Below are 57,671 nucleotides of genomic sequence, written 5' to 3'. Positions count from 1 at the left end.
TACTAAAATACAGCTCCAAAAGCCATTTAATGAAAGAAAAACAAAAGTTGTTGAATATTCAGTACCTAAGGGAACACCAATTGAAAACAAAACTTATTTAAGTTCAAACTATGTAATTGATACAGTTACAAATAAAGATACAGTACTGGGATTTTTAGTACTTCAAACCTTACTTACAGGAATGCCATCTTCACCTATTTCTAAAGCATTGAAGGAAAATGGATTTGGTGAAAATGTAAGAGCCCAATTTGACATACAGTATTTGCAGCCAACCTTTAATATAACTGCAGAAAATGTAAATGAAAATCAAAAAGAGAAGTTTCAAAAGGTAATTGATGAAACTCTTCAGAACATAGTTAAAAATGGCTTTGATAAAGATTTACTAAATTCTGTACTTAATATCTATGAGCTTTCTAATCGTACTGTAAAAGGCAATTTTGCGCTTATGTACAATAATCTAATAATGAGAAGCTGGTTATACGATGGAAATCCAACTTTATATTTAAATATCAATTCAGATGTAGCAAATATTAAAGATAAGATACAAAAAGGATATTTAAAAACATTAATACAGAAGTATTTAATAGATAATAAACACTCTTCACTGGTAGTTTTAAAACCTGTACCTGGACTTGAAAAAAAGAAAGAAGCAGAGTTAAAAGCAAAATTAGCAAAGATTAAAGCTTCTCTTTCAAAGGAAGATATAAATAAACTTGTGAAGGAAACTAAAGAGCTTAAAGCTTGGCAAGAAACTCCAAATTCAAAGGAAGCTCTAAATACATTACCAAGTCTTACTCGTGAAGATATAAATATTAAGGCTAAAGAATATAAGACAATAGAAAAAAATGAAAATGGAGTTAAGGTGCTTTATCACCCTATTTTTACTAATGGAGTAGATTCTATAAGACTATATTTTGATACAACTAAAGTACCTCAAGAAAAGTTAGGTTATATGTATTTACTAGAAGAAATTTTAGAAAATATAGATACAAAAAATTATACTAAAGAAGATTTGACAGAAGAAATATTAACTAATTCAGGTGGAATTTCTTTTAGTAATACTTCTTTCACAAAGCATGGCGATAATAATACATATTATCCTAAAATGACAGTGAGTATAGTATCATTAAGTGAAAAATTACCTAAGAATTTTCAGCTTTTACAGGAAATTATGTACAACAGTAAATTAAATGATAAGACAAGATTGAAAGAAATAATAAATAATATGAAAATGGGAAAAGAAATGCAGTTAATGTCAAGCGGTAATGCTATGGCAATACAAAAAGTATTATCTTATATGTCTGAATCTGGTAAATATAATGATTATAAAAACGAAGATTTTTATAAATTCTTATGTGATTTAGATAAAAACTTTGACAATAAAAGTGATGAAATAGTAAAAAAATTACAAGAAGTTAGAAACCTTATATTTAATAAACAGGATATGATAGCAAGTTATACTGGAGAAGATGAAAATTACAAAAAATTTGGTGATAGCTTTAAGGATTTCACAAATAATTTAAGAAATGAAAAGCTTACAAGTTGTAAATATACTTTTGATAGTTCCGAAATAAACGAAGGAATAATGACACCTTCAAAGGTTCAATATGTAGTTAAAGGTGGAGACTTGAAAAAAGCAGGATATGAATCAAATGGAAAGCTTGCAGTACTCTCTAATATATTACAAAGCGGTTATTTATGGAATAATATAAGGATAAAAGGTGGAGCTTATGGTGCTAATATGACAATAGATAACTCTGTTGTATTGTTTTCATCTTATAGAGATCCAAATTTAAAAGAAACTATAGATACTATTGATGGAATTCCAGAATATCTTAAAAACTTTGATGCAGATGAAAAAGAGATGACTAACTATGTAATAGGAACTATTGGAAAATTGGATAGTGCTACCAATATGTTGAGCAGTATTATGGGTCCTGCTGCAGATGGTATTATAGCAGATAGTTTGTATATAAGTCATACTAAACAATCAGATATACAAAAACAAAGAGAAGAGATTATATCAACTAAGGCAGAAGACATAAGAAATTTTGCACCTGTTATAGATGCTTTATTAAAGCAAGATTACTTATGTGTTGTAGGTGGAGAAACAAAAATAAAAGAAAACAAGAAAAACTTTGTTGCTATAAAGAATCTTTTAAATTCTAAAGAAGAAAAAACATTTTTTACAGATTTGGAGAAAAAGGAAAATGTGCCTGTAGATAAAAAATGGGATGTTAAATTTTCTCAAGAACTTGATGAGTTAACAGTAAATACATCGAATGTTTATGTTCTAGATGAACAAAATCATCAAGTGAAAGTAAAGGTAAGCTATGATAAAAAGGATAAAGCTATTAAAATAGAATCAGAGAAGTTATATGAAAAAGGTAAAAAATATACTTTATTCATTAAAGGTATTCAATCAGTAGATAAGAGTAAAAAAGTAGATAAGTTACTATCTCCTATTGAGATGGAGTTTGTAATACAGAAATAAAATATATATTGCACAATAAGGAAACTATCAGGATGTATTAATACATTTTGATAGTTTTTTATTTTAGTAAAAAATAATAGAACTAAGATATTTAATTAAATTTTTAATAACAATTATACATTTAATGAATATGATAATATTGTAAGTTAAATCAAGGAGATGACAATAATGGCTTACAGTCCCAGAGAGTTATTAGCTAGGATTATAAAATGTGAGGCTGGTGGTGAAGGGGAAAATGGTATGAAAGCTGTTGCCTCAGTAGTTATGAACAGAGTTAATGTACCATATGGTGAATATCAAAGACTGGGTCAGGGAGATTTGAGAAAAGTTATATTTCAGAAAGGACAATTTGACTGTGCAACTTCTGTATTAAAAGGTATAGCTAATCCGCAAACTATATGGGCTAGTCCACCTGAACAAATACATTATGATATTGCAGACTGGGCCTTAGCTGGTAATAGACTTTATACAACTGGTGATTCTTTATGGTATTTTAATCCTTTCATAGCAACTTGTCCATATACTTTCCCATATAATGGTACAGGAAGGTATCAAATTAGAGTCGGTGAGCATTGTTTCTATAATCCTACAGCGCTTTATGCTAAAACATAATTCATATAAATCTATATATTAAGCTAATTTTAAAGGAGGTTAATTTTTTGTTTATGAGAACTCCAGAAATGTATAATCAAATTCCAATGTGCTCTAGATTTCCTATGTTTCATCAAATACCAATGATGCCTATGATAGATTCTGAAATACCAGTTGATGAACCACGACAGGTACCCCCTAAAACCCAACCAACTCCACCAGGCACTACAGGTGGTCCAGATTTTCAAATTCAACCAGGTCCACCAGTGCAAGAAATACAATATACTCAAGGTTGGTTAAGAACACAAATAGGAAAATATATGAAATTTGAATTTTTGATTGGAACTAACTTCTTAATCGACCGTGAAGGAATTTTGGTAGAAGTTGGAGTTAGTTATATTGTTATTAAAGAGGCTGGAACAAATGATACATTAATGTGTGATCTATATTCAATTAAGTTTGCAAGAGTTTATGATAACCAACAGAAGGGTCATTGTGTAAAATAAAATACTTAAATAAAGTTCAACTATCAGAATGTATAATTACATTCTGATAGTTTTATTTTTGTAAAATCATAAATTTATATCATATACAAAAACAAAGTTGACTTACTATTAAATTTGTTTTAATATGATTACTGTATAAGTGTCCTTTGTTTAGAAATAGTAATTTTTTTTTATATATTTAATGCAAACGTTTCACTAAGTTTAAGAAAGGAAAGATCTTAATATGAAAAAAATATGGTGGAAAGAAGCTGTTGCCTATCAAATATATCCCAAAAGTTTTATGGATTCAAATGGTGACGGAATAGGTGATATTCAAGGTATAATTTCTAAATTAGATTATTTAAAAGAATTAGGAATTGATGTAATTTGGATTTGTCCAGTTTATAAATCACCAAATGATGATAACGGTTATGATATTAGTGATTATCAAGATATTATGGATGAGTTTGGTACAATGCATGACTTTGATCAGTTGCTGCAAGAAGTTCATAAGCGTGATATGAAGCTTATTATTGATTTAGTTATTAATCATACAAGTGACGAACATCCATGGTTCCTTGAATCTCGTTCTTCAAAAGATAATTCAAAACGTGATTGGTATATATGGCGTGATGGAAAAAATGGAGAAGAACCAAACAACTGGGAAAGTATCTTTGGAGATTCTGCTTGGGAGTATGATGGAAATACTAATCAATATTTCTTGCATTTGTTTTCACGAAAACAACCAGATTTAAACTGGGAGAATGGTGAGATGCGTGAAGCAGTTTATGGTATGATTAATTGGTGGTTAGATAAGGGTATTGACGGTTTCCGTGTTGATGCCATAAGTCATATTAAAAAAGAAGAAGGATTAAAAGATATGCCTAACCCAGAAGGGTTAAAGCATGTTCCTTCCTTTGATAAACATATGAATGTAAAAGGAATTCATAAGTATCTTGAAGAACTAAAGGAGAATACTTTTGCTAAGTATGATATCATGACAGTTGGTGAGGCAAATGGTGTTACGGTGGAAGATGCACACCTTTGGGTTGGTGAAGAAAAAGGGAAATTTAATATGGTATTTCAATTTGACCATTTAGACTTATGGAAAGATGAAATGAATATTAAATTAGATGTTATAGATTTAAAAAAGACATTATCAAAATGGCAAAAAGGATTGGAAAATAGAGGATGGAATGCGTTGTTTATTGAAAATCATGATATACCTCGTATAGTTTCTATTTGGGGAAATGATAAAGAATACTGGCGTGAGAGTGCAACAGCATTAGCGGTTATGTATTTTATGCTGCAAGGAACACCATTTATATATCAAGGGCAAGAGATAGGTATGACTAATGTTAAGTTTAAAACAATTGAGGAATACGATGATGTAAGAACTAAAAACATGTATGCAATCAAAAGGGAACAAGGTGTATCACATGAAGATATAATGAAGATTATATGGAAGTTATCAAGAGATAATTCTCGTACTCCTATGCAGTGGGATGAATCACCAAAGGCAGGGTTTACAACTGGAATACCATGGCTTGGAGTTAATCCAAACTACAAAGAAGTTAATGTAGTAAAACAAGAAAAAGATCCAAATTCTGTGCTTAACTTCTATAAGAAAATGATTTCTATTAAGAAAGATAACCATGTGTTTACATATGGTAAATATGATTTGATTTTAGAAGACAATAAACAAATTTATGCATATACACGTACATTAGATAATGAAAAAGTTGTTGTGATTTGCAATTTATCGGATTCAGAGGCTGTATATAATTATACACCTATAAATTTAAATTATGATGGATTGCTGTTATGTAATTATGATGTTAAAACACATGTCGACAGTACAAAGCTTGTGTTAAAACCATATGAAGCAAGAGTTTATCGAGTTATATAATTAAGAACTATCAGGATGTATTAACACATTTTGATAGTTTTTATTTTCAAAAATTATAATTAAAAATATAATTCCACCCCATGAAATTTAAGATTATGTACGTACATTACATCGGTATATAATTACAAAAGAAAAGTTTTATTCAAGAGGTGGATTATGCTTAATAAAGGACATATTTTAGATGAAAAATACGAAGTAATTAAAGTTTTAGGAAAGAGTGACATGGGAGCGGTTTATTTATGTAAAAATATAAGACTTGAAAGCCTTTGGACTATAAAAGAAGTAAAAGAAGAATTTAAAAAAAATATAGGATTTCTATTGGAAAGTAATATATTAAAAAAATTAAGACATCGTGGTATTTCAAAAACAGTTGATATATTTTTTGACAATGACAATCTTTATATGGTTAGGGAGTATATAGATGGACAAACATTGAATGAGTATTTGAAAAAAAATAAGTTTATAGAAACAAAAGATATATATCATATTGCATCAAGTATATGTGACATTATAGCCTATTTGCACAGCGCAAATCCTCCTATCGTATACAGGAATTTAAAGCCATCTAATATATTGATAACTCCAAATGGAAAAGTTAGTTTAATTGATTTTGGTATTTCAAAAATAGATAAGATCGATGAGAATCAGCAGTATGATACAGGACAATCTAATAGACAAACGGATATATACAATATTGGAGAACTTATGTATTTTATGGCTACAGGAAAGGTTCCATCAATATCGTTAGAACCTCTTATAGATGATAATTATGATAATGATGTAGACAGTAATTTTAAAAAAATAATACAGAAATGTTTTCAAATTGATATTAAAGAGAGATATGCTTCAGTTGAAGAGCTAAATAATGAAATTATAGTAGAAATGTTAAAAAAGAATAAGGATGAAAATACATCAATTTCAATAAGTTCAAATATTAATCAAGAGGTATCTAAAGAAAATACAGTACTACAAGATGTGAAAAAATTACAAAGAAGTTTAATAGGTGTATTAGCACTTATAGTTATAATTTTTATCATTACTTGATTTTTAGCAAATTAATTAATAGCTTTTATCCAGTTTTCTTCTATTGTTTTATTATCACATGAAATTTATAAAATTATTACATAGTATGAATATATATATATTATACAATAAAAAACTATGAAAATGTATTAATACATTTTCATAGTTTTTTATTATCTAGAATTTATAAATTCTATACTTTATATAATTTTCACAGATGTACCTATTGGAACCAGATTGTAGAGTTCAATAATATTAGAATTGTTCAAGCGAATACATCCATTTGATATAGCCTTACCTATCGAAGAGGGATTACTGGTTCCGTGAATACCATAGCCTGATATGGATAGTCCCAACCATCTTGCTCCAAAAGGTCCACCAGGCTTGAATGCTTTATTAATAATTCTGAAGTTACCCTTTGGTGTAGGTGTAGATGGTTTACCAACTGCCGCTAGATAGGTTTTATATACTTTCCCATTTTTATACAAAGCAAGTGTGCGAGCAGCAGTATTGATTAAAATACTATATTTAGTTGTAGAAGAGCGAAAAAAATATGGATTAATATAGGTATAGAAACACATAGTAACCTCCTATATGGTTTACAGTTAAAAGGTACTAGGAAGGAAAGGATGATTTACTACTGTAAATCTAAATAAGTTAATTTTTATTCTTCTAGAGTGAAGCAGTGTTTATTAATTTATATAAATCGTTGTACCTTTTGGAATATTGGAATATATATATTTAGCATTGGGAATAGAAAGTCTTATGCAGCCGTGAGATAGTTTAGCTCCTAAAGTTCCATTAGCAATTGAGCCATTTCTATATAACAAAACTGTGTGAAACAGATAGTTTCCACTTATTTGAGTATAATATTTACACATAAGTTTAGGATTATCTCTAACTATAAAGCTTCCTCCTTTACTTCCTACATGAAAAGTTCCTTTTATTGTTGGAGTAGAAGGTTTGCCTACAGTACATAGCATATTTTTTATAAGTTTCCAATTACCATTAAAACCTTCAAATATATAAACTCTAGGACTTTTAGTATTTACCCATATATAGTATTGAGTTGGGCTATTTGCTTTTCGGCTGTTTATAAACTTTTCAGCATAATTTGATGAATTTATAGTAGGTTTATGAATGTTCTCTTTAGGGTTATACATAGTTTCCTTTGTAGGAGTTAAATTAAGTTTTGTAAGAGTTTTTTTACCTACAATACCGTCACTTGATATTTTATTTCTATTTTGAAAATCATAGACAGCATTTTGAGTTCTCTCACCGAATATGCCATCTATAGAGAGGTTATATCCAAATTTATTTAGATTTTTTTGAAGAGTTTTTACGGATTCCTCTTTGGTTCCTATTTTTAAAATATTAGATTCTTTATTTTTAACTTTAGCGTGTTGTTTTTCTAATGTTTTTGTCTTCAAGTTCTCAGTGGTCTTTTCTTTTATATTTAAATCATTTTTGTTAATTGTTTTTTTGTCATTATCTTTTTTTATTATGTTTTCATGATTTGTATCCTTAATTATCTTCTCTTGTGGAGTTGAAGTGGTTGTACATGCTGTAAAGGAAAATACTATTATCAAACATAAGGTCACAGCTAATTTTTTAATTTTCATAATACCCCCCTAATCCATCCACAAGGCAATATGCAAAATAGTTCAATGGAGTTTTAATTTAATAATTTATTATCAATATATGAAAGGGGATAAAATGTGTGATTTTTTAAATAGTAAGTTTAGGATTATGTTCTTTACTGTTGTTAGGAGGAATAAAATATGAAATTATACTTAAAGCTGTTGAATTAATAGAAGAGATAAAGAATGAAGAACAGAGATTATTAAATATGATTTAGTTTAAGAATTAAAGATAAGAAAGGTTATAATTGATATGGAGGTGAATGAGAATCCTAAGGATCTCATAGAACCTCTATTGGATATATTTTACTATTTAATAAAAATTATTTAGTACATTTTTAAGTTCTGCTGAAAATAAAGGGTCTTTTGAACCAGCTGTTATTTCGTTGTATAACTTTTGTTTTTCTATTGATTTAACATAAGATTTAATAGCTTCCTCTACAGCAGTATTAATTGAAGATGCATAACCATCATTAGAATATTTGTTTAGTTTATTAAGTAAATTTACAGGTAATGAAAAAGTATAATTTTCAACTACTTTTGACATACATGTATCAGCTCCTTTATAAAAGATATATTTACATTTTATGCAATTAAATGTAAAATAGCAATAGGGTAATTTGATGAAATCGATATCTAATTTATAAATAAAAAATTTTTTTAAAAAAAGGGACAATTCTCAAATCTAGCTATTTCAAAATAACTAAATTTGAGAATTGTCCCTAAAATATTATTTATGTTGGTTGTATTTTATTTTAAGCCTAATGTAACAAGGGTCTTTAAATCATAAACATGATATTCTATAGGTAAAGAATCAGTGACGATTTTGCCTAGAATTGTTTTGTTTTTTTTCATTTTTAGTTTTAAACTTTCAAAATCTACATCAGAGAGTGCTACATGACCTTTCATGTGCTTAGAACTATTAACAATTAACTCTTGTTTACCAGTTGTTTCACATTGAAGTGTAATGCTACCTTCATCATTTAATAAGATTTCACCAAGTATATTTTTTTCTTCTCCTATAACTTTACCGTTGAATAGACTTCCATCTTGTAATAATAAATAACCCTTCATTTTATTACCTCCTGTTATTTTTGTCTCACTGGACAAATTTAATAATTGATAGTAAATAATTGTACAAGAATATTAATATTTACTTTCTAAAAAAATTATAACATATTTTACTCTGTTTTCAATAAAAAAATACAAAAAGAAAAAAATACCTATAAGCTTCTTTAGGGGAATAAAGTAAAGAAATGGGTGGGAAATAACATTTTTATAAAGAATGATTAGGGTCAAATTTAAATGTTTTAGAATACAATAATTAGTGAAAGCAATTAATTTTTAGGGAGAGATATGGTTTACGGTTATCCGGATTATCAATTTTTTAGAGAAGTAAATAATTATACTTATTATATTCTCGATCATAAAAGAGCAGATGTAAATGGTGATAATTTAGTAGAAGATGTTTATTTGGTTGGAAATAAGCCAGACGGTCCAGGGGGAATTTTTGCAGAGAGTATAACTCTTGTAATATGCAATCCTTTCACTAATTATTGCAAATCTTTTCCGTTAAAATTTGATGCTGGATATAATCCTTCATTGTTTTTAGGAGATTTTAACGGAGATAAGATAGAAGATATATTCATTTCCATTGATTCTGGAGGTAGTGGTGGATATGTTTTTTATTACATTTATTCTTTTAAGGATAATATTTTAAGTGAATTATTTGATTTTGAAAAATATAATTCAGCTTATGTATACGAAGTGGCGTATCTAGATGATTATAAGGTAAAAATAACAAATTTAACTATAAATAAGTATGCTATTATTGATATAGGCTATAAGGACGAGGAGTATTTATCTTTTATGTATGATGAGAATGGAAATCTTATAAAAGATGTTAAAGGGCAAGTTCTCGCACTTGGAGGTTTATATCCAATAGATATTCAAAAAGATGGAGTTTATGATCTGCAAGCTGTTCAAAGAATAATAGGACGTGCTAATGCTGATACTTTGGGATATGTACAGAATACATTAAAATGGAATGATGATGACTTCTACCTTTTAATGAGCAAAGTATCTGTTCTTATGAGAAAGGAAAATTCATAAGTTATATAGTTAAGAAAACTATCAGAATGTACCAATACATTTTGGTAGTTTTTTATTTTATAAAAATATAGATTAGCTAAATGACAGTGGCTTATTTAAAATATGGATTTAATATTAAATTATGGTAAAATGAGAATGGTTAAATGGAAGAGAAATATATGACAGGGGGAATTCCGTGAATAAAAAAGTTATATCTATATGTTGTGCTGTATGCATTGGAAGTATTTTATTTAGTGGATGTTGTAATTCGCTTCAGGATGAAAAAAATAAATTGACTAAAGAAATTACTTTACTAAAAGAGAAAAATTCTGAGTTAAATAATAAATTTAATAAACTAGAAGCAGAATCTAAAATTCTAAATGCTAGATTAAAAGAACAAGTATCTATAATTTCCGCAATGAATAATAAAAACTCTAAAAATAAATTTACTGTATTTACGGTTTATACTGCTAATGTAGATACGTGTGCTAAAGAAATTGGATTTTATATTAATATTTCTGAGGATGTACCGCTAATTGATAAATTAAATATCATTGCTGATAAATTATCAAAATCATATTTTGGTGGTCTTCCAATTGAAGCTTTAAAAATTGAAGAAAAACAAGGAAAAAAGATAGCAATAATAAATTTAAAGGAATTTGCAGAAAATCAAGGAATAACTGATTCTTCAAAGTTAAAAGGAAAGACTTGGAGAACACAAAGTTTTCAAGGTTCTACAGGAGGTAGCATTACTTCAACTACTTTAATTGAAACATTTTTGCAAAGGGAATATGAAGGTGAATGGATTGATGGTGTGAAGTTTTTATATAACCATGAAGATGTAGACTTTATGCATGTACCAAAATTGTATGAAGTTAATTTTAGAAAATAAATCAGAGAATTATATATAATATTGTTTAATTTTAAGTGAATAATTTAGGGGGGATTTTATGCAATTAACATCAGAACCTGTAATAACTATAAGAGATTTAAAAATAAATTTTGGAACAAAAGAAGTGTTAAAAGGCATAAATTTAGATGTATATAAAGGTCAAATAATAGGATATATAGGTCCTAATGGAGCAGGAAAAAGTACAACAGTTAAGATAATGTTAGGACTTATTGAGGGCTATACTGGAGAAATTAAAATTTCAGGACAGAATATGTCAACAGGAGATGTGGAGTATAAAAGGAAAATAGGATATGTTCCTGAAGTAGCAGAAATATATGACAATCTAACAGCTAAGGAATATTTAACTTTTATTGGAGAATTATATGGAATTCAGTATGCCAAAGTTGATAGAAAAGCCAAAAAGCTTATGAAGCTGTTTGCTATAGAAGAGGCTTATGAATCAAGAATTTCATCTTATTCTAAAGGAATGAAGCAAAAAATTTTAATAATATCAAGCTTGCTGCACAATCCTGATATATTATTTTTAGATGAACCTTTGAGTGGATTAGATGCTAATAGTGTAATGGTATTTAAGGAAATATTATCAGAATTGGCATCTCAGGGGAAAACTATATTTTATTCTTCTCACATTATGGACGTAGTAGAGAAAATTAGTAATAGAATTATTTTATTAAATGATGGACAAATAGCAGCTGATGGGAGTTTTCAAGAACTTAAAAATAAATGTAGTGAAGGATCTTTGGAAGATATTTTTAACCAACTTACAGGATTCAATGAATATAAAAGTATAGCAGAAGAGTTTGTATCCGCAGTTAAAGAGGTGTAGTAATATGAAGGAATTTAAAGTTTTAAAATTTCTAGATAAATTTAAAGTTTTATTTGAAAAGTTTGGTGTAGATTATGAAATAATGAGAAAGATTCTTCAAATGAAGTTAGTTATGGATGGAAGAAGAATTCCTACAATTATGAATAAGTCAAATAAAAATAAAGAAAAAGAAGAGGAGAATAGTTTCTTTAAGTCATTAGGTTTATACGCTTTTTTTGGATTAATTATAGTGGTTTTGATAATACCAAAAACCAATTTGATTTTTCAAATGAGCTGTGTTTTTGGTATATTGATGTTTATGATTATGACAACATTAATTTCGGATTTTTCATCTGTGCTTTTAGATATCAGAGATAAGAATATAATATTTTCAAAGCCTGTTAATAATAAGACTATAAATGCAGCAAAGTTTATTCATGTGTTTATTTATATGTTTTCTTTAACTATAGCTTTTAGTGGATTAGCTCTTGTAGTCTCACTTATAAGGCATGGTTTTATTTTCTTTATTCTGTTTTTATTTGAGCTGATACTTATGGATCTATTTATAATAGTATTAACTGCTTTTTTATATTTGGGTATATTGAAGTTTTTCGATGGGGAAAAATTAAAGGATGTAATAAACTATATTCAAATAGCGTTATCTATAGTGGTGAGCATAGGGTATCAGTTAATTGGTAGATTGTTTAATATTATAGATATTAATATAGTATTTACTCCAAAGTGGTGGCAGTATTTTATTATTCCAATGTGGTTTGCAGCTCCTTTTAGTTGTATATTGGAGAATTCACGCAATACCTACTATATAATCTTTTCAATACTAGCAATAGCTGTACCTGTAATAGCAATACTAATCTACATTAAGCTTGTTTCTTCCTTTGAGAGAAATTTACAAAAATTAAATGTTAATAGTGGTAAAACAGATAAGAGAAAAAAGAAGCTATTTTACAAATTATCTAATGTATTTTGCTCAAACAAACAAGAACAAATATTTTTCAGGTTTACTTATTATATGATTAAGAATGAGAGAGAATTTAAGCTTAAAGTATATCCATCTTTAGGATTAGCTTTTATATTTCCATTTTTGTTTATATTCATGGAGCGTGGAGAAGGCAAAGGATTTAGTGAATGGCTGAGTTATATGGCTTCTACTAAATATTATTTAAATATATATTTTTGTGCTTTGCTGCTTCCAACAGTAGTTATGATGATGAAATACTCCGGAAAATATAAAGGAGCTTGGATTTATAAAGTTATGCCAATTAAAGAGGCAGCATCAATATTTAAAGGAACTTTAAAAGCAGCTATAATAAAGCTGATAGTTCCAATATATCTTTTTCAATCATTGATATTTATTATTATATTTGGAATTAAGATTGTACCAGATTTAGTACTAGTTTTTATCAACATGATGTTTTTCACAATAATATGCTTTAAATCAATGCGAAAATCACTACCTTTTTCAGCAAGCTTTCAAAGCACTCAACAAAGTGAGGGGTTTATAATTATACCTTTGATGATTTTATTAGCTGCTCTAGCAGGAATACATTATAAATGTACTTTTACTAATTTAGGTGTATATATATATATGGCTGTTATGTTTATAGTTGATATTTTCTTATGGAAAAAGTCATTTAATATATCATGGAAGAAGGTTGAGAAAAGTTACACAGTGTGATAGTGTAAAAGGAAAAAGAACAAAGGGGTGGAAATTATAAAATTTTATAATTTCCTAGTAAATAAAAAAGGGGCGATTTTATGTTTTCTGAAAAAGTAGTAAACAATTTGAGTAGGTCTTCGTGGATAAGGGCAATGTTTGAGGAAGGTGCAAGACTTGTTGAAAAATATGGGGCAGATAAAGTTTATGATTATAGTCTTGGAAATCCGTATGCAGAACCTCCAACAGAAGTTGTTGAGTCACTTAAGAATCATATTCTAAGTAATGAAAAAGGATTACACAGATATATGAACAATTCTGGTTTCACAGATGCTCGTGAAAAAATTGCAAAATCTTTAGAAAGAGAAAGTGGAGTTGAACTTTCTAGTGAAAATATAGTAATGACAGTTGGTGCTGCAGGAGGATTGAATGTTGTTTTAAAAGCACTACTTAATCATGGAGAAGAAGTTATTGTATTTGCACCTTATTTTGTGGAATATAATTTTTATACAGACAACCATGGTGGAAAAATAGTAGTAGTTCCTTCGGATACTTCAACTTTTGAACCTGATTTGAATGCACTGGAAGAAAGTATTACACCAAACACAAAAGCAATGATTATTAATACTCCTAATAATCCAACAGGAGTTGTGTATAGTGAAGAAAAGTTAAAAGATATTGCAGAAATTATTTCAAGAAAGGAAAAGGAATATGGTACAACAATATTTGTAATTTCAGATCAGCCTTATAGTGAAATAATTTATGATGGCATTAAGCTTCCAAGTATACTTTCTATTTTTAATAACTCTATTGTTGTAAATTCATTTAGTAAGTCACTAGGGCTTGCAGGAGAAAGAATAGGGTATATTGCAGCAAGCAGTAGAATTAATGATATAAATGTATTTATGAATGCTTTAAGTTTTTGCAATCGTACTTTAGGATTTGTAAATGCTCCTGCATTATTTCAGAAAGTTGTTGGAGATGCAATTGATGCTAAAGTAGATATTGAAGAATATAAGATTAGAAGGGATTTTTTATATGAAAACCTTACAAGACTTGGATTTGAATGTGTAAAGCCTCAAGGAGCCTTTTATCTTTTCCCTAAAGCACTTATTGATGATGATGTAGAATTTGCAAAGAGAGCAATAAAATACAATTTACTTTTGGTACCTGGAAGTGGTTTTGGATGTCCTGGATATTTTAGAATGTCCTACTGTGTAGATTTTGAGATGATCAAAAATTCTATTTCTGCTTTTGAAAGATTGGTTGAAGAATTTAAATAAGAATATTAATGCCTCATACATTTTATATGTGTGAGGCATTTTGAATAATGTATCGGTACATTTGACTAAAAATCATTATATGTTTAAAATACCAAAATAAGAGAATGAATATAAAAATAGGCTATAAAAAATTAAGGAGGACTATTTATGAAAACAAAAAGAGTTATATTAATTGGGCTTTTTGCTGCAATATGTTTTATAGGAACATACATACATATTCCTATAAATTTAGGTGGAAGTAATTCTATGATACATTTAGGAACTACAGCTATATTTATTTGTGCTATTTTGATTGGTAAAGATGCAGGATTAGCAGGTGCAATAGGTTGTGCATTATTTGATGCCACTAATCCAATGTTTGCTGCATGGATTATACCTACTTTTATAGTTAAAGGATTAACTGGTTATGTAGCAGGTTCAATAGCATTTGCAGGTAATAAAGATGGAAATAGTATTAAGCAAAATATTCTAGCATTTGTAGTGGGCGGATTGGTATCACTAGTTGGATATTTTATATTTAACTGGTTAGTATTTGTTGGGTATGAAACAGCTGTATTAAAAATGATAACATCATTCACAACAACATCAATAGGTGTAGTAATATCAATACCTATAGCAGCAGCGGTAAAACCAATAATTAATAAAAGTGGAATTAAGTTAGAGGCTTAAAGTTGAATTAGATACTATAAAATAATCTAAAGACTTCTTGAGAATTTTTTAATTTAAGCATTAAAACTCTTAAGAAGTTTTTTGTTGTAATTATATAAAATATATTACTATTTTTCAAAAAAATGTTTATAAAATTTTATAATAGATTTATAATATTGTTTGAAGCTTAAAGTTAAGGGGGAGATAAGATGATAAAGAATAAAATTTCAAAGTATTTTTTTATTACAGTATTATCAGTTAGTTTAGGTACATCAACAATTATTCCGGCATATGCCACTAGTATAAATAGTAAGGAAATAGTACAGCAAAACAAATCAATGACTAGTGATCAAATGTCTGTAAAAGATGCAAAAGAGTATCTTGTAAAAAATGATTACAAAAAAGTCATAGAAATCTGTACAAAAGTAATTAAAACTAATCCTAAAGAAACTGCTGCTTATGATTATAGAGCATATTCATATTTAAAATTAAATGAAAATATAAGAGCACTTCTTGATTGTAATAAATCAATACAAATTAATCCTAGTAATATTATTGCATATTCTATAAGAGGTTCTGTACATATGTCCAGTAAAAAGCCAAAAGAAGCTTTAGATGATTTTAATAAGTCTATTTCATTAACTCCTAAAACATCAATTGAATACTTTTTTAGAGGAATATCCTATAGTAATTTAAATAAAGATAAGGAAGCTATAGCAGATTATTCTAAAGCACTAGAAATAGATTCTACAGAAATATTGGCATTAATAAATAGAGGAAATATGTATTCTAAACAAGGCCAATATGATAAAGCAATGCAAGATTATACACAAATTATAAAATTAGATAATAAAAACTTCTATGTTTATGCAAATAGAGGAGTTGTTTATTTTGAAAAAGGAGAATATAACAAAGCATTAGAGGATTTCAATGAAGTTATAAAACAGAATAATAAATATAGTTATGGTTACGTTTGTAGAGGGGCAGTGTATGTTAAATTAGGAAATTATACTAAAGCTGTACAAGATTATAAAAAAGCAGCTGAATTAGATCCTAATAATCAAGAAGCAAATACATTATATAAAAATTTAAAAGCTTTATTAGATAAAAATAAAAAGAAACTAGATAAAGCAAATAAAATATATAAACAAATCCAAGAGGTTTATAAGAAAACACAGACTGGAAAAAATACTTATGAAGAAATAAATGTATTGAAAAATGAGTATGAACATTTTACATCTTTAACTTCTACAGCTCCTATGGATAAATTTTATAAGGGATGTGGAAAAATAGCAAAGGAAATAGATATTTATTCTATGTATAAATTGACTGATGATGATTTAACAAGAGCAAAAGCTTCAGAAACTATTATAGAATCTGAGATCGCATCATTGAAAAAGGATATAGAAGATATAAAAGTTGAAATGAATCAGGGTGTAGCTAATGATTTAAAAAGGATAGAAAAAGATTTAAAAGAAGCTAAAAAATATGGGTATAAGACTGTTGAGGAATACAAAAAAGCTTTAGAAGAATCAAAAAGACAAGGATACAATAATATTGAAGAATATCAGAAAGCTTTAGAAGAAGAAAAGAGAATATCTACACCAGGCAAGCTTGAAAAGCATTTAAGGAAAAACTTTAGTGAACTGGATACTCCCCTTGGAAAATGCAAATTTACCTATAATGTATCTACTATAACATTTTATGATGGGAATGGAACAAACCTTACGCCATATGACTTTAGAATTGAAATTAACTGGTTTAATTTTTCACCAAGTGATATAGATAGTTCAAAAAATTTAAGTGCTGAACAAAAACAGCAGACTAAAGATATGTTAAGAGATTTTCAAAAGAAAGTAGCAGATGAAGCTTTAAAAGCATTTCCTAATAAAAAGATAAGAGGAGGATTTTTTAGAGATATAATTGATAAGAGAGATATTGAAATAGCATTAGATAATGCTGAGGACCTTGATGAAGTGTTATCTATAATTGATAACGTTGATTCAGAGAACCCTATGACAGTAACCGAGTATAGTAATATTCAATTCTTAACATGGCAAAATTTTGAGAGTACTACTGGTTCATCTAAATATGATGATAATAAAATTACTAAATTTCACTGGTATCCTAAAGATGATGATTATAAATTTTAAAATTAATATTACTAAAGTATTAGGTTTCAACTAAAAGAGATAGAAGTCTTGGAAATTATACAATTAAGAGAACTATCAGGATGTATGAATACATTCTGGTAGTTTTTTATTTTGAGGAATAAAAGATATTTAGAAGAAAGATAAATTAATTTTAATATATAGTAAAAAATGTATTTATAAAAAAATACAATAGTGATAAAATATGTTTAGGCAAAAAACAAAAATAAAATAATATAAAAAATAAAAAAATAAAAAAGTAAAAAATAAAAAAAGCAAAAAAAACACAAAGTATAATTTTACATATTATTTTTAGAAGAAAATTATAAGGAGGAAATATATATGAAAATTACAAGGAATAAGTTAATGTATTTATGTTTTATTTCTTTTGCTATGATAGGCTTTGTTTTTAGTATGCGAACAAATATCTTTTCTTCCATTCAGCATGATTATTTAGGAGGCTATGGGCATATTGCAACTCTTATCTTAATTTCAGGAATTATTATGCAGATTTCTACTTTAGGGACAGGATATGTAGTAAAAAAATGGAGCCACAAATTTATACTGAGTATAGGACTTGCACTTTATAGTATTAGTGCATTAGCAATGATTTTTGTACACTCTATATTAGGATTTGATATTTTATTTTGTTTTTATATGTTTGCGTATGGAAGTTGTACTTTAGCAGGAAATTTGTATATTGGAGTACTGAAGCCAGAGGAAAGAGGAAAAACTTTAATGAAATTACATTTAGGGTTTTCTTTAGGAGCATTAGCTGGACCTAAGATAATCAGTGGATTATTGGATAAGGGAATCAATTGGCAATTGATTTTTGGATTGAGCTCAATACCAACTTTAATTATATCTTTTATTCTTATATTTGTAAAAGAAGCAGAAGTGAAGAAAAATTCTCAAGTAGAAGAAAAAGTTGATATTGTTCAGGAAACTACTTATTCATGGAGAAACTTAATTGTTTGGCTGTTTGTGTTATTATTTGTTGGTGGTCAAGTTTGGGAATATGGTTTAGGCACATGGTTTATTATATTTGCAAGACAAACTCAACAAATCAGTGAAGGACAAGCTGCAAGTTATTTAACGGTATTTTTAATTAGTTATCCTATTGTTAGGAGTATATTTAGTCAAATTCTTGATAAAGTTGGGTATGAAAGATGTTTATTATTTTCTTTTATAGGCAATGTAATATTTATTGGATTGGGATTATACACATCTCAACTTATATTTTTTGGCCTTACAGGAATTTTTACAGCTACTATGTACCCAACAATTATGGCAATGATGCAGCAGCGTTTTACAGGAGTAAATGTTGGGCTAATTGGATGGATTTCTATGATGGGTGGAATGATAGAATATGTTTTAATTTGGGCTATAGGAAAATTAGGAGATATTTTTGGAATAACTGTTGGATTTGGAAGTTTAATTATATATATGGTTATGGGAGCAGTTATTGTATTAATTATTCAGTGTATTTATGAAAAAGAAAAAATTTGTTATTCGCAGATAGAAATGAAAAATTAGCTGAAGAATTTAAATAAGACTATTCATTAAAACCAATAATTAATAAAAGTTAGGTACATATGTCAATTTTAAAAAACTTCCTAAGAACTTAAATTCTTAAATTTAAAAATTCTTAGGAAGTTTTTTATATTATGCTTACAAATTTACTCTAGATTCTTCTTAAAATTAAGTATTGAAAAAGAAAGTATAAGTATTCCCAGTATGCCTAGAATTAAAGTATCTTTCCATAGATATTCCATGCCAACACCTTTTAGTATTATGCCTCTTGCAATCTTTAAAAAGAATGTTAGAGGTATCAAATTACCCATGATTTGAATTATTTTAGGCATACTTTCTCTAGGAAATACAAACCCAGAGAGAAGAAAGCTGGGAAGAATAAACAGCATAGTTGCCTGCATTGCCTGAAGTTGATTTATTGTTATAGTAGAAATCCACATTCCAATTGCAAGAGCAACTATTACAAATTCAAATCCAAGCAGTAAAAGCAGAGGAAGGCTTCCATTAATAGGGAGTCCAAACCACATGGTTCCAATACCGAGTACAAATAAGAAATCTACATATCCTATTAAAATGTAAGGTATCATTTTTCCTAAAATAAGTTCACGAGTTTTAATAGGGGTTACTATTAACTGTTCAATTGTACTTCTTTCCCTTTCACGAACAAGGGCAAAAGCAGTGAGCATTACAGTTATATTTTGAAGAATAAGCCCTATTACACCTGGAATTGTAAACAGTGTACTCTTAAGGTTTGGATTGTACCAAACATTTGTCCTTAAGTCTATAGAAAGTAGTGAAGTTTTATTTAAGGCAATTCCTTTTTTAGAAAGATTCTTTTGAGTATTCTGCATGGAATAATTTTGGGAAATTAGTTGGCCACTGCTTAAAGCAGTTCTTGCAATTGTTGGGTCCGTACCATCTATAATAAGCTGTCCCTGTGCTTGTTTACCTTTTTTTAGTTTTTCAGTAAAATTAGGTGGAATTATAAGCCCAGCTTTTGCATCTCCATTATCAATTAGATAATTTAGTTCATTTGTACTGTTTACATAATATTTGGGAATAAAGTAGTTTGAATTTGTAAACTTATTTATATATGTACGGCTTTCTTGAGTTCTAGATTGATCAAAAACTGCAATGTTTATATCCTCCAAATCAGTATTTACAGCATAGCCAAATAAAAATATCATCATAATAGGCATTAGAATTATTATTTTGGCACTAAATTTATCTCTTTTAATTTGAATGAATTCTTTTTTTATTATTGATATAAACCTCTGCCAGTTCATTAATCTTCCACCTGCCCATCTAGTAGAAATTTTAGTTCCTTAAAAGTAGAAGTGATTTTTTGGTTTGTAGCTCTTTCAACATAGGTTATGAATACATCTTCTAAGTTTTTGGCATTTTCTCTTTTTAATATTTCTTCAGTGTTACCTATTGTTAGTAATTTACTATTGAATATAAATGCTGTAATATCACAACTTTCAGCTTCATCCATGTAGTGAGTGGTAACAAGTATTGTAATACCTTGATTTTTCAATTCATGAATTATCTTCCAGAATATTCTTCTTGAAACTGGATCTACCCCAGCTGTAGGTTCATCTAGAAAAAGAAGTTTTGGTTTATGAATAAGTGCACATCCAAGAGCAAGTCTTTGCTTCCAACCTCCAGAAAGTTTACCTGCAAGCCGCTTTTCTTTTCCCTCAAGATTTGCCATTTTAATAAGCTCTTTTTTTCTTTCTTCTCTAACCTTTTTTGGCAGGGAATAAACTCCAGCATAAAAATCAAGATTTTCTTCAACAGTTAAATCCTCATAAAGGCTGAACTTTTGAGACATATAGCCTATATTTGCACGAATTTTTTCTGTATCCTTTGTTATATCATATCCTAGAACTTTACCTTCTCCAGAGGTTGGAATTAATACACCGCAAAGCATTCTTATAGTAGTTGATTTACCAGAACCGTTGGGTCCAAGGAATCCAAATATTTTTCCCTTCGGTATTTTAAAATTTATATGATCCACTGCAGTGAAATCACCAAATTTTTTTGTGAGTTCTTTTACTTCTATTGCACATTCCATAAAATCACCTCTAAATCCATGCCAGGTTTTATAATATCTAGATGGTCTAAAATTTTAACTTTTACTTCAAAAACTCTTTTTTGTTTGTCTTCCTTTGTTTGTGTATTTTTAGGGGTAAATTCTGCATTAGAAGATATATAAGTAATTTTTCCGTTTACAGGTTCATTTAAAGCGTCACAAATAATTTTTACTTCCTGATTTAATGAAAGTTTTGAGTAATATTTTTCTTGGACATATACTTTAACCCATAAATCATTTAAATCAGAAACAGTTGCTATAATTGAACCAGGAGCAGCTGTTTCACCTTTTTTCACCCATGTTTTTAAAACTGTACCTGTAATTGGAGACTTAATAGTGGTTTGTGATAAATTATATTTAGCTATTTTCTTAGAAGCTTCTGCTTGTCCTAATGCTGATTTTAAGGAGTTTAATACATAAGAGGAGCTGCCGTTTATAAGTAAGTCATATTGAGCCTTAGCATTTTCAACAGAGGCTTTGGCAGCTTCAATTGTTTGGGTTGTTGCACCATTTTTTATAAGAGTAAGCTTTTCCTGGGATGTTTTCACTGAATTTTGTGAAGAAATTAGTTGGCCTTCTGCAACATCAAATACATTTTGAGCTTGATCTAATTGCTCATGGGAGATTATGCCTTCATTTTGTAAAGTTTTATATTTTTCTAGATTATTTTTTCTGTAATTATAATTTTTTTGTGCCTGTTCTAGTAAACTTTGTGATTGTTTTAACGCAATTTCTGCTTGCTTTATTTCTTCAGGTCTGCTTCCAGATAATAGTTCATCAAGTTTTGCTTTTGAAGCACTTAAATTGGATTTAGCTTGACGGATTTGTTCTTCTCTTGTTCCACTTTTAGTTTCGTTATATTTTTGTTTGCTTATTTCGTAAGCTGCTTGAGCTTGTTTCAAATTAAGCTTAAGCACTTCATCATCTAATTTTGCAATAACATCTCCTTTATTAATTTTTCCACCTTCAGAAGCAAAAATTTCACTTATAGATCCACCTAATTCTGTTTGTACATCATATTCTGTGCATTCGGCTGTACCGCTGTATACATTAGGTTTTTGCTTTGTATTAGAGCAGCCTAATAAAAAGAAAGCACTGAAAAAAGATATACATACTGAAGCAGTTAGGTATTTGAAAGTTGATTTGTTTTGTTTCATAGTCTCCACCTCCAATTAATATAGATTTTTTATTTAATTAACTGCAGGCTTGTTTAAAAGTCCATTTAAAAACAAATCCAGCATCATGTCTATTTGTTCATCTTGAGTATAGTCTTGTAAAATCTGCGGTACAAACTTGTTTTGTATAATATGAGTTATTATCATACCTACAAGGCAGCGAGTTACAATAAGTGAATTAATATTTCTAAATCTATCTTCTGTTATTCCTTTGTCAATATAATTTGTTATAACTTTTATGCCTGTAGTTGTCATTAACTCAATAAATTTTGATCTAAAATCTTCTTTATAAATCAGTTCTGAAAAGAAGATCTTAACTAGAGGAAAATTGTTCTGTATTAAATCTAAACGGTTTTTAATTAAAGCTTTTAAAATTTCTTTATCATCTTTAGAATCTTCTTTTTTTAATACATCATCTAGGGAGTTTATTATTAATTCTTGAACTATGATTTCTACAGAATGTTTTAATAGAGCTTCTAGCAAGCCTTTTTTGGATTTAAAATAAAAAAATATAGTACCTTCTGCAACTTCAGCATTTTGAGCTATTTCTTTGGTAGAGGTTTTATCAAAGCCTTTTTGAGAAAAAAGTTTTACAGCTGTTTCTAAAATTCGTTGTTTTTTATCAGTGGAATTTTTATTGTTCATGAGATTCTTTCCTTTCTATTTTTTATATAAGTTCTTAGAGTGTGTTAGTGAACTTTATTTTAATAACAAGATTGATTGAGTACTCACTCAGTAATATTGTAGTACTTTTACATGTAAATGTAAAGAGGACATTAGAGCAAGTATACTTTGGAATTGGTTAAAATTTTAGAATGTCCTACTGTATAAATTGACTGATGATGATTTAACAAGAACAAAAGCTTTAGAAGAAGAAAAGAGAATATCTACACCAGGCAAGCTTGAAATAGCATTAGATAATGCTGAGGACCTTGATGAAGTGTTATCTATAATTGATAATGTTGATTCAGAGAACCCTATGACAGTAACAGAGTATAGTAATATTCAATTCTTAACATGGCAAAATTTTGAGAGTACTACTGGTTCATCTAAATATGATGATAATAAAATTACTAAATTTCACTGGTATCCTAAAGATGATGATTATAAATTTTAAATTTAATATTACTAAAGTATTAGGTTTCAACTAAAAGAGATAGAAGTCTTGGAAATTATACAATTAAGAGAACTATCAGGATGTATGAATACATTCTGGTAGTTTTTTTATTATTTCAGGAATATAGTCTGTGAATTTAGACAAAAAAAGACTTTATATGATATTTTTTAGCGAATTATATTATAATTTACTGAAAAATATCATATAATTATTTGTATAATAAGAAATTTTAAGAAAATTAAGAAAGGAAGTGGATTTATGATCAAACTGAAAATAAAAGGTAAAATATTTTCAATGACAGCTTTTATCATTACATTTTTACTTATAAGTGTATTTGCAAGTATGTTTTATTATATAAATAAACTAGTAAATGATAATAATAATAAACTGTTAGATTCTAATGGAAAACTAATGATAAGTTTATTAGATGAAAAGTATAGTGGTGAGTGGAGAGTAGAAGGCGACAAATTATATAAAGGTAAAAAATTGTTAAATGAAGATACTGAATTTGTAGATTTGATAAAAGAAAAGACAAGTGATGAAGTAACTATATTTTTAAATGATACCAGAATATCTACAACTGTAGAAGAACAGGGTAAAAGAGCAGTAGGAACGAAAGCGTCTAGTGAAGTTGTACAAAAAGTATTAAAAGAAGGAAATATATATAAAGGACAAGCGAATGTTTTAAATACACTATATGAAGTTAAATATGCTCCAATAAAAGATAAAAATGGACAAAATATAGGGATGTTTTTTATTGGAGTTGATCAAAATACAATAAAAAAACAAGTTAATTCATTAATGTTTACAATAGCAGGAATTACTTTAATAGTGGGGGTTTTATCGTTTATAATTGTAGTATTAATTACAAAAAGTATAACAAATCCTCTTAATAAATCTGTAGAACATTTGGGAGTTATATCAAAAGGTGATTTAACTGTTGAAGTTTCAGATGAAGTTTTAAAAAGGCATGATGAGATTGGTGATTTAACTCGTTCAGTAAAAGTAATGCAGGATTCGGTTAGGCAAATGATATTAAATATTAAAGAAGTGTCTGAAAATATTGAGGATTCATCAGAAGATTTAGAATGTTCGGCAGAGGCAACTGCATCTTCTTCACAAAATGTTTCTATAGCTATTCAGGATGTAGCCAAGGGTGCAGGTAATCAATCAGATAACTTGCTTGATATCACACATATATTGAATCAATTCGGTGATAAATTAGAAGAAATGGTACAAGCCATAACTCACACTGGTTCTACTTTTAATGAAATTGATTTTATGACAAGTGAAGGTAATAATAAAATGCAGAAATTGATTCAATCAATAACACAAGTAGGGGATTCTTTTAAAAATTTCTCAGATACAATAACAGGATTTGGCGAAAATATAAATCAAATTAATGAGATAACTGCTGTTATAAATAATATTGCAGATCAAACAAATTTGCTTGCATTAAATGCAGCTATTGAAGCAGCAAGTGCAGGTGAATCAGGAAAAGGTTTTGCTGTAGTTGCTGACGAGATTAGAAAGCTTGCAGAACAAAGTAAAATATCTGCTGGAAATATAAATAAACTAATAGATGATATATCAAGCAATACTGGTACTATCATAAGTAATTCAGATACCATGAATACAGAATTAAATGATCAGGTTGAAGTTATTAATACTACTATAAATTTCTTTAAGAAAATAACCAAAGCAATTGAGAAAATTGTACCTGAAATTCAATCAGTAAATAATCTAGCAGTGAACATAAATAAAGAAAAAGATACTATTTTACAAAAAGTAGAAGAAATATCTTCTGTATCTGAAGAAGTAGCAGCGTCTTCAGAAGAAATAGCCGCATCTTCAGAAGAAATGAATGCATCTTCTGAGGAATTAACGGCAACAGTACATTCATTGAATGATATGTCTAAAGAAATGATGAATGAAGTTAATAAGTTTAAGTTATAGACAAAACAACTATTTTTACACAAAAGCAGCTATAATGCATAAAGCGTAGCTGCTTATTTTTTTTGTTATAGTATTACAAAATTTACCTAGTATAAAAATTAAATTATTATATTGACAAAGTAGCAAGAGTATAATATCATACTAAATGTAAATGATAATTAATTTCAATTAAAACGAATTAGCAATTGTTAATAATTATCAAAATACACATGTATTTTATACATCATAGTTTTTTAGGTATTATACTAATTTAACAAAAGAAAAATTTCTAGAGGAGGAAAACAAATGATAAAGAAAAAAATAATTTCAGCAGTATTGGTTGGAGTAATGTCAATGGGGATATTAGCTGGTTGTTCAGCAAGCAGTGATTCAGCTAAAAAAGAAGTTGTAAAAAGTGAAGAAAAGGTAGTAAATATCTATACGGATAGACATTATGATTCAGATGAAGAACTTTATAAAATGTTTACAGGAAAAACAGGCATTAAAGTAAATGTTGTAAAAGGTAAATCAGATGAGTTAATTGAGAGATTAAAAAGAGAAGGAAAAGATACACAGGCAGATATTTTAATAACAGCAGACGTTGGAAGATTATACAGAGCTAAAAATAGTGAAGTATTACAACCAGTTAAAAGTGATAAGCTTACAAAAAACATTCCAGAAAAGTATAGAGATGAAGACAATCAATGGTTTGGTTTAACTAAGAGAGCTAGAGTTATAGTTTACTCAAAAGATAAAGTAGATCCAAAAGAGTTATCTACATATGAAGAGTTAACAAATTCAAAATGGAAAGAAAAAGTTTTAGTTAGATCATCAACAAATATCTATAACCAATCATTATTAGCATCATTTATTGAAATAAATGGTGAAGAAAAAGCTAAGGAATGGGCAAAAGGTCTTGTAGAAAATATGGCTAGAGAGCCACAAGGAAATGATAGAGACCAAGCAAAAGCAGTAGTTGCTGGTATTGGTGATGTGGCTATAATGAATACTTATTATGTAGGAAAACTTTTAAATTCAGCAGATAAAGAAGAAGTAAAAGTAGGAAATAGCGTAAAGGTATTTTTCCCAAATCAAGATACAACAGGAACACACGTAAATATCAGTGGTGCTGGATTAACTAAGCATGCTAAGAATAAAGAAAATGCAGTTAAATTCATAGAATTTTTATCAGGTACAGAAGCTCAAAAGCAATATGCAGAGGCTAATTATGAATATCCAGTAAATCCAGAGGTTGAACCATCAGAACTTCTAAAATCTTGGGGAACATTCAAAGAGCAGGATATAAGATTATCTAAACTTGGTGAAAACAATAAGAAAGCAGTTGAAATTTTGAATGAAGTAAATTGGAAATAAAATAATTAAAAAGCAGCTTGTATAGCTGCTTTTTTCTAAATTTATTTTAGGAGGATGTGTAGGTATTGATGAAACTAAAGAAAGATAAACTAAACATTTGGAATGTTTTAAGTTTTATTATAGTGATGCTAATTATTTTACCTAATATAGAAATGTTTGTTAATGTTTTTAAAGAGCCTAATGAAAACTGGTATCACATTAAGCAATACCTTTTAAAAGGGTATGTAATAAACTCATTAAAATTAGTTTTTGTTACAGGATTTTTAACAGTATTAATAGGTACGACTTTGTCATGGATAATATCGGTTTATGATTTCCCATTAAGGAAGTTTTTTAAATGGGCATTGATTTTACCATTAGCTATTCCGCCTTACATTGCTGCCTATACATACAATGGAATGTTAAGCTACACTGGAGTAATACAGATTACTCTTAGAAAATTTAACGTAGAGGTAAATCCTAAGTATTTTGATATTATGTCTATAGAAGGTGCTATTTTTATATTTACTATATTTTTATTTCCATATGTTTATATGATAACTAAGTCTTTTCTAGAAAAGCAGTCTGCAGCATTAATAGAGAATGCTAGAGTACTTGGAAGAAATTCTTTAGAAATATTTTGGTATGTAGTTCTTCCTATATCAAGAGGAGCAATTATCGGTGGAGTCAGCATAGTTATTTTAGAGATATTAAATGATTATGGAGTAGTAAACTATTTTGGGGTTCAAACCTTTAGTACAGCTATTTTTAAAACTTGGTTTGGTATGGGAGATCTAGATTCTGCATCTAGATTAGCTTCTATATTGATAGTAATAGTCTTAACATTATTAATTTTAGAGAAGTTTTTAAGAGGAAGGAAAAAATATAGTTTTACAACTACTAAAATCAAACCTATATCTAGAATAAAACTAAAGGGGATTAAAGCTTTTGCAGCTTTTTTATTCTGCTTTATTATTTTTGCATTAGGATTTATAATTCCAACTGCTCAGTTATTTAGCTGGAGTTTATTGACTTACAAAAAAATATTAAACATTAAATTTGTTCAATTTATGTTTAGTTCAGTATCAATTGCATTAATTACAGCAGCTTTAATAATTGTTTTTGCTTTAATTGTAGCAAATTATTGTAGACTTAATGACAGTTATATATCAAAGCTTTATTCAAGGATAACGGTTCTAGGATATTCAATTCCTGCTGCGGTTATAGCTATTGGAGTTATTGTTGTTTTTGTTTCATTAGATAGAAAATTGTACTGGTTCTATGAGATGATTGGAGTTAATTCTTCTAGTTTAGTACTTAGTACAAGCATAGGTATGTTGATTTTTGCTTATATAATTAGATTTTTAGCAGTGGGATATAATTCAATAGAAGCATCATTTGAAAAGGTAGGAAATAAGTTTTCAGAGGCTTCAAGAACCTTAGGTTTTGGAATAACAAAAACTTTCTTCAAGGTTGATTTGCCAATGATAAAGGACGCAGTTTTAGGTGGATTTTTCTTGGTATTTATAGAAGTTTTAAAGGAACTTCCGTTAACCTTGATTTTAAGACCGTTTAACTTTAATACATTGGCTACTAAGGCTTATGAGTATGCTAATGATGAAATGATTCATGAGGCAGCTGTTTCATCTATATTAATTATTGCTGTAAGTTTTATAGCTATATATTTCTTCTATAAAATAGGGGATAAGGAGGAAAAGTAATGTATATTCAGATTAAAGATTTAAATTTTAAATATAAAAATAGTAAACAAAATGTAATTAAGGATTTTAATTTAAATATAAAAAGAGGAAATATTGTTTGTATATTAGGAGAAAGTGGATGTGGTAAAAGTACTATATTAAGATTAATTTCAGGATTAGAAGAGCCTTTAAGCGGTAGTATTAAGATCGATGGAAAAATTGTAGTAGATGATAAAAATTTTGTGTATCCTGAAAAACGAGGAATCGGAATGGTATTTCAAGATTATGCTTTATTTCCACACATGACTATAGAAGAGAATATTAAGTTCGGAATTAAGAAAATATCTCATGATGAAAAGAAAAAAAGAGTTGAAGAGGTATTAAAGCTTGTAAATTTACAAGGATACGAAAAAAGATATCCTCATGAATTAAGTGGAGGACAGCAGCAGAGAGTAGCTTTGGCTAGAGCTATTGCTCCAAAGCCAGCTTTGATTCTTTTGGATGAACCTTTTAGTAATCTTGATGCTCATCTTCAGAATAAAATAAGACAAGAACTTAAGGAGATAATTAAACAAACAGGTATAACTTCAATTTTTGTTACTCATGATGCTGAAGATGCAAAAGCTATTGCAGATCAAATTGTAAATTTGGAAATTCACTAAGAGGTTAGGGCAAACGCATCTTTATATTGAAAAATACAATATAAAGATGCTTTTGTTTTGTGTCATAATATAGGTAACATTGACTAAAAATGTAATATATGGTATTATAAAGTTAAGTCAAAGCTTGGATAGCTTTAAATAACTATTATAACTTTATCGTTGTGTATTTATATTTAAGAAATACAATGCAATTAGTTTTAATAGACCAGTATAAAAACATGTGTTTTTATGTTGGTCTTTTATGTTTTCATATAACAGGGGGGATAAATGTGAAAAAAATAAGTTATAGTATAGTACTTGCTATTTCGTTATGTTGTGTTATTTTATCTTTAACAATAGGAGGTATATGTTTATTTAATAGTAAAAAAATAATAAAATATGAATCAGAACAAAAGCTTTTAAAAATGGCGGAGCAAATAACAGGAGAATTTAATAAAAGCATATTAAAAGCACAAGCTTCGGGAGAAAATGTTTTATCTTTAATAGATGCTTCTTTTGATTTGAATAAAGCTTTAAAAGATAAGAGTTATATGAACCAATATGAAGCTACAATATCACCTATGATTAAAAAAATTACAGAAGATACAGAAGGAGTAATGAGTATATATGTAGGATTTAATCCAAAGTTTTCTGGAACTTACCATCAAATATGGTATGCAGATACGAAAGCGAATGGAGTTTATACTCTTCAACCTAAGATAAATGTAGATGATTATTGGGAAACTGATAAAGTGTTTTGGAGTGAACCGTATATTGATGATACTACTCATATTTGCATGATTTCATATACAGCTCCTATAAAATCAGGAAAAAATACTATAGGAATACTTAGTGTTGATTTGAAATACGATGATATAAAAAAATATATAAATGATGTAAAGGTATATAATGAAGGATATGCTTTCTTATGTGATTCTAAGTTTAAGTTTTATGTTCACAAAAACTTATCTAATAAAGAATATATGAATAAGTATATAAATAATGAAGGTTTCAAAAAAGCAATGGAACAAATTAAGAAAAATAAATCTGGTATAATATACTATAATATAGATGGTGTTAATAAAATATTGAGTTATGCTAAAAGTGCAGATAATAATATATTAGGAATTGAAATTCCAGAAAATGATATATTTAAAGATTTAAATTCTCTAATATTTTTAATTAGTACAGTAATAATAATAGGAATTATAATTTCTATATTAGTAGCCTTTTATATTGGAAATAAGATAACCAAGCCTATAAATGAAGTAACAAATATTATTAATAGAATTTCTGAACTTGATTTAACTTTTAATGAGGATATTCAAAAAATATTGCAAAATAAGGATGAAACAGGTGTTATTACTAGATCAGTTGAGAATTTAAAGGGAAAATTAAGAGTGGTAATTGGAAATCTTCAAAAAGAAGCAGATGAAACTTTTGAATATTCTAAAATAGTTTCAAAATCTACAGAAGGTATACTTGGTACTATGGAAAATATATCTTGCTTGATAGAAAGTTTGGCTCAAGGTGCTGAAAAACAAGCGCAAAAGTCACAAAGTGGATCTGAAAAGCTTACATATTTTGCTGATGATATAAATGAAGCTTCAACTATTGCTAACAAAGTTAAGGAATACTCTAGTAATACTAATATTGTTAGTAGGCAAGGAATAGAAGCTATAGATAATCTTCAGGATAAATTTGAAGCTAATAATAAATCAATAAATAGAGCTTTTGAAAGCGTTGGTGCTTTAGCTAATAGTTCAGAACATATAGGACAAATAATAAATTCTATAGAGTCCATTGCATCAGAAACTAATCTTTTAGCTTTAAATGCTGCTATTGAGGCGGCAAGAGCTGGAGAGGCAGGCAAAGGGTTTGCGGTTGTAGCAGATCAAATAAGAAAGTTGTCAGAACAAACAACTTTATCTGCTAAGGAAATAGAAACTATCATAAATGAAATAAAAACAGAAGCATCTAATACTAAAAATGATATGGGGGATGTGAATAAGGCTTTAAGTGAAGTTAATAAATCAGTAGAAGAGTCTAAACAAGCCTTTAAGGTAATTGGTGAAACCATAGAAAATACTATAAGTCATATTAATATTTTAGTGAAAAAAATAAATACTGTAAATGAAAATAAAGATGATGTTTTGAAGTCTACCAAGGAGATTTCTGCAATATCTCAAGAATCAGCTGCTAGTACAGAAGAAATTGCGGCAGCTATACAAGAGCAGGTAATTTCCATACAAAATATATCTAAAGCATCAGAAAAACTTGGAAGTGTTGTAGATAGTTTAGAGCAGATTTCTAAACAGTTCATTATATAAATTTAATGAGTCAATGGAGAGTAATAAATAGAACGATTCCAGTGGCTCATTTTAATATGTCACTTAAAATTATAAAGGTATTATTTTACATGACTAAATACACTTATATATGTTATAATTTTATAGTTTTGTGGAAATTGTAAGTAGAACAAATTATGTAAAATAAAAGGGAGTTATAGAAACATGAGTAAACTAAATAAACAAGAGATGAAAATGGTCTTTGATGGCTTGATGAGATTTGAAGAAATGGTAGATAAAAATATGCAAAAACAAGAAGAAAAATTATTTAAGCCTGTTAAGATTGATTATAAAGTTAAAGATTTTTTAAATGGATTAACTAAAGATGAATTAGATGAAATAAGAAGAAAATTAGATATTAAAGGTGTAAGTAAATTAAAAAAAGCTGATTTAATAGATGTACTTGATATTGAAATACATAAAAATTTAGAGTTAATATTTGAAAGAGACTTACAGAATGAGGAGTATAAACTTATTAAAAAGCTTATAAACAATAAAGGCTTTATTCAATTCGATAGAAAGTACATAGATGTTGTAAAGTATTTGAGAAGAATAGGGATTGTGTTTTCGGGAATATTGGAAAATGGGGAAGAAATCATAATTATTCCAGTAGATTTTAGAGGCTTAATAGAAGAACTTACTGACAGCAGTAAAAATACTAGAAACATAAAGTTGAGAGAAAAGTGGACAAACATAGTTCATGGGCTGTTATGCTATTACGGTGTACTAAAGTTTGAGGATTTATCAAATTTAGTTGAGAAATATTCAGAAGGTAATTTTGATTCTACATCGTTTAATGATATACTTAATAATGAAGTACAAAAAGGCAGCAAAATAAAATATTCAAATAATCTTTATTATCATTCAGAAGTTAAAGATCCTGTTGCTATATATAACAAGCAAGAAAAGTGTAAAGACATAGAGTATTACCATGTTACAAAAGATATGATAGAAATGGCAAATAAGGGTAGCTTATCTAAAGAAGAAATAGAAGTTTATAACTATTTAATAAAAAAATTCGGTATGAGCAAAGAATATGCTGAGTATTTACTTAAATCTTGTATAACTTCTATTAAAAATGATAACGAGTTTAAGGATATAGTTGATAATATTTTTCAATATTTAGTTTTTACCGATGTTAATGAAGCTAACTATTTTGTAGGAAAGATTAATGAGCTATATAGTAGTACTCGCTTGTGGAGTTTGAAAGGATATACAGCTGTTCAAATGTCAAAGTATGAGCAAAAAATTATAAATATACAAAAAGAAACAAATAAAACTGTTAATAATAAAATAGGAAGAAATGAACCTTGTCCCTGCGGAAGCGGAAAGAAATATAAAAAATGTTGTGGAAAATAAAGTCATTCATCTGAATGACTTTATTTTTTCTGATTATTAGTAGGATTTTTTGATATAATATAAAAATGTAGTAACTAAGGAAGTTATTATATATTTTTAAACGAAAGAGGTAAAGTTATGAAACACCTATTTATTATCAATCCTAAAGCTGGTAAAGGAAAAGCAATGGAGATTATACCAGAAATCGAAAAAATATTTAAAGAAATAGATGAAGAGTATATTATTGAAATAACGAAAAGACCTGGACACGCTACTGAATTAGTTAGAAATTATGTTAATAATGAAAATTACCGAGTTTATTCTGTTGGAGGTGATGGAACTTTAAATGAAGTTTTAAACGGTATGGCTAATAGTGATAGCTGCCTAGGAGTTATACCTAGCGGTAGTGGAAATGATTTTGTTAAAAGTATTTGCAAAAAAACAATGTCTCAAAATATACTGAAAAATACCATAATAGGAATACCTAAGAAGGTAGACTTAGCAAAAATTAATGATAGATATTTTATAAATATATCTTCTGTAGGTATTGATGCAGAAGTAACAGATAATGCTAAAAAATTAAAAAAATTTCCGTTTGTTTCAGGTGGAGTGGCTTATATGTTAAGTTTTTTTAGTACAATATTTAGCTATAAATGTAGAGATATTCAATTAAAAATTGATGATATAGAAATAACTTCACAAATTACATTACTAGCATTGGCAAATGGAAAGTACTATGGTGGAGGCATGAAAGTAGCTCCACATGCAGATTTACAGGATGGTATTCTTGATGTTTGTGTTGTTGACAAACTAAGCAGAACAAGAATGTTAGCTTTATTTCCAAAACTTATTAAAGGAGAACACGCAGGTGAGGAAGAGGTTTCTTTTTATAAAGGTAGAAAAGTAACATTAACAGCAGAAGAAGAAATTGCTGTTAATATTGATGGAGAAATAATAAAATCGGAAAAAATCGATTTTATTATAATTCCTCAAAGTATAAAAATTATCATTCCACAAGCAGAATATTTACAATAGACTAAAGACAAAAGGAGAATGAGTATATGATTAAATTATTTTGGTATACGTATTTTGCAATTTATCTTCTGATAAATAGTATAACAGGTGGGATTAAATTATTTTTCTTGAGAAAAAAATCAACAGAACTGGCTGATAAATATGCTTATAAGAAGGTTAAAGGTATATCAGATCATGTTTTAAAAGTATCTAAAACTAAAACTGAGGTAATGGGAGTGGAAAATCTTCCAGATGGGCCTTGTGTTTTTGTATCTAATCATCAAGCAATTTTTGATGGATTTCTTTTAACTTCAAATTTAAACAGACTTACAGGATACATTGCAAAAAAGGAGATAAAAAAAATTCCATTGGTTCGAAGTTGGTTAAGTGCAATCCATACTGTATACATTGATAGAAAAAATATTAGAGAAGGTATAAAAGCTATTAATGAAGGTGTAGAAAATTTAAAAAAAGGTTATTCCATGATTATTTTTCCAGAGGGAACGAGAAGCTTGAAATCAGAGATGGTAGAATTTAAAAGAGGAAGCATGAAATTAGCCCTTAAGGCAAAGGTTCCTATTGTACCTATTACAATTGATGGTACTTACAAAGTTTTAGAAGTTGGTAATAAGGTAACAGGACATACTGTTAAGATGGTAATTCATAAACCTATATATTTAGAAACACTATCTGAATCAGAGAGAAAGAATTTAGCTCAAATTACTCATGATATAATTGAAAATTCATTAAAAAAATTATAAGTCAACTTGCTTGACATTTATAATAAAGTTAACTATAATAATGTAAAAATGATTATATATTAACTTCGTATAACCCCAATAATATGGTTTGGGGGTGTCTACCAGGGACCTATAATTCCTGATTACGAAGAAAATACACTTATGTGTATTTTCTTTGTAATCAGGGTTTTTTGCATTTCTAGAATTAAATTTTTCATAATATAAATTTATAATATAAAATAAATAGGAGGGTAATATGGATTTATTAACTTTACCAAAAATTGAATTACATTGCCATTTAGACGGCAGCGTTAGACCTGAAACAATTATTGACATAGCGATACAAGAAGGAATCAGTATTCCAACTAATGATATTGAATTAATAAAAGATATGTTAATTGCACCTTTAGAATGCAAATGTCTTGATGAATATTTAGAAAGATTTGTAATTCCAATATCAGTAATGCAGTCAAAGGAGAGTCTTAGAAGAATAGCTTATGAACTTCTTGAGGATGCGGCAAAGGAAAATGTAAAATATATAGAAGTAAGATTTGCGCCACTACTTCATATTGAAAAGGAATTAAGTGTTGAGGAAGTAATTGAAAGTGTATTAAATGGAATTAAAGAAGCAGAAGAGAAATTTGATATCAAAGGAAATTTGATACTATCATGCATGAGAAATATGCCTGTGAATACGGCTTTTGATATAGTTGAAAAAGGTAAAAAATTCCTTGGGAAAGGAGTTGTAGCGATAGATTTAGCTTCAAGTGAAAATGAAGGATTTTGTGAAAGATTCATTGAACCGATAAAATTAGCGAGAAAATATGGATACAGAGTAACTATTCATGCTGGTGAAACTGGAATAGGTAAAAATGTACTTGAGGCAGTTGAGCTTTTAGGTGCTGAAAGAATTGGCCATGGAATATATATCAAGGATTGCGCTGAAGCATATAAAATTGTAAAGGATAAAGGAATTGCTCTGGAGATGTGTCCAAAAAGCAATGTTCAAACTAAAGCAGTAGATATTTTTAGCAATCATCCAATTTATGACTATCATAGAGATGGAATCAAAGTAACTATTAATACTGACAATAGAACTGTATCTGATACAACCTTGAGTAATGAATGTGATATAGTGTCGAAGGAATTCAGTATCACATATGAAGATTATAAACAAATTTACTATAACAGTGTTGAGGCATCTTTTACTGATGAGGAAACAAAGAAAAAATTGAGAAATTACATTGAATAAGATTATTATTTCCTAAAAAATTAACCTAGAAAATCTAAAATATAGATTTTCTAGGTTTTATACTTTATATATAATTAGTTTAAGCTGGTGTTTCAGTTCTTTCGGAAGCATATTCTACAACTTTGTTATAGCGTTTTATATCTTTGATTTTTTTCTGCTTTTTATAAGCCTGTCTTACGCTGCCTACAAGTAATAGAGACATAATAATTAGTATAATTGCAAATGGAAGTCCTGCACTAATTACAGCTGTTTGTAATGCTGAAAGTGCTTTTTCACCACCAATTAACAATAATACTGCAGCTATAAATCCTTCCATAAAAGCCCAAAATATTCTTTGAGGTATTGGTGAATCCAATTTTCCTCCAGATGTAATATTGTCTACAACCAATGAACCAGAGTCACTTGATGTAACAAAGAATGAAATAACTAATAATGTACCTAGTATTGATAAGATAACTTTTATAGTTCCCGCTAAAATTGGTATATTTAAATGGTTTATCATCTCAAATAAAGCTATTGGAAGATTATTTTGAACTACTTCAAATAATTTTCCACCAAGTGCATTGTTTATATGTATAGCAGTACCACCAAAGACTGATAACCATATAAATGATAAAAGAGAAGGTACGATTAATACCGCTAAAACAAATTCTCTAATTGTTCTTCCTCTAGATACTCTTGCAATGAACATTCCAACAAATGGAGACCATGATATCCACCATGCAAGATAGAATACAGACCAACTACCTTGCCACGTTGAGTCACCTGTTGATATGAAAAAGGAAGATTTAACAAAATTATTTAAATAAAGACCTAAAGAATTAGAAAATGTTTTTAATATATATGATGTTGGCCCAAGAATGAAAACAGCAATCATAAATACAAGAGCCATTTTTATATTTAATTCAGACAAGAATTTAACACCTTTGTCTATTCCTGAAACAACAGATAAAGTTGCTATTAAAGTAATAACAGCAATTAATATAACCTGTATTTTAACATTAAAATCTATACCTAATAAATGGCTTAAACCACTATTGATTTGCTGTACTCCAAGACCTAGTGAAGTAGCCAATCCAAATAAACATGCTACAACAGCAAGCACGTCTATAAGATCTCCGATAATTCCAAAAGTTTTTTCTTTTAATATTGGGTAAAATACTGATCTTAAAGAAAGTGGCAAATTTTTATTGTAAGCGAAAAATGCTAGAGCTAAAGATATTAATGCATATATTCCCCAAGGATGTAATCCCCAATGGAAAAAAACAGTTGCCATAGCTGAATTAACGGCATTTCCACTCTGGAAAATTGGTGGTTTACTTACAGAATGATATAAAGGTTCTCCTACTGACCAGAACATTAATCCAATTCCCATACCAGCAGATATCAACATTGAATACCATGCAAAGTTTGAAAAATGAGGTTTGGCATTAACGCCTCCTATTCTTACATCACCTAGTTTTGAAAAAGCAAAAAACAAACAAACTACAATAAAAAAGTTACTGGATAGTATAAAGAGCCAATCCCCTTTAGCAATAATTGCGTTTTTAACGCTTTCGAAAACTTGATTTGCATGTTCTAAATTTAAAAGTGCATATCCTGCAAAAACCAATATAACTAATCCGGCAACAATAGATACAACTGGATTCATATCTAAACCAAATTTAGTAAAATTCCTACTATATAATTTTTCTTCGAGTTGGTTACTAATATCATTTTTCATTAAAAAACCTCTCTTTGTATATATTTTTGAATAATAAAAAGCACTCTAATTCTATGTAAAAACATAGAATTAGAGTGCCTAAATTTCGCCAAAATCTTGACTCATTTTATACCACAAAATTGTAGTGTAGTTTAGACCCGTTTGGACCTAAACAGACCCCAGTTCTATAAATAAATATTTTTCAACAATAGTCTCACGGTATGATGGTTAGTTTACTTAAATCTGTAAGGAATACATATTTAAGCTCACAAGCCTAGTTACTACTAAAGTCTACTTCACAAATATAAAACAATCTATATAATTTCTTTTGAAAAATAAAGATAATTAGAAAATACTAAAACTAAATAGAAAATAAGAGTGGATATAAGAAAAAAGAAAAATACCACAACTTTCCATTGACTAATACTTACCTTATGATTGTAACATGTACAAGCATAAAAGTCAATTTATGAGCGTAAGCATAACAGTTTCTACTGTGGTATCGTCTAATTTTTATTTAGTCTTGAATTTGAAAATTGATTATAAAATTTTACATTTAAGAAGGAAAATAGAAATTTATGTCGAAATCTTATTCAACATAATGTAATTTAATACAAAATATTTTTGAGGAACATAATTATGAGAAATTTGTAAAAGAATGTATATTGCATTATGTATATAAAATTTCCAATTAATTAACAGAGAGGAGAAAAATTATGATAGGAAAAGGACTTAAGAAAAAATTAGTAGTATTAACTGTAATAGGAGCTATGTTGATTCCAGGAACTGGAGCATATGCTCAAGAGGCAAAAAATAATTATAATCTAAAATTACAAAATAGCAGAAGTACTTATGATAGTAAAATATCAACTTCTTATATTAAATCATTAGTAAATTCAGTTCCAGAATTAGAGGCTGGAAGATGGTCACCTAATACATATAATGCTTTGAAAAATTTAATTCTTAGAAATGGAATAAGAAGCACTAAATATAATTATAACAGTAAGCCTTATGCTGTATTTGATTGGGATCAAACTTCTATATATATGGATACAGAAGAAGCGCTTTTTAGATATCAAATAGAAAATCTTGTTTTTAAAATGACTCCAGAGGAATTTTCAAAAGTAATAAGGAAAGATATACCAGACAAAAATTTTAATGAAGAATTTAATAATAAAAGTGGAAAATCTGTTAATATATCAAAAATAGGTGAAGATTTAGATAATGACTATAAATATTTATATAATAATTACGTAGGTCTTAAAGGGAAAAAATCTTTAGAAGAAATTAAAAAATGTGAGCAGTTTAAAGATTTTAGAGCAAAACTATATTATTTATATGAATCTATTAATGGTAGTTTTGATGCAAGTGTAGGATATCCGTGGGTTTTATATATGTTTAAAAATATGAATTCACAAGAAGTTAGAGCTTTAGCACAAAAATCTGATGATTTTAATTTAGCAGATGCAATAGAAAAACGTACATGGACAAGTAGTGAAAAGTTATCAGGTAAAGCAGGTGTAGTTTCAGTAACTTTTACTAGTGGACTTCGTACTAACCCTGAAGTTATTAATTTAATGCATGCTTTAGCTAAGAATGGTATTGATGTATACATTTGTTCTGCATCTTTTGAAGATGTTATTAAGGAATTTGCATGTAGTCCTAAATATGGATATAATCTTCCAGAAGATCATGTAATCGCTATGAAATTAGAAAGAGATAAAAAGGGAATAATTCAGGCTGAGTATAAAAAAGGTTATCCTCAAACACAAGGGGAAGGTAAAACAAAAGCTATCAAAGATATTCTTGTTAAAAAATACGGTCATGGACCTGTACTTGTATGTGGTGACAGTAATGGAGATGTTAGAATGATGAGTGATTTTAAGGATACTCAATTAGTTCTAATTAACAATAGATTAAAGAGTAAAACAAGTCCTATAGGTAAGCTTTCACAAAAAGCAGCAGAAAATATAGGAGATGCTAATGCAAAATATATTTTGCAAGGTAGAGATGAAAATATTGGTTTATATAGACCTTCAGAGAAAACAATTAAATTAGGGTCTGATGAAGAAAGATTATTGCATAAATAATAAATAGAAGAGAGGCTGTTGTTATTTACATACAGCCTCTCGTTTATTATATTTTAAATTTATTTAATTCATTATTTAATACATTACATAGTTCTTTTAATTTGTGTGTGTGTTCAGATATTTGTTCCATACTTGCTAACTGTTCTTCAGAAGATGCAGATACCTCTTCAGTTGCTGCAGATGCTTCTTGAGAAGATGCAGAAATATTAGTAATAGATTTAATTATTTCACCTTTTCTATTATTCATTTCAAAGGTATAATTTATAATTCCATCTAAATGTTTTGTTAACTCATTTAACGAACTTAATATTTCATTAAATATATCTTTAGTCTGTATTACTGCAAGATCATTTTGTTTTACAATATCATTTGTATCTTTCATTTTTTCAACTGACAGTTTTGATTTGTCCTGAATGTCTGTAATATGATTTTTGATTTCATATGTAGATTCAGAAGTTAATTCTGCTAATTTTCTTATTTCATCTGCTACTACTGCAAAGCCTTTTCCAGATTCACCTGCTCTAGCTGCTTCAATAGATGCATTTAATGCTAATAAGTTAGTTTGTTCTGCTATTTCAGTTATAGTTTTTACTATTCCACCTATATTATCGGAACTTTCATTTACATTAGATATAATTTTACTTATTTCATTAGAGGATTTATTAGTTTCAGAAGAACATTTAGTTAATTCTTTTAGTACTTTAAGACCTTCACTACCTAATTCATTAGTCTTATTTGCCAAACTACTTATTGATTTAGAGGCTGAAGTTACTTTTTCTATATTTTGAGATAATTTATTCATTTCGTTTGAACTTATCTCTGTATCTAACGCTTGTTGTAGCGAAGATTTTGCAATTGATTGCATAGAAGAAGCTACCTCATTAGTTGATAAAACTGTTTGTTCAGTTATTTTAGCAAGATAATCACATGAGTTTTTCACTGTGTTTGATGAAGAATTTGCAGTTCTTATTAAGGAATTTATATTATCCACCATATTGGTAAGCTCTATAGATATCTGACCAATTTCATCGGTTGATGTAACATTTACTTTTACTGTTAAATCTCCATTTGATATTGTTTTTATACTATTGAGCAGATTAGGAATTTCTTTTAATATTTTTTTTGTTAATACTAATAGTACAATAAATAATATTATAAAGGCAATAACATATAACAATATAAGAGTTTTATTAAATGATACAAGTTGTTTTTCAATTTCTTGTTTTTCCATGCAAACACCAACAGACCAACCATTAGAGTTTATAGGATTATAAGATATATATTTCTCTTTATTTTTGTATGTGTATGTAGATATATCTGATTTGCCATTTACCATTTTATTTCCTATAACTTTTAAATCATCACTTAAATCAAATATTTTTTGTTTTAAAATCTTTTCAGTTTCAGGATGATATATTATAGTTCCATCTGTATTTAATAAAATAGAATAACCAGTAGTACCTATTTTTTGTTTTTTCATAATTTCAGGTATATCATCAATAGTTAAATCAATAGCTATAGCTCCTAAAACTTTATTGTTATCAAAAATTGGTTTTACAATACTAATAACCATTTTTTGACTGCTAGTATCAAGATAGGGTTTTGTAAAAGTAGTTTTACCTGCTTTTATTGGCTCAATATACCAAGGCCTTTTTTTTACATCATAATCAGGTTTCTGTTTTTTTTCATCACTTCTTATGTAAATACCAGCATCATTTAAAGCTACGTATACTAAAGAAATATTAGAATCTGATGCTTTAATGTTTTTTAATGTTCTTATTATATTTTCATATTCAGGTTGAGTTGTAGTTTGATCTCGTGTCTCTACTTTTTTCAAGTAATCTAATATAAATTGATTGTTAGCTAAATTATTTACTATTTCTTCTTTTTTGGAGAAATAAGAATTTAATCTTTCTGAAATAGTATCAGTGTTAGACTTTAGATTATTTTTTAAATCTTTTAAAAGTAAATTTCTAACGTAATTATTAATGTAAAGGCCTACCATTAAAAATACTATTAGCATTACAGAAAGAGAACAAAATAAGATTTTTTTTGAAATACTATTATTTTTTAACTTTACCATGAGTACTATCCCCTTTTTTACATGAACATATTTAAATATTATTTATTGCTATCAATTAGTATTATAAAAAAAATATAGAAAAATATCAATTTTTTTATAAAATAAGCCAAAAAATGTAATGAAAAGGAGAAGAAAGACGAATAAAAGCAATACAAAATAATATTTGTATTTTTAAGACGTGAAAAAGACAACTGGGGTAATTAAATTACTCTAGATGTCTTTAAAATTTAAAATATTACTTTTTTAATATTTTACCTTAAATGCATAGGTAGTTTTAGTATTATATTTTTCACCAGGATTTAAAATGTAAGCTGGAAAATTTGGATTGTTAATAGCATCAGGATACCATTGAGTTTCAAGACAAACTCCTAGATGATTATCAGAAGATACTCCACCTCTTAGAGTCATGTCTTTTCTAATAGAATTAGCTGTAAATAAAACTACTATTGGCTGATCTGTTGAGATTTCTAGTATTCTACCGCTTTTTTCTTCTTCTAGTATAACTTGAGGATTAGTAGTTTGATTTAATATAAATGGGTGGTCGTAACCATTACCGTATTTTATTTGTTCATTATCAGCAAAGATATCTTTATTAATATTTTTGCATTGTCTAAAATCAAAAGGAGTATTTTTTACATCTGAAGAAGATTCAGGAACACCTTCTGAATTAATAAGTATATATTCATCAGAATTAATAGTTAAAGAGTGATTAAGAATCTTTTCTTTGCAATTACCTGATAGATTAAAATAACTATGGTTAGTTAAAGTAATAATAGTTTTTTTATCGGTTTCAGCTTCATATGAAATTTCTAGTATATTGTCATTAGTAAATTTGTATACAGCTTTTACATTTAAGTTTCCAGGAAAACCTTGATCACCATCAGAACTTAAATAACTAAGCTCTAAAGCAACATAATCTTTATCAATAACTTCTTTTATATTCCAAATTTGATTGTTAAATCCAAAAGGACCTCCGTGAAGATTAGAATTGAAATTGTTTGCTTTTAGCTTATATTCCACATCATCAATAGTAAATGAGGCATTAGAAACTCTTCCTGCTATTCGTCCTATTAATGCACCAAAGCAAGGGGACTTTTCTTCATAATTCTCTATATTATCTAAACTTAATACAACATTTTCAAAATTATCATATTTATCTGGTACACAAATTTCTGATATAATTCCTCCGTAGTTTAATACTTTGATAAATGCTGAATTATCATTTGTCAGAGTATATTCGAGAACATCTTTATTATTTGCTGTTTTACCAAAATAGTTCTTTAATATTTTCATACAAAACCACTCCTTTTCTAATAAATGGTATTTAAGGGATAAGCAAGTGGGAGAACTACTTTAAGTCGTTCTCCCAATGAAATCTTTAAATTTCAATTTCTACACCATAGTGATCAGAAACTACTTCCTTGTTTTTACCATTGAAAATAACTTGAGATGATTTAACATCAATTTCTTCATTTACTAAAATCAAATCAAGTCGCATGTTATTTTTATTTTCATCCCAACCATCGATTTTACCTTTTACAGTAATACCTTTATCTTTTTGTTTGGCAAGAGAGAAGGTATCATACATTCCTTTTTCAATTAAGTAGTCATATCCTTCATCTCGAATGAAAGCATTATTGTTAAAATCTCCCATTAAGAAAGTTGGTTTATCAAATGCAATGTTTTTAAAAAGACAGTCTACTTGATTTTTAAAAGGTTCTTCCTCATCAATCCACCATCCAAGATGGCATGAGTAGAAGTCCATTAACTGACCATCTATATTTATAGAAGCACCAACAATTTTACGTGTCTTCCAATAGTTTATATCATGATTTCTGGATATGAAGAATGAATATTCTTTTACTATATCATGCTTGGTTAAAAGAGCAAGTCCTTCTTCATATACATCATAGCCAATATGTGAAAAATCCCAAACCATTTTATAATCACTGACATCCAATTTATTTAGTTCGTTTAACAAAACTAAGGCAAAGTTATTTGCCTTAATCTTGTTATCTATTGATTTTTCATTTATTAATTGACTTACTTCTTGAATTGCAATAACATCATATGATTTTTCTTTGATGTCATTTACAATGGTTTGAATCTTTTCAAGTTGATTATCTTCCTGCCAAGAGTGACAGTTTAATGTTAAAAGCTTCATAATATTATATTCCTAAAATATCTTGGATGTCAGATTTTAATACGTCTGCTTTTGGACCATAAATTGCTTGAACCCCTTTACCTTTAACAATAAGTCCTAGAGCACCATTTGCTTTCCATTCTGCTTGAGAGCCTACATTATTTATATCTTTAACTGTTACACGAAGACGTGTCATACAAGCATCTACGTCTACAATATTATTTCTTCCACCAAGTAAATCAATTATCTTTTCAGCTTGGCTAGATTCAGTTTTACCAGCAGCAGCTTCTTTCATTCCAACAGTAGAAGTTGTATCATTTGAATCATCTTCATCTTCAGAATCAATTTCATTTCCATTACGTCCTGGAGTTGATAGATTAAATTTGTTAATCATAAATTTAAATACAACGAAATTTACGAAGAAGAATAATACAGTTACCAATATAAATCTTATTAAATCACCTGTAATTCCTGCGTTTGCAATCATTGGGACACGTGCTATAAGTTCTAGTATACCAAAAGAGTGAACACGTAGGTTAATTATATCTGCAAATGCAAATGCACATCCTTGTAGAACTGCATAAGTTACATATAATATTGGTGAAACAAACATAAACATAAATTCAAGTGGTTCAGTAACACCTGTTAAGAAAACTGCAAGTGCTGCTGAAAAAAACATTGATTTGTATTTTTCACGTTTTTCTTTAGCTACGCTTGTATACATGGCAAATGCAGCACCCATTAATGAACCAGCGCCTCCAATCATTTGTCCAACCTTAAAACGCGCTGGATGAACTGTTGCAAGTAAGTTATTGTATTGAACCATATCTCCAGCTGATTTTAAGTTACCTAAGTCAGTAGCCCATGCAAGCCAAAGAGGATCTTGTCCAGCTATTATCTGACCTATTTTATCACCAGTTAAGATTGTGTATGTTCCACCAAGATCTGTGTAGTTTATTGGTACTGTAACCATATGGTGCAGACCAAAAGGTAATAATAAACGTTCAAGTGTACCATATATAAATGGTGAAAGGAATGGTGCAGAATTTTGTGATGTTGCAATCCATTTACCAAATCCATGTATGCCTGTTTGAGCAAATGGCCAAACTAGTGAAAAGATTAATGCAGTAACTGCTGAACCTAATATAACAACAAATGGTACAAATCTTTTACCATTAAAGAATGCAAGTGCGTTTGGTAATTTATTGTAGTTATAATATTTGTTGTATAAAATTGCTCCAAGGAAACCAGAGATAATACCAACAAATACTCCCATATCTAATGCTGGAGATCCAAGAATAGAAGTAAAGTAGTCTTTAACTAAAAGATGTTGACCTGTTAATGAAGTTACTGTTGCAGTTGCATCAGTAAGCATATCACTAGTAACACCGAATATAGTACCAGTAATTTTATTTATTAAAATAAATGAGATAAGTGCTGCAAATGCACCGCCAGCACGTTCTTTAGCCCAAGAACCACCAATAGCTACAGCAAAAAGTATGTGGAGATTACAAATGATTGCCCAACCTATGCCTCCTACAACTTGTGCTAGGGTTTGAACAAACGAAACATTAGGTGCTAACATTCCGATAACTGAACCTAATGAAATCATTAATCCGCCAGCTGGCATAACTGCTACAACAACTAGTAAAGCTTTACTGAATTTTTGCCAAAATTCAAATGAACCTTGTCCTGATTTTTTCATAATAGTTCCTCCCTCACCGTAATAAATACAACATTAGTATAAATTATTTAGGTTAATGATAATTGCTCATCCGATATCCTATGTGGTATACGCAAACGTTTGCACATGTTATAATATTTTACCTAAAATCTAATGAACTAGGGTTGCACAATATTAAATAAAAAATTAAAAGTATATTGAGATTAACAATAATTATACAATTAATATTTTTACAACTCGTGCAAACGTTTGCGTGCACTGCAATATTTTACGCTGATATTTCTATCAGCTAATCAAGTAAAATTATTATTAGAAATCAGATGATTTATTGTATTTAGTATAAAATATTAAATGAGTTGTGTCAATAAAATTTATATTTTTATAATTTTTTTATATTTTTAGGAAATTTTGAATGAAAAACAAATTATAGCCAGCAAAACAATGAATTAAATTGATCTACTGGCTAGTTTTAGTATTATTAGTTCTAATAGTTTTTAAAGGTAATAAATAGATTTACAGCTTGACAGCATTTTTTTTTATTACAGCGGTGATTATTCCTTTTTCTTTATTCAAAATTACTAATTCGTTATTGGTTCTTTTACACCAAGATTTAATATCTTCATAAAATTCAGGATCAGAAGCTGTTACTTTAAGAGTATCTCCTTCACGTAATTCAGCAACTGCTGATTTAACTTTCATTAATGGGCCTGGGCAGCTAAGACCACAAGCATCTAGATTTTTAACAAAATCAGTTTTGCTTTCAGTTTTTTCTTCGGTTGTAGTTATTCCAATTGGTTTTAGTCTTTTAGGTTTTAGTCTTTTAGGTTTAAATTTTGCAGACATATAAGATTTATAGCCACCTGTAATATTTTTAACGTTAAATCCATGCTGTTTTAGTATTCGTTCTGCAACATATCCTCTAAGACCTATTTGGCAGTATACCCAGTATTCTTTAGATTTATCTAATTCATTTACATGTTTCCTTAATTTATCTAAAGTTATAAACATAGAATCTTCTATATATCCGTTATCTCTTTCTAATTGAGTTCTTACATCTAAAAGAACTACATAGTTTTTATCTCTAGAATCAATATCTCTAGGAAGAACTATTTCAGAAAAACCACTTAGAATATTTTCAGCATAGTATCCAGCAATATTTACAGGGTCTTTAGCTGAAGAGTAAGGTGGTGCATAGCATAGTTCAAGTTCTGTTAAATCATGCACTTTTCCACCAAGTCTTACAACTGTAGCTATATCATCAATTCTTTTATCAACACCTTCATATCCTATGGCTTGAGCACCTAATATTATACCTTCACTATTAAATATCAATTTAAGAGCTATTGGTGTAGCACCAGGGTAATATGAAGCGTGAGATTGAGGATGTACGTATATCACTTTATAGTCTATCTTATTCTTTTGAAGAGTTCTTTCGTTATTTCCCGTACATGCACAGATCAAATCAAATACTTTGATTACCGATGTGCCTTGAGTTCCTTTATAAGTTGAATTTAAACCACAAATATTATCAGCGGTTATTCTTCCTTGTTTGTTTGCAGGACCAGCAAGAGGAATAGCTGTTTTTTTACCATTTATAAAGTCTACTACTTCAACTGCATCTCCAACAGCATAAATATCTTTGATATTAGTTTCTAACTTATTGTTTACTATGATATGACCTCTAGGACCAAATTCTAAATTTGTATCTCTTAAAAATCCTGTATCTGGAGTTACTCCAATTGCCAGAATAACAATATCAGCTATAAGATTTGTATTACTGTTTAAAGTTACTTGAATTTGCTCCCCTTTATCTTCAAAAGATTTAACACCATCATTTAATAATAAATTAACTCCGTTATCCTGCATTTCTTTTTCAGCTATTGTTACCATATCAGAATCAAAAGGTGCAAGTATATGAGGTGCCGCTTCTGCTAAGGCTACATCTATACCTCTTTCTTTTAGAGTTTCAGCCATTTCAACACCTATATAACCACCGCCAACCACAACCGCAGTCTTAATGCTTTTTTTATCAAGAGAGCTTTTTATTTTATCAGTATCTGTAACATTTCTTAAAGTAAATATTTTATCACTATTTATTCCTTCTATAGGAGGAGTAAGTGGTTTTGCACCTGGAGCTAAAATCAAAGCATAATAGGTTTCTTCGTAGTTTTCTTTATTTTTACTTTTAACCACCACTTTTTTATTATCTGTATCCAATCCTATAACTTCACTATTAATTCTAATGTCTATGTTAAATCTTTTATTCATAGCTTCAGGCGTTTGTAATAAAAGATTTTCTCTTTCTTTTATAGTTTCACCAATATAATATGGGAGACCACAGTTAGCAAAAGATATATGTTCACCTTTTTCAAACATTATGATTTCAACATTTTCATCTAACCTTCTAAGTCGTGCAGCAGAAGATGCACCACCTGCAACACCTCCAACGATTATAATTTTTTTACCCATGACAATACCTCCCTATTTTTATAGGGTTATTTTTTGCACTATTATTCAAATAATACGTTGATTACAGGTTCATTGATAAAAAAGTTCCTAAATAAATTGTCAAGTCATATATTGTAATGAAATCACTATATTTAGATGAGGGAAAGATATGTCTACTTTTAAGTGTTTAACTAAAGTGTTTAAGTCATCAAAAGAAATATTTATTGATGATTTATCTAAATTTATATTAATTAGTGATTGTCATCGAGGAGATAATAGTTGGACAGATGATTTTGCTAATAATGAAAATATTCTTTTTACGGCATTAAATTATTATTATGAACATGATTTTACCTATATTGAAATAGGAGATGGAGATGAGCTTTGGGAAAATAGGAAATTTTCAGAAATAAGGCAAACACATAGTCCTATTTTTTGGTTAATGAGTAAATTTTATAATGATAAACGACTATATATGATTTGGGGTAATCACGATATTGTAAAAAAGAACAAAAAATATGTTCAAAAAAACTTATATTATTATTACGATGAGCGAAAGGAAAAGTATAAACCTTTATTCGATAAAATTGAAGTGTATGAAGGACTAATTTTAAAGTACTTATCTACAAAAAACAAAATTTTTATTGTACATGGACATCAAGGTGACTTAATTAATGATCAGCTTTGGCGTTTGAGTAGATTTTTAATTAGGTATATATGGAGACCATTGACATTACATTTGGGGGTTAAAGATCCAACAAGTCCTGCAAAGAATTATAAAAAGAAAAAAATCACTGAAAAAAATATTATAAAATGGGTAAAAGCTAATAATCAAATGGTTATTGCAGGTCATACACATCGTCCTATGTTTCCTGATGTTGGAGAACCACCATATTTTAATGATGGAAGCTGCGTTCATCCTCGATGTATAACAGGAATTGAAATTCAAAATGGTAAAATAATGTTAGTAAAATGGAGTGTAAAAACAAAAAATGACGGAACATTGTATGTAGAAAGAGAAATAATATCAGGTCCTAAAAAACTACAGTCTTTTTTTATTTACTCATAGTTTGTTATTTTAAATGAAAGCCTTTAAAAATTCGCCATGATTGCAATTTAGTTTTGCGGTTATGGCGAAGAGTTAAAAAGTATTAAATATTAAATTTTTGTACTACTGAATCTAATTGTTTAACGATATTTTCAAGTTCTTCTGTAGTTTGAGCTACATTTTCCATTGCACTTGACTGTTCTTCCATAGATGCAGATACTTCTTCAGTAGAAGCTGCTGATTCTTCAGAAATAGCAGATATTCCATGGATAGAGCTTAATACTGAATCTTTATCTTCATTTACTTTATCAATATTAAGAACAAGATGATTTGTTTGTTCTATCATATCTACAATAGCTTTTTCTATTGTATTAAAAGCTTTTTCAGCTTCATTCATAGAAGAGTTGGCTTCACTAATTGTAGACTGTCCTTTATCCATATTAAGCTTAGCAACGTTTATTTCATTCTGTATTTGCTCAATCATATTGTTAATTTCATCAGTAGAGTTAGCAGTTTGTTCAGAAAGCTTTCTTATTTCATCAGCAACAACTGCAAAGCCTTTGCCAGATTCACCAGCTCTAGCAGCTTCTATAGCAGCATTTAATGCTAATAGATTTGTTTGTTCTGCTATTGACTGTATAGTGTTTACAATTTCATTAATGGAACTAGATTTATCAGAAAGAATATTTATATTTTGTGCAATTTGTGAAACAGCTTGGTTGTTTTCTTTTACTTTATCAGCTAGTATTTCCATAGCTTGCATTCCTTGAGTATTAACTATTTTAGTATTATTTGAATATTCTTTAAGTAAGTCAGCGTTATTACTAGCAGTATTAATTTCATCTGCAAGATTTGTAAGCTTTTCTGTTCCTTCTTGGGAATCTCTAGCTTGTTCTGTGGCACCTTTTGCTAGTTCTTCTATAGTTTTTGTTACAGCATCAATAGATTGTACGGTTTCATTAATAGATGTTGAGAGGGTTTGAGAATGATTGTTTACATTAGTTGAGTTTTCTTTTATATTTCCTACTATAGTTCTTAATTCTTCTCTTAAATTCACAACTGCCTTTCCCATAATTCCTGTTTCATCTTTATACCATGAAATTACCTCAAAGCTTTTATCATATTTTAAATCGAGTTGGGATGTTTTATCTATAAGTTTAGTTATTAATAAAATAGGATTGCTTATTTTTTTACTGAAATATACTGCTGAAATAACAGAAAGTATAATAGCTGCAATTATGAAAGCACTTATAGTAAGTATGTTTTTGTGCATATGTTCTTCTAAAACAGTTTTCTTTTGCATAATTAGGTTGTCTATATCATCAATATAGTTTCCAGTTCCAATTACCCAATCAAAAGGTTCGAAGTAAAGCGAATATGCTCTTTTGGGAAGAGGTTCAGTCCCACCATTTTTAGGAAACCAATAGTCTGTATATCCTCCATCTTCTTTCATACCGTTTTGGATTATGTCTTGAATTATATAGTTACCTTTTTTATCTTGAAGATTATATCTGTTTTTACCTTCCGAATCTTTTCCAAGTAAAACTACATTTACACCTGTACTAGTATCTGCCCAAAAGTAACCTTCTTTTCCATATCTAGCTTTTCTTAGTGTATCAGCACCTAGATTTTTTACTTCTTCAAGTGTCATTTTACCATTTTGATACTTGTCATAATAAGATTGAAGTATACTAACCATGGTTTCTACTTCGGTCTTTATGTTTTCGTCATAATCACGTTTTAAAGTACTTTCAAGTTCTTGAATATTTTTAATATTGTCTTGTCTCATTTTAACAATACTAAAAATTCCGATACCAGAACCAGCAATAAGACAGGTAATAATAACTAAAAGCATTATTTTTGTACTAATTTTTTTCATTCTTTTCACCTCATTTAGAGTATTTATTACATATATCGGTAAAAAATAATAAAAATTTAGAAGAGTTTATTGGGATATAGTAAAAAATTTACATCTGATACACATTGTTAAAGTCATTCATACAGAATGGCTTTTTATTTAGTAAAAATAATCATTTGATTTAATGTATATGCACATGGTAATATAATGTTATTAATTAGTAAATTGGTTAAGTTTAACAAATTAAGTGAAATAATATAAATTTATAGATTATAAATAACAAGTGTTATAAACTAAGGATTAAACTTGGGGATTATGAGGGGGAAATAGTCTGTGAAGTATAAAGTTACAGATATTATAGACATTGAACAACTTGAAAATCTTATGTGTGATTTTTATGAAATAACTAAAATTCCATATGGACTTTTAAATCTTGAAGGTAATATATTAAGTGGTATAGGATGGCAGGATATATGCACAAAATTTCATAGAATGAATCCCGTAAGTGAAGCTAAATGTATACATAGTGACAGGTTTGTAGCAAATAGGTTACAAGAAAACAAACAATATTATATGTATAAATGCCCTAATGGCATTATGGAAGCTGTTGCCCCTATTATAGTTGAAGGAGAACATATTGCTAATTTGTTTTGTGGTCATTTTTTTTTAGAGAAACCTGATAAGGAGTATTTTAGAAAACAAGTAATTGTGTTAGGGTATGATATAGATACATATTTAGAGGCATTAGAACGTGTTCCAATTATTTCTGAAAAAAAACTTGAAACTTGTATAAAATATTGTTCCAAATTGGCAAAGATATTTTCTGCTATGGGACTAAATCAATTAAAGCAGAAAGAAGCTGAAAAGCTGCTTCAAAAAAGTAATGAGAATTTGGAAAAAAGGGTAATTGAACGTACTTGTGAATTAGTTGAAGCAAATAAGAAACTTACAGTAAGTGAAGAGCAATATAAAAAACTTTTTGAAATGTTGCCTCATGGAGTATTTGTACGTAATAAAGATACTGTTTTGTTTGCTAATATGGAGGCAGCAAGATATCTTGGGGTAAAAAGTCCTGAAGATATAATTGGAAAGAAATTAGAAGATTTGTTTTATGCACATTCTGATTATGAAGTAGACTATCAAAAATATCTAAAGTTAATTGAAAAAGAAGGTAATATGCCTTTAACGGAAGAAAAATTTATTCGCAAAAGTGATGGAAACGTTTTAGAGTCAGAGACGGTGGCAACTCTTATTACCTATAATGGAGAAAAATCAATTTTAATAGTTTTTAGAGATATATCTGAAAGAAAAGACTTAGAGAAATTAAATAAAAAGGTTAAAGAAAAGACTATTTTATTAGAAGAAACACTTGAGTATGATAAATTAAAAACAGAATTTTTTGCAAATATTTCTCATGAATTAAGAACGCCTATAAATGTAATATTTAGTGCACTGCAGATGACCAATTCTATGTTGTGTGATATTGAAATATTTGATAATGAGAATAAAAATAAGACAAAAAAATATTTGAATATAATGAAGCAAAATTGTTTTAGATTAATAAGATTAGTTAATAATTTATTAGACATTACAAAAATTGATGCAGGTTATTTAAATATAGAATTAGTAAATTGCAATATTATAAATATTGTTGAAAATATAACATTATCAGTTGTGGATTATGTAGGGAGTACAGGTATAGAGCTTATATTTGATACAGATGTTGAAGAAAAAATATTAGCTTGTGATCCAGAAAAAATTGAAAGAATTATATTAAATCTTCTATCTAATGCTGTGAAATTTACAATGGCTGGAGGGAAAGTTTTTGTAAATATTATGGACAAGTGTGATAAGATAATTATTTCAGTTAAAGATACAGGAATTGGTATACCTGAACAAAAGCAGAAACAGATTTTTGAAAGGTTTATACAAGTAGATAAATCATTATCAAGAGCAAAAGAGGGAAGTGGTATAGGATTATCATTGGTTAAAGCACTTGTTGAAATGCATGAAGGTAAAATTTCTGTCAATAGCAGAGTTAAACGAGGTGCTGAGTTTGTTATAGAGCTTCCAATTAAGGTATTATCAGAAGATAGAGTAATAAAAAATAATAATTATAATGAACAAACTAATATAGAAAAAGTAAATATTGAGTTTTCGGATATATATTTATAGTACTAAAGAAGTTTATAAGGAAAGAATAATAAAAAATAAAAATTCTTAATGAGTAAATTGTATTGATGTCTTATTTAGATCTAATTAAAAAATACACTGGGAACTAATACTCAGTGTATTTTTGGGTGGAATAATTATCTTATTTAAAATATCTCTCTAAGATACCATTTAATATTTTTGCATGTCTTGCTTCATCTCTTGAAGATTCATCTACAAAATCATGAACTTCATCTAGACCTAGTTCTTTAGCTTTTGTGGCTATATTCTTTTTGGATTTATTAGCTCCAATTTCTCCTCTTAGCATATTTTCAACATTTTCTTTTGTTGAACCAGAGATTTTACCTGTTAACTCAGCGAATCTTGCTGCATGCTCTGCTTCTTCATGAGCTATTCTTTTAAGAACTTCTCCAATTTCTCCATAACCCTCATTTTGAGCTGCTCTTGCCATAGCAAGGTATAGACCAACCTCTCCAGTTTCACCTCTAAATTGACCCTCTAGCATACTTTTTATTTCTTCATTAGCTTTAGCTACTCCTAATTGAGTTTCATTTATTAAATCTAATTTTTGCATATATAAATCCTCCTAATTTATATGTTTTGTAAGTTTATTTTTCATATTTAATTATTAACTATTATTGATTATTTATACAAAAACAACCTGTATTTTATTCTGTAGAACAATATTGCAATATATAATTTTTAAGGGTAAAATTACTACTGATAGTATGTTATCGTAACGATTTCATTTAGAAAACTAAAGAGGTGATAATATGAAGGTTTTGCTGATAGATGATGAGGAAAGTATATTAGAGTTAATTACTATGCATTTAACTTTAGAAGGATTTGAAGTAGAGAAAGGTTCTTCAGGATATGAAGGAGTTGAGAAGTTCAAAAATTTTAATCCAGATATAGTAATTTTAGATGTCATGCTTCCTGATATTGATGGATTTCAAGTCATAAATGAGCTTCAAAAGATTGATAATCAAACTCCAATTATATTGCTTACTGCTAAAGAACAGATAAATGACAAGCTTTTAGGACTTCAATTAGGAGCAGATGATTATATAACAAAGCCTTTTGATAGTAGGGAATTAATTTTACGAATTAGGACAATTTTTAGAAGAATTAACAAAGTTAAAATCAGTAGTGAAGTAAAAGAAAATAATGAAGTGAAAGAAAATAATATAGTTAAAAAAGGATTTATAAAGATTTTAAAAGATGAGAGAAAAGTATTTATTGATTCAAATGAAATAGGATTTACTTATAGAGAATTTGAAACTTTATTACTTATGGTTACTAATGAAGGCAAAGTATTTTCAAGGGAGGAGCTTTTAAAAGAAATTTGGGGATATGAGTTTCAAGGAAACAGCAGAGCTGTAGATATACATATTGAGAGAATTCGCAAGAAATTAAAAACTTATAGAAAGATTATAAAAACTGTTTATGGAGTAGGTTATAAGCTAGAGGTGTAGTTATGCAGATAGGTATAAAAAAGAAAATAATGATTATGAATATTGTAGTTTTAATTCCAGCTATTTTGTTAATTGGTTTGGTAACTATGAATAGTTTGTACGATAAGGTAATTCATAGTTCAATTAATATGCTCAAACAGGAAAGTTACAATGGACAAGCATATGTCATGAATTATTTAAAAAGGGGAGAAAATTCCAATGAAGAAATGGTTTTAGAAAACATGAGTCAGTTTATAGCTACATACTTATCCAACTATTCCAAACTTAGAGTACAGATTTATAATAATGATGGTCTTATTGGAGATTCTAAGGAGTATCCATATTTTAATAAAGATAAAGATGTAGAAAGTGCTGTTTCAGGTACAAAGGGTTATATTATTAAAAAGGTTCAAGGAAAGAGATATGTGTTTTTTTCTAGTCCGATATATTTTAACAATAAAACATTAGGTTGTATAAGATATATTTATTCTATAGATAATGAACTTAAAATTGTTTGGAATACTGTGGGTATAATGGGGTTAGTTTCAACACTGGCTATAATTATATCTATTTTTTTGAGTAATATATTTGCTAATAAGATTGTTAGTCCTGTACTAAAGCTTAAAAATGCTTCTGAACAGGTTGCCAATGGAGAATTTTCAAAAGTTATTGAGGTTGATAGTGAGGATGAGATAAGTCAACTAGCTTCTTCTTTTAATACTATGTCGCAAAATGTTAGTAAATATATATTTAAATTAAAAGATGAAAAACAAAAGCAGAAGATATTTTTAGATAATATAACTCATGAATTTAAAACGCCACTTACTTCAATTATGGGTTATTCAGATTTAATTACAAAAGTAAGAAAAACAGAGGATTTAGATAAGTGTAGTTATTACATTAAAAAAGAAGGAAAGAGATTACTTTTACTTGTAGAAGAGCTTTTGGAGGTATCTAGATTAAGCAGAAATGAATTCAAGATAAATAAACAAAAAACAAATATAAAAAAGATTATTGAAGAAAGTTTATCTACTTTACAGCTTAGATTAGATAAATATAATATTAAAGTTCACAAGAAGATTTATGATAATGAATTATTTATAGATGGTAATAAAACAGAACAGGTTATGTTAAATATTATAGATAATGCTATAAAATATGCAGAGTGTAACAATATTTTTATAAATATGAACAGTGAAAAAGATAAATTATTGATAAGTATTAAAGATGATGGAAAGGGAATTCCACTTAAAGATTTAGAAAAAGTTTTTCAACCCTTTTTTACAGTGAACAGAAAATTACAAAAGCAGTTAGGGGGAGTTGGGTTAGGATTACATATATGTAAAGAAATAATGAGAAAACAGGATGGAGATATACTAATAAAGGTAAAAGATGGAACTGAAATTGTATTGGTTTTCAAAATGTTACAATTGTGATACAATGTGATACATTATTGAGAAGATTGTGGTATACTTTTTTGATATTATAAGGGTGGGTAAGATATGATTAAAAAAAGAGAGTATTATAGTATAGCTCTTATATGCATAGGTATTATATTGGTTATTGTATTTTTAGTATTGGAAAATCATGAAAAGAGCTATAATCATTTATTTGTAATTGATGATAGGGAAGAAGTTATTGAAAGAAATGAAAATCTAGTACCCATAAAGTTGGAATTTTATAGTGAAATATGGGGAAAAGGTACTGTAAGTGATAGTAAGATTATACAAAACATATGGTATATTATAAAAATAATTCAAGAAAATCAAAAGGTAGATATTTATAGTGAAAGTGTTTACGAGAATAAATCAAATGAAATAGAGGGAAATATATCATATTTAAATGGCAAAAAAGATAGCTTTTTTTTAGGAAATGAACTAAGAATTAATAATTTCAGTTATGGTGATTATTATTCTAAACCGTACATTGATAAACTAAGAAGTTATTTAGAAGAAATTTTATTTTCACCACAAAATCTATCAGAATTAATCAATGGAAGAAATAAGGTTGTTGTAGTTAATAATAATGAAGTTATTAAAAAATGTGGTGATAAGGATAAAAATAAGTTAAAAAATAAGATTGCTAAATTCACACCAATTCATAGTACAAAGGAATTGCAAGAAGCAATTAAAAATAAGGGTAAGTTACAGTATCATATAAAAATTTATGTAGATATAGGCAAAGGATACAATATCATTAATATAGATGTATATGAAAATGAATATATAGTTGTACAAGATTTTGGAAGAGATGTAATAAAAGCTATATACATGAAAGGGCATATTTTAGATGTTTGCAGAGCAATAAGCAGTAATTAGGTTACTTTGTATTTGTTGATAACGTTATCATGAGTAATAAATTTTTTTAGGGAGGAATTCAAATGAATTTTAAAAAGATAGGTTCTTTGGTTTTATCAGGACTTATGACAATGACACTTTTAGCGGGATGTGGAAGTAAACAAGCAGCGCCAACTTCTGCTGGTAAAGGTGATGCACAAAATTTAAAAGGAAAGAATTTAGTAGTTTATGTATCTTTTCATGAAGATGAAGCTAAGGCACTACTTGATGATTTTAAAGAAAAGACAGGATGTAATTATTCTTTTATAAGAATGCCTACAGGAGAAGCAATAACAAGAATTGTAGCAGAAAAAGATGCGCCTAAAGCTGATATATTAATTGGAGGAACTGCTGACGCTCATGAATTAATGAAACAAAAAGATCTAAACGATAAATATGTTTCTGAAAATGCAAAAGATATTCCAGTAGAATATAGAGATAAAGATGGTCATTGGACAGGCTTATATGTTGAGCCATTATCAATTGGTATAAATGAAGACAGATGGGAAAAAGAATTTGCGCCAAAAGGTTTAAAAAGACCAGAAACTTTTGAGGACTTATTAAAGCCTGAGTTTAAAGGTGAAATTATTATGCCAGATCCAAAAACTTCAGGAACAGGTTATACAATAGTTTCTTCACTTGTTCAAGCAAGAGGAGAAGAAAAGGCAATGGAATACTTAGGAAAATTAAAAAATAATGTAGCTC

General features: G+C 28.3%; 46 protein-coding genes and 1 riboswitch (2 of these 47 running past the window's edge). Of the genes, 30 read left to right on the top strand and 16 right to left on the bottom strand.

Annotated elements, in window-relative coordinates; all coding sequences use genetic code 11:
* From OXH55_RS01580 to OXH55_RS01560, 5 genes are all read left to right on the top strand, one after another.
* Positions 1-2,494, top strand: the 3' portion of a protein-coding gene (locus OXH55_RS01580; protein ID WP_268047652.1) for an insulinase family protein. The gene continues 887 nt to the left of window position 1, outside the view; 2,494 of the gene's 3,381 nt are visible here — the last part of the coding sequence; its start codon lies off the left edge, out of view; its stop codon occupies positions 2,492-2,494.
* A 168-nt stretch (positions 2,495-2,662) separates the two neighbouring features.
* On the top strand, positions 2,663-3,106 hold the full coding sequence (locus OXH55_RS01575; RefSeq protein ID WP_268047651.1) for a cell wall hydrolase: 444 nt from the start codon (positions 2,663-2,665) through the stop codon (positions 3,104-3,106).
* Positions 3,107-3,153: 47 nt separating this feature from the next.
* Positions 3,154-3,591 (top strand): hypothetical protein, encoded by a 438-nt coding sequence (locus OXH55_RS01570; RefSeq protein ID WP_268047650.1) that lies wholly within the window; start codon positions 3,154-3,156, stop codon positions 3,589-3,591.
* A gap of 223 nt (positions 3,592-3,814) precedes the next feature.
* Positions 3,815-5,479 carry a glycoside hydrolase family 13 protein gene (locus tag OXH55_RS01565; protein ID WP_268047649.1) on the top strand — a complete coding sequence of 555 codons (1,665 nt, stop codon included), beginning with the start codon at positions 3,815-3,817 and terminating at the stop codon, positions 5,477-5,479.
* Positions 5,480-5,635: 156 nt separating this feature from the next.
* Positions 5,636-6,523, top strand: a complete 888-nt coding sequence (locus tag OXH55_RS01560) for a serine/threonine-protein kinase (RefSeq protein WP_268047648.1) — start codon at positions 5,636-5,638, stop codon at positions 6,521-6,523.
* 179 nt (positions 6,524-6,702) lie between these two features.
* Here the strand turns inward: OXH55_RS01560 and OXH55_RS01555 are convergent, their stop codons facing one another.
* From OXH55_RS01555 to OXH55_RS01540, 4 genes are all read right to left on the bottom strand, one after another.
* Positions 6,703-7,083: a L,D-transpeptidase gene (locus OXH55_RS01555; protein WP_268047647.1), complete on the bottom strand. Its 381-nt coding sequence runs from the start codon at positions 7,081-7,083 to the stop codon at positions 6,703-6,705.
* Between the two features lie 111 nt (positions 7,084-7,194).
* A complete protein-coding gene (locus tag OXH55_RS01550) occupies positions 7,195-8,124 on the bottom strand; it encodes a L,D-transpeptidase family protein (protein ID WP_268047646.1) in 930 nt (309 codons plus the stop codon).
* 331 nt (positions 8,125-8,455) lie between these two features.
* On the bottom strand, positions 8,456-8,689 hold the full coding sequence (locus OXH55_RS01545; protein WP_268047645.1) for a ribbon-helix-helix domain-containing protein: 234 nt from the start codon (positions 8,687-8,689) through the stop codon (positions 8,456-8,458).
* Between the two features lie 203 nt (positions 8,690-8,892).
* Entirely contained in the window at positions 8,893-9,216 is a 324-nt protein-coding gene (locus tag OXH55_RS01540; protein WP_268047644.1) for a hypothetical protein, read from the bottom strand.
* A 282-nt stretch (positions 9,217-9,498) separates the two neighbouring features.
* Here OXH55_RS01540 and OXH55_RS01535 point away from each other — a divergent pair, with 282 nt between their 5' ends.
* From OXH55_RS01535 to OXH55_RS01500, 8 genes are all read left to right on the top strand, one after another.
* Positions 9,499-10,254: a VCBS repeat-containing protein gene (locus OXH55_RS01535; protein WP_268047643.1), complete on the top strand. Its 756-nt coding sequence runs from the start codon at positions 9,499-9,501 to the stop codon at positions 10,252-10,254.
* A 175-nt stretch (positions 10,255-10,429) separates the two neighbouring features.
* Positions 10,430-11,125 carry a hypothetical protein gene (locus tag OXH55_RS01530; RefSeq protein ID WP_268047642.1) on the top strand — a complete coding sequence of 232 codons (696 nt, stop codon included), beginning with the start codon at positions 10,430-10,432 and terminating at the stop codon, positions 11,123-11,125.
* A 58-nt stretch (positions 11,126-11,183) separates the two neighbouring features.
* Positions 11,184-11,972: an ABC transporter ATP-binding protein gene (locus OXH55_RS01525; RefSeq protein WP_268047641.1), complete on the top strand. Its 789-nt coding sequence runs from the start codon at positions 11,184-11,186 to the stop codon at positions 11,970-11,972.
* A 4-nt stretch (positions 11,973-11,976) separates the two neighbouring features.
* A complete protein-coding gene (locus tag OXH55_RS01520) occupies positions 11,977-13,647 on the top strand; it encodes a hypothetical protein (RefSeq protein WP_268047640.1) in 1,671 nt (556 codons plus the stop codon).
* A gap of 80 nt (positions 13,648-13,727) precedes the next feature.
* Entirely contained in the window at positions 13,728-14,909 is a 1,182-nt protein-coding gene (locus tag OXH55_RS01515) for a pyridoxal phosphate-dependent aminotransferase (RefSeq protein WP_268047639.1), read from the top strand.
* A 147-nt stretch (positions 14,910-15,056) separates the two neighbouring features.
* Positions 15,057-15,578, top strand: coding sequence for an ECF transporter S component (locus tag OXH55_RS01510; protein ID WP_268047638.1), 522 nt, complete (start codon positions 15,057-15,059; stop codon positions 15,576-15,578).
* A gap of 188 nt (positions 15,579-15,766) precedes the next feature.
* On the top strand, positions 15,767-17,710 hold the full coding sequence (locus OXH55_RS01505; protein ID WP_268047637.1) for a tetratricopeptide repeat protein: 1,944 nt from the start codon (positions 15,767-15,769) through the stop codon (positions 17,708-17,710).
* Between the two features lie 339 nt (positions 17,711-18,049).
* Positions 18,050-19,243 carry an MFS transporter gene (locus tag OXH55_RS01500; RefSeq protein ID WP_268047636.1) on the top strand — a complete coding sequence of 398 codons (1,194 nt, stop codon included), beginning with the start codon at positions 18,050-18,052 and terminating at the stop codon, positions 19,241-19,243.
* 143 nt (positions 19,244-19,386) lie between these two features.
* On the opposite strand, the gene OXH55_RS01495 is transcribed toward OXH55_RS01500, so the two are convergent.
* Genes OXH55_RS01495 through OXH55_RS01480 form a run of 4 tightly spaced genes read right to left on the bottom strand, consistent with a single transcriptional unit; the run spans position 19,387 to position 23,155 of the window.
* Complete coding sequence (locus OXH55_RS01495; RefSeq protein WP_268047635.1) at positions 19,387-20,526, bottom strand: ABC transporter permease; 1,140 nt, start codon at positions 20,524-20,526, stop codon at positions 19,387-19,389.
* Positions 20,526-21,317 carry an ABC transporter ATP-binding protein gene (locus tag OXH55_RS01490; RefSeq protein WP_268047634.1) on the bottom strand — a complete coding sequence of 264 codons (792 nt, stop codon included), beginning with the start codon at positions 21,315-21,317 and terminating at the stop codon, positions 20,526-20,528. Before OXH55_RS01490 ends, OXH55_RS01495 begins: the two co-directional genes overlap by 1 nt.
* Positions 21,302-22,492: an HlyD family secretion protein gene (locus OXH55_RS01485; protein ID WP_268047633.1), complete on the bottom strand. Its 1,191-nt coding sequence runs from the start codon at positions 22,490-22,492 to the stop codon at positions 21,302-21,304. Before OXH55_RS01485 ends, OXH55_RS01490 begins: the two co-directional genes overlap by 16 nt.
* A 33-nt stretch (positions 22,493-22,525) precedes the next feature.
* Complete coding sequence (locus tag OXH55_RS01480; protein WP_268047632.1) at positions 22,526-23,155, bottom strand: TetR/AcrR family transcriptional regulator; 630 nt, start codon at positions 23,153-23,155, stop codon at positions 22,526-22,528.
* A 187-nt stretch (positions 23,156-23,342) separates the two neighbouring features.
* On the opposite strand from OXH55_RS01480, the gene OXH55_RS01475 reads away from it, so the two are divergent.
* The 10 genes from OXH55_RS01475 to add all read left to right on the top strand — a co-directional run bounded on the left by OXH55_RS01475 (position 23,343) and on the right by add (position 35,948).
* On the top strand, positions 23,343-23,627 hold the full coding sequence (locus tag OXH55_RS01475) for a hypothetical protein (RefSeq protein ID WP_268047631.1): 285 nt from the start codon (positions 23,343-23,345) through the stop codon (positions 23,625-23,627).
* Between the two features lie 258 nt (positions 23,628-23,885).
* Positions 23,886-25,583 carry a methyl-accepting chemotaxis protein gene (locus OXH55_RS01470; protein WP_268047630.1) on the top strand — a complete coding sequence of 566 codons (1,698 nt, stop codon included), beginning with the start codon at positions 23,886-23,888 and terminating at the stop codon, positions 25,581-25,583.
* A gap of 285 nt (positions 25,584-25,868) precedes the next feature.
* On the top strand, positions 25,869-26,936 hold the full coding sequence (locus OXH55_RS01465; protein WP_268047629.1) for a Fe(3+) ABC transporter substrate-binding protein: 1,068 nt from the start codon (positions 25,869-25,871) through the stop codon (positions 26,934-26,936).
* 68 nt (positions 26,937-27,004) lie between these two features.
* Positions 27,005-28,636 carry an ABC transporter permease gene (locus OXH55_RS01460; RefSeq protein ID WP_268047628.1) on the top strand — a complete coding sequence of 544 codons (1,632 nt, stop codon included), beginning with the start codon at positions 27,005-27,007 and terminating at the stop codon, positions 28,634-28,636.
* Positions 28,636-29,277: an ABC transporter ATP-binding protein gene (locus tag OXH55_RS01455; protein ID WP_268047627.1), complete on the top strand. Its 642-nt coding sequence runs from the start codon at positions 28,636-28,638 to the stop codon at positions 29,275-29,277. Before OXH55_RS01460 ends, OXH55_RS01455 begins: the two co-directional genes overlap by 1 nt.
* A gap of 269 nt (positions 29,278-29,546) precedes the next feature.
* Positions 29,547-31,586 carry a methyl-accepting chemotaxis protein gene (locus OXH55_RS20085; protein ID WP_268047626.1) on the top strand — a complete coding sequence of 680 codons (2,040 nt, stop codon included), beginning with the start codon at positions 29,547-29,549 and terminating at the stop codon, positions 31,584-31,586.
* A 183-nt stretch (positions 31,587-31,769) separates the two neighbouring features.
* Entirely contained in the window at positions 31,770-32,963 is a 1,194-nt protein-coding gene (locus OXH55_RS01445; protein ID WP_268047625.1) for a YecA family protein, read from the top strand.
* Between the two features lie 117 nt (positions 32,964-33,080).
* Positions 33,081-33,977, top strand: a complete 897-nt coding sequence (locus OXH55_RS01440; protein WP_268047624.1) for a diacylglycerol/lipid kinase family protein — start codon at positions 33,081-33,083, stop codon at positions 33,975-33,977.
* Positions 33,978-34,003: 26 nt separating this feature from the next.
* Entirely contained in the window at positions 34,004-34,717 is a 714-nt protein-coding gene (locus OXH55_RS01435; RefSeq protein ID WP_268047623.1) for a lysophospholipid acyltransferase family protein, read from the top strand.
* Between the two features lie 45 nt (positions 34,718-34,762).
* A riboswitch (purine riboswitch) is annotated at positions 34,763-34,862 on the top strand.
* A gap of 90 nt (positions 34,863-34,952) precedes the next feature.
* Positions 34,953-35,948 carry an adenosine deaminase gene (gene add / locus OXH55_RS01430; RefSeq protein WP_268047622.1) on the top strand — a complete coding sequence of 332 codons (996 nt, stop codon included), beginning with the start codon at positions 34,953-34,955 and terminating at the stop codon, positions 35,946-35,948.
* 79 nt (positions 35,949-36,027) lie between these two features.
* On the opposite strand, the gene OXH55_RS01425 is transcribed toward add, so the two are convergent.
* Entirely contained in the window at positions 36,028-37,671 is a 1,644-nt protein-coding gene (locus OXH55_RS01425) for a BCCT family transporter (RefSeq protein WP_268047621.1), read from the bottom strand.
* A 695-nt stretch (positions 37,672-38,366) separates the two neighbouring features.
* On the opposite strand from OXH55_RS01425, the gene OXH55_RS01420 reads away from it, so the two are divergent.
* Entirely contained in the window at positions 38,367-39,740 is a 1,374-nt protein-coding gene (locus OXH55_RS01420) for a haloacid dehalogenase-like hydrolase (protein ID WP_268047620.1), read from the top strand.
* A gap of 46 nt (positions 39,741-39,786) precedes the next feature.
* On the opposite strand, the gene OXH55_RS01415 is transcribed toward OXH55_RS01420, so the two are convergent.
* The 5 genes from OXH55_RS01415 to OXH55_RS01395 form a co-directional block, all read right to left on the bottom strand.
* Positions 39,787-41,823: a methyl-accepting chemotaxis protein gene (locus OXH55_RS01415; RefSeq protein ID WP_268047619.1), complete on the bottom strand. Its 2,037-nt coding sequence runs from the start codon at positions 41,821-41,823 to the stop codon at positions 39,787-39,789.
* A 243-nt stretch (positions 41,824-42,066) separates the two neighbouring features.
* A complete protein-coding gene (locus tag OXH55_RS01410) occupies positions 42,067-43,116 on the bottom strand; it encodes an aldose epimerase family protein (protein ID WP_268047618.1) in 1,050 nt (349 codons plus the stop codon).
* A gap of 85 nt (positions 43,117-43,201) precedes the next feature.
* Positions 43,202-43,987 (bottom strand): endonuclease/exonuclease/phosphatase family protein, encoded by a 786-nt coding sequence (locus OXH55_RS01405; protein ID WP_268047617.1) that lies wholly within the window; start codon positions 43,985-43,987, stop codon positions 43,202-43,204.
* Between the two features lie 4 nt (positions 43,988-43,991).
* Positions 43,992-45,671, bottom strand: coding sequence for a PTS transporter subunit IIBC (locus OXH55_RS01400; RefSeq protein WP_268047616.1), 1,680 nt, complete (start codon positions 45,669-45,671; stop codon positions 43,992-43,994).
* A 492-nt stretch (positions 45,672-46,163) separates the two neighbouring features.
* Positions 46,164-48,119, bottom strand: a complete 1,956-nt coding sequence (locus tag OXH55_RS01395; RefSeq protein WP_418921817.1) for an FAD-dependent oxidoreductase — start codon at positions 48,117-48,119, stop codon at positions 46,164-46,166.
* A gap of 148 nt (positions 48,120-48,267) precedes the next feature.
* Here OXH55_RS01395 and OXH55_RS01390 point away from each other — a divergent pair, with 148 nt between their 5' ends.
* Entirely contained in the window at positions 48,268-49,167 is a 900-nt protein-coding gene (locus OXH55_RS01390; RefSeq protein ID WP_268047615.1) for a metallophosphoesterase, read from the top strand.
* Between the two features lie 82 nt (positions 49,168-49,249).
* On the opposite strand, the gene OXH55_RS01385 is transcribed toward OXH55_RS01390, so the two are convergent.
* Complete coding sequence (locus tag OXH55_RS01385; RefSeq protein WP_268047614.1) at positions 49,250-51,025, bottom strand: methyl-accepting chemotaxis protein; 1,776 nt, start codon at positions 51,023-51,025, stop codon at positions 49,250-49,252.
* A 312-nt stretch (positions 51,026-51,337) separates the two neighbouring features.
* Here OXH55_RS01385 and OXH55_RS01380 point away from each other — a divergent pair, with 312 nt between their 5' ends.
* Positions 51,338-53,179 carry a PocR ligand-binding domain-containing protein gene (locus OXH55_RS01380; RefSeq protein ID WP_268047613.1) on the top strand — a complete coding sequence of 614 codons (1,842 nt, stop codon included), beginning with the start codon at positions 51,338-51,340 and terminating at the stop codon, positions 53,177-53,179.
* Between the two features lie 139 nt (positions 53,180-53,318).
* Here OXH55_RS01380 and OXH55_RS01375 read toward each other — a convergent pair whose 3' ends face one another.
* Complete coding sequence (locus OXH55_RS01375; protein WP_268047612.1) at positions 53,319-53,750, bottom strand: ferritin-like domain-containing protein; 432 nt, start codon at positions 53,748-53,750, stop codon at positions 53,319-53,321.
* Positions 53,751-53,949: 199 nt separating this feature from the next.
* Between OXH55_RS01375 and OXH55_RS01370 the strand changes: the two genes are divergently transcribed.
* From OXH55_RS01370 to OXH55_RS01355, 4 genes are all read left to right on the top strand, one after another.
* Positions 53,950-54,651, top strand: a complete 702-nt coding sequence (locus tag OXH55_RS01370; RefSeq protein ID WP_268047611.1) for a response regulator transcription factor — start codon at positions 53,950-53,952, stop codon at positions 54,649-54,651.
* A 2-nt stretch (positions 54,652-54,653) separates the two neighbouring features.
* Positions 54,654-56,066 (top strand): HAMP domain-containing sensor histidine kinase, encoded by a 1,413-nt coding sequence (locus tag OXH55_RS01365; RefSeq protein ID WP_268047610.1) that lies wholly within the window; start codon positions 54,654-54,656, stop codon positions 56,064-56,066.
* A 66-nt stretch (positions 56,067-56,132) separates the two neighbouring features.
* The gene (locus OXH55_RS01360) at positions 56,133-56,948 is read left to right on the top strand and encodes a DUF3919 family protein (RefSeq protein WP_268047609.1); all 816 of its coding nucleotides are present in this window, start codon (positions 56,133-56,135) and stop codon (positions 56,946-56,948) included.
* 62 nt (positions 56,949-57,010) lie between these two features.
* A protein-coding gene (locus OXH55_RS01355) for an ABC transporter substrate-binding protein (protein ID WP_268047608.1) crosses the window boundary here: on the top strand, positions 57,011-57,671 show its 5' portion. 398 nt of this gene lie beyond the right edge of the window; only the first 661 of its 1,059 coding nucleotides appear in the window; the start codon lies at positions 57,011-57,013; its stop codon lies off the right edge, out of view.

The sequence above is a fragment of the Clostridium ganghwense genome (genome assembly GCF_026735165.1).
GTDB classification, from domain to species: Bacteria; Bacillota; Clostridia; order Clostridiales; family Clostridiaceae; genus Clostridium_H; species Clostridium_H ganghwense.
The sequence above is the reverse complement of the archived record's forward strand: the minus strand, read 5'-3'. Positions and strand labels throughout refer to the sequence as shown.

Coding starts and splice junctions, on each gene's coding strand:
- OXH55_RS01575 (WP_268047651.1), top strand. CDS start 2,663: ATGGCTTACAGTCCCAGAGAGTTATTAGCTAGGATTATAAAATGTGAG.
- OXH55_RS01565 (WP_268047649.1), top strand. CDS start 3,815: ATGAAAAAAATATGGTGGAAAGAAGCTGTTGCCTATCAAATATATCCC.
- OXH55_RS01560 (WP_268047648.1), top strand. CDS start 5,636: ATGCTTAATAAAGGACATATTTTAGATGAAAAATACGAAGTAATTAAA.
- OXH55_RS01555 (WP_268047647.1), bottom strand. CDS start 7,083: ATGTGTTTCTATACCTATATTAATCCATATTTTTTTCGCTCTTCTACA.
- OXH55_RS01550 (WP_268047646.1), bottom strand. CDS start 8,124: ATGAAAATTAAAAAATTAGCTGTGACCTTATGTTTGATAATAGTATTT.
- OXH55_RS01545 (WP_268047645.1), bottom strand. CDS start 8,689: ATGTCAAAAGTAGTTGAAAATTATACTTTTTCATTACCTGTAAATTTA.
- OXH55_RS01540 (WP_268047644.1), bottom strand. CDS start 9,216: ATGAAGGGTTATTTATTATTACAAGATGGAAGTCTATTCAACGGTAAA.
- OXH55_RS01535 (WP_268047643.1), top strand. CDS start 9,499: ATGGTTTACGGTTATCCGGATTATCAATTTTTTAGAGAAGTAAATAAT.
- OXH55_RS01525 (WP_268047641.1), top strand. CDS start 11,184: ATGCAATTAACATCAGAACCTGTAATAACTATAAGAGATTTAAAAATA.
- OXH55_RS01520 (WP_268047640.1), top strand. CDS start 11,977: ATGAAGGAATTTAAAGTTTTAAAATTTCTAGATAAATTTAAAGTTTTA.
- OXH55_RS01515 (WP_268047639.1), top strand. CDS start 13,728: ATGTTTTCTGAAAAAGTAGTAAACAATTTGAGTAGGTCTTCGTGGATA.
- OXH55_RS01510 (WP_268047638.1), top strand. CDS start 15,057: ATGAAAACAAAAAGAGTTATATTAATTGGGCTTTTTGCTGCAATATGT.
- OXH55_RS01505 (WP_268047637.1), top strand. CDS start 15,767: ATGATAAAGAATAAAATTTCAAAGTATTTTTTTATTACAGTATTATCA.
- OXH55_RS01500 (WP_268047636.1), top strand. CDS start 18,050: ATGAAAATTACAAGGAATAAGTTAATGTATTTATGTTTTATTTCTTTT.
- OXH55_RS01495 (WP_268047635.1), bottom strand. CDS start 20,526: ATGAACTGGCAGAGGTTTATATCAATAATAAAAAAAGAATTCATTCAA.
- OXH55_RS01490 (WP_268047634.1), bottom strand. CDS start 21,317: ATGGAATGTGCAATAGAAGTAAAAGAACTCACAAAAAAATTTGGTGAT.
- OXH55_RS01485 (WP_268047633.1), bottom strand. CDS start 22,492: ATGAAACAAAACAAATCAACTTTCAAATACCTAACTGCTTCAGTATGT.
- OXH55_RS01480 (WP_268047632.1), bottom strand. CDS start 23,155: ATGAACAATAAAAATTCCACTGATAAAAAACAACGAATTTTAGAAACA.
- OXH55_RS01470 (WP_268047630.1), top strand. CDS start 23,886: ATGATCAAACTGAAAATAAAAGGTAAAATATTTTCAATGACAGCTTTT.
- OXH55_RS01465 (WP_268047629.1), top strand. CDS start 25,869: ATGATAAAGAAAAAAATAATTTCAGCAGTATTGGTTGGAGTAATGTCA.
- OXH55_RS01460 (WP_268047628.1), top strand. CDS start 27,005: ATGAAACTAAAGAAAGATAAACTAAACATTTGGAATGTTTTAAGTTTT.
- OXH55_RS01455 (WP_268047627.1), top strand. CDS start 28,636: ATGTATATTCAGATTAAAGATTTAAATTTTAAATATAAAAATAGTAAA.
- OXH55_RS01445 (WP_268047625.1), top strand. CDS start 31,770: ATGAGTAAACTAAATAAACAAGAGATGAAAATGGTCTTTGATGGCTTG.
- OXH55_RS01440 (WP_268047624.1), top strand. CDS start 33,081: ATGAAACACCTATTTATTATCAATCCTAAAGCTGGTAAAGGAAAAGCA.
- OXH55_RS01435 (WP_268047623.1), top strand. CDS start 34,004: ATGATTAAATTATTTTGGTATACGTATTTTGCAATTTATCTTCTGATA.
- add (WP_268047622.1), top strand. CDS start 34,953: ATGGATTTATTAACTTTACCAAAAATTGAATTACATTGCCATTTAGAC.
- OXH55_RS01425 (WP_268047621.1), bottom strand. CDS start 37,671: ATGAAAAATGATATTAGTAACCAACTCGAAGAAAAATTATATAGTAGG.
- OXH55_RS01420 (WP_268047620.1), top strand. CDS start 38,367: ATGATAGGAAAAGGACTTAAGAAAAAATTAGTAGTATTAACTGTAATA.
- OXH55_RS01415 (WP_268047619.1), bottom strand. CDS start 41,823: ATGGTAAAGTTAAAAAATAATAGTATTTCAAAAAAAATCTTATTTTGT.
- OXH55_RS01410 (WP_268047618.1), bottom strand. CDS start 43,116: ATGAAAATATTAAAGAACTATTTTGGTAAAACAGCAAATAATAAAGAT.
- OXH55_RS01405 (WP_268047617.1), bottom strand. CDS start 43,987: ATGAAGCTTTTAACATTAAACTGTCACTCTTGGCAGGAAGATAATCAA.
- OXH55_RS01400 (WP_268047616.1), bottom strand. CDS start 45,671: ATGAAAAAATCAGGACAAGGTTCATTTGAATTTTGGCAAAAATTCAGT.
- OXH55_RS01395 (WP_418921817.1), bottom strand. CDS start 48,119: ATGGGTAAAAAAATTATAATCGTTGGAGGTGTTGCAGGTGGTGCATCT.
- OXH55_RS01390 (WP_268047615.1), top strand. CDS start 48,268: ATGTCTACTTTTAAGTGTTTAACTAAAGTGTTTAAGTCATCAAAAGAA.
- OXH55_RS01385 (WP_268047614.1), bottom strand. CDS start 51,025: ATGAAAAAAATTAGTACAAAAATAATGCTTTTAGTTATTATTACCTGT.
- OXH55_RS01375 (WP_268047612.1), bottom strand. CDS start 53,750: ATGCAAAAATTAGATTTAATAAATGAAACTCAATTAGGAGTAGCTAAA.
- OXH55_RS01370 (WP_268047611.1), top strand. CDS start 53,950: ATGAAGGTTTTGCTGATAGATGATGAGGAAAGTATATTAGAGTTAATT.
- OXH55_RS01365 (WP_268047610.1), top strand. CDS start 54,654: ATGCAGATAGGTATAAAAAAGAAAATAATGATTATGAATATTGTAGTT.
- OXH55_RS01360 (WP_268047609.1), top strand. CDS start 56,133: ATGATTAAAAAAAGAGAGTATTATAGTATAGCTCTTATATGCATAGGT.